Source organism: Blautia hominis (assembly GCA_002270465.1).
GTDB classification, from domain to species: Bacteria; Bacillota; Clostridia; order Lachnospirales; family Lachnospiraceae; genus Blautia; species Blautia hominis.
The window spans coordinates 57,672-111,437 of record NQOF01000011.1; the positions used below are offsets into that span (position 1 = coordinate 57,672).

The following is a 53,766-nucleotide window of genomic DNA, read 5'->3' on the forward strand; positions in this document are numbered from 1 at the left end:
CGGAACATCTGTATGAATTGATAAGGGGTGAAAAGCCATGATCTATCTGAACAACTCTGCAACCTCATTTCCAAAACCGCCTGCATACGCGGACGCCTGGGCCAAGACCGCAGGAAAAATACCGGGGCACGGAGTCCGTTCCACGTACCGTGAGGGAAAAGAAAATACATCATGCCGCCAGCGTCTGGCAAAGATGCTGGGTATTGATGACAGCAGACAAATCATATACACACTGAACGCCACTCACGCCCTGAATATGGGGCTGCTGGGCTTCCCCTGGGCGCCGGGTGATGTGGTCCTGACAAGCCGGGCTGAACATAACTCTGTACTGCGTCCTCTTTACTTTCTGCAGAAAAAGGGCCTTATCCGTTATTATGAGCTGGATACAGACAGAAGCGGACGGCTGGACATGGCAGTTTACCGTGAAGCCCTGAAAACCCTTCATCCCCGTATGGTCGTGATCACCCATGCCTCCAATGTGACCGGAGCCGTGAATGATATTCCCGTTATTGCCGGGGAAGCCAAAAAAGCCGGGGCCGCGGTCTTTTTGGACGCTGCACAGACAGCCGGGCTGATACCGGTCCTGCCTGCCTTATGGGGTGTGGATATGGCTGCGCTCACAGGGCACAAATATCTTCTGGGACCACAGGGTACCGGAGCGCTGTATGTCTCCCGTGATATAACTCTTCAACCTGTTTATACAGGAGGCACCGGCATCCATTCGGATCTGGACGAGATGCCGGAGGAATATCCCATTCGGCTGGAGGCAGGCACCCAGAATGAACAGGGCATGGAAGTGCTGGGGGAAATGCTTGCCTGGGCAGAAGAACATCCCTTCAACCCGGGGCAGATACTGGACTATTCTTATATGCTGGAAGACACGCTGAAGGGGCTTGGATGTTCTGTAGTTCCGGTATCCGGAAACCGCACGCCTGTGGTAACTTTTACTTCGCCAGACTATTCACCTGCTGATATCGGGGATATGTTAAGCGGCAGCTTTGACATTATCTGCCGCACCGGACTTCACTGTGCCCCACATATTTTCCCCTGTATAGGAGCAGGAAGGGATGGGACGGTGCGGTTCAGCCTGTCCAGATTCACTTCACTGATGGAGGTTCAGGAGGTCATAGGGGTGTTAAAGGAGATTTTCAATGGGAATTAAAATACTGGACTGCCAAAGGGCAGATAACTGTTTTGCAGATGCCAAATCTTACGCCTATACACTCTCTTCCCCTGTGGATGACCGTCTCTTAAAGCTTCTGTCCGGCTGGGGAAGGATGAAGGTGCGCAAAGATTTCAGAAGGCCGTTCTTCACGCTGGACACAGACCAAGGGATCCGGGTGAAGGGGATTCTCAATGAACCTATCATTAAGGCCGGATTTTCCGGGGATGACTGGGAGGAAATGAAGATGGAGTTTGAAAAACGGCTGTGTGGTTGTGAGGACTCTGCTGAAGGCTGTGAAGGCTTAGGAGAATGCTATGGCGGTGCTGCGGATTGCCGTGATGGGACTATAGAAGGCTGTGATGGGACTGCGGATCGCTGTGGCGGTGCTGCGGATTGCTGTAATGGGACTGCCGAAAACTGTGATGAGACTGCGGATCGCTGTGGCGGTGCTGCGGATTGCTGTAATGGGACTGTCGAAGACTGTGATGGGACTGCGAATTGCTGTGATGGGACTGCGGATTGCTGTGATGGGACTGCGGATTGCTGTGATGGGACTGCGGATTGCTGTGATGGGACTAAACAGGGCATTCTGGGATATACAGAGAGTGTCTGCCCTGTCTGTCTTAAAAAGCTGGAAGCCCGGAAGGTGCGGACAGGGAATCAGGTGTTTTTGGAAAAATCCTGCCCGGAGCATGGTGATTTCCGCGCGCTTATCTGGAATGGTGCCCCTGCCTATGAGACCTTTGACAGAGAACGCTGTTTTGTATCCCCTGTGGCACCTGCTGTCAAAGCAGACAAAGGCTGTCCCGATGACTGCGGGCTCTGTGCCCAGCACAGACAGCGTACCTGCTGTGTGCTGCTGGAGGTGACGAACCGCTGTAACCTGGAATGTCCTGTATGCTTTGCCTCCTCCCGGGCCGAAACAGATGCGCAAACGGCAGGGTCCGAAAATGAACCTGACATGGAAAATATCCAGCATCGTTTTGAGGCCATGATGAGCATGGGCGGACCCTTTAATATCCAGCTTTCCGGCGGGGAACCTACTATGCGCAATGACCTGGCAGATATTATCCGTATGGGTAAGGAGACAGGATTTCCATTTTTCCAGCTCAATACAAACGGAATCCGGATCGGGAAAGATCTTGCTTATTTGAAGGAATTAGCAGATGCTGGACTTGACTGTGTGTTTCTGCAGTTTGACGGACTGAGGGAGGAGACGTACAGGGCACTTCGGGGCCGGGAACTCCTGAAAGAAAAAATGGATGCCATTGCGGCCTGTGAACGTGCCCGTGTGGGGGTTGTACTGGTACCTGTGATTGTTCCGGGGATCAATGACGGGGAGGTGGGGGATATCCTTAACTTCGCGCTGGAACATATGCCGGCTGTGAGAGGCGTACACTTTCAGCCTGCCAGCCAGTTCGGCAGATATGACCCCCTGCTTTCCAAGAAGCATTTTACCCTGCCTGACCTGCTTCGGGCCATCGAGACCCAGACCGGGGGAAAGATGAAGGCAGAACATTTTTCACCGGGAAATGCGGAAAATCCTTACTGCTCCTTCAGCGGAAATTTCATACTCCGAAAAGACGGAACTCTGCAGCCGTGGCGTAAGGAAAAGACCTGTGGATGCGGCACCAAGGACGCTTCCCGGAAAGCCAGGGAATTTGTAGCAAGGCAGTGGGCAGCTCCCTCTGAACCATGCTGCTGTTCTGATTCACCGTTTCACAGTAGATCGACCTGTTGTGACACCAGTTCACTTGATGATTTTCTGGAACGCCTGGAACATGATACCCTGGCAGTATCGGCCATGGGCTTTATGGATGCCTGGACCCTGGACCTGGATCGGTTAAAGGAGTGCTATATCCATGTGGTCACAGGGGAAGAACCGGTTCGTCTGATCCCATTTTGCGCCTATAATCTGACTGCACAGGACGGGACCTGCAAACATAGGGGACATGAGAAAGGAAACTGAAAATGCCCATAAAAACATGTGTGTTAGATGACTGGATAGCGAAAAAAGAAAATATCACCCTTTCTTCCCGAAAGGAATTAAATAGCTGGCATCTGGAAAGAATACGTGCTCTGCTTTCCTTTGCGGGGGAGAACAGCCCCTGGTACAGAAAAAAATTGACCGGATTCCCTCTGCCAAGATCCCTGGAGGCGTTCGCATCCTTTCCCACAATGGACGGAACGGATTTAACTGACGCCGGACTGTCCCTGCTGTGTGTTTCACAGGGGGAGATCAGCCGGGTAGTTACTTTGCATACTTCAGGTACGGAGGGGCTGCCTAAACGTATTTTTTATACGGCTTCTGACCAGGAACTGACCGTGGATTTTTTTCATCACGGAATGGCTGGGCTGACAAAAGCGGAGGAAACTGTGATGGTATTCCTGCCCTTTAAAAAGAAAGGAAGCGTGGGGGATTTACTCATGCAGGGGCTTAGGCGGCTGGGCGCATATCCCATTGGCTTCGGAATCATAAGCAGCATGGAGGACTGCGCGGCTCGCTTACTTGAAAGGCAGGTCTCCTGTGCCGTGGGAATTCCGGTTCAATTTCTGGCACTGGCGGAATACTGCAGGCAGCAGCATATAAAGCTGCCTTTGAAAACTGTGCTTTTAAGTACCGATCACCTGCCGCTTCCGGTGCGGGAGAGAATATCCTCCGGTCTTGGATGTGAGGTATTTGATCATTTCGGCATGACAGAGACAGGACTTGGAGGTGCCCTGGAGTGCAGCGTACATAAGGGAATGCATATCCGGGAAAACGATATTTATGCGGAGATCCTGCATCCGGTCACACATGAGGTCCTAAAAGACGGTTCGTGGGGTGAACTTGCAGTCACTACGTTTACCAGAAGGGGTATGCCTCTTCTGCGATACCGCACCGGGGATCTTGCCAGGTTCCTTCCCGGTTCCTGTGCCTGCGGAAGTGTATTAAAACGTCTGGAATGCGGAGGGAGGATCAGTGAGAACGGCCTGACCGTAAAACTGGATGAGGCCTTGTTCTCCATAGATACTCTGGTTGATTATGAAGCGGAATATGAACCGATGGAAAAAATGCTTTCCCTGAAACTGAAATTTATGGGAGACGGATTCCGTGGAGATCAGGCAAATATTGAAATGAAAGTAAAAAGGGCAGTCTTTGAACAGGGACTAAATGTGGTTTTTGAAAAGATACTGGTATCCTATTACAGCGTGGATAGATTTTTAGATGCTTATGCAGGAAAAAGGAGCATTAAGATAAGGGGGAAGTGATGAGGCTTATTTTTATGCGGCACGGTATTCCCGATCTTATGTACGGGAACGGAAAATGTACAGGACAGGCAAAATGTGTGGGACAGACCAATTATCCCCTGTCGGCAGCCGGATGCAGCAAGATAGAGAAAAGCGCTCTGGAGCTGAAAGAGAATAATACTCCTCATGTGATTTACAGCAGCCCTCTGCTGCGCTGTGTACAGAGTTCCTGTATACTGAGGCCGTTTTTTGATTGTGGGATTTATTTTGCCCAAGGCCTGGCGGAGATTTATATGGGAGAATGGGAAAATCTGCTTTTTTCTGAGATAAAAGCCAGATACCCGCAGGAGTATCACAGACGGGGGTGTGCAATGGGAGATTATTGTGTGCCGGGCGGAGAATCCTTCCGGGAGGTCCAGATGCGGGCGGCGGTGGTTGTTCGCCAGGCTGCAGCGGATGCAGCGGCGGATGATACGATTCTCTTTGTAACCCATATAGGGGTGATACGAAGCCTGTTGTGTCTGTATGAGGACAGGCCCCTTGCAGATTTGTTTGAATACTCCCTGGATTACGGCGAATTTGTGGAAGTGTCTCCATCCGTTTTTTAAATACGGCGGCAGCGTCAGTATATCCGCCGCTGTCGTATTTCTATATTTCGCCGTATTTCTATCTTTCACCGTATTTCTATATCTCACCGCATTTCTATATCCCACCGCATTTCTATATCTTAACGCATTTCTATATTTCAACGCACTGCTATATCTCAACGCATTTCTATATCTCAACGCATTTCTACATCTCAACGCATTTCTATATCTCAACGCATTTCTATATCTCAACGCATTTCTATATCTCAACGCATTTCTATATCTCACCATATTTCTATATCTCTTGGTATTTTATACTTCCTCATATCCCGCGCCTTTCATGGCTGAAATGGCATGGCTTGTATAGCGGCCAAACAATCCTTTTCTTTTTGGACGGGGAAGGATGCCGGACTCTGACCGTTTTTTCAGGACTGCTTCTATCTCTTCCCGGGGAAGTTCTTTTCCCCGTATGCCCACAACATCCAAGCTTCTGTTCTGTACGCTATATTTCAGTATATCTCCTGTCTCTATAAAAGCCAGGGGGCCTCCTGCGGCTGCCTCGGGGGAAACATGACCGATGGCGGCACCTCTTGTGGCGCCCGAGAATCGTCCGTCTGTTACCAGGGCAACTGTGCCGTTGAGACGCTCATCGCAGACAATGGCTTCTGTTGTCATCAGCATTTCCGGCATACCGCTTCCTCTTGGTCCTTCGTAGCGGATAACAAGAATGTCTCCCGGGTCCACCTGTCCGTCCACAACTGCCTGGTAGGCATCTTCCTCACGGTTGTATACCTTTGCCGGGCCAATGTGCTCCCGCATAGTTTCGATGCAGGCTGAATACTTGATCACTGCGCCTTCCGGTGCCAGATTGCCCTTTAAGATGGCAATGGAGCCTTTTTCCTCCGCTTTCTCCACAGGGAAAATGACCTGGTCACGTTCCAGACTATAATTGTGAAGATAACCCAGGTTACGGGCAAAAAAATTGTCTTTTTCCAAATCTTCCAGATTCTCACCCAGCGTTTTGCCTGTGACAGTCATCACATCAAGATGCAGCATGTCCTTTAAGTAAATCTGGACCATGGGGATTCCTCCGGCAAACCAGAAGGATTCCGTCAGGTGCTGACCGCTTGGATTGATATTGCCAATATGGGGCACTTTGTGGTTCAGGTCATCGAAAAGTTCCGGCTCCAGCGTGATCCCCAATTCCCTTGCTATGGAAGGAAGGTGGATCGTGGCATTGGTGGAGCCTCCGATGGCACTGTGAATGATGATGGCATTTTCAAATGCCTCTCTTGTCATGATGGCTCCTGCCGTAATATCACGCTCTGCCAGCTCCATGATCTTTCGTCCCGCCTTTCTGGAATAGGCGAAAATATCACGCATAGTAGCCGGCATAACGGCAGTTCCGGGAAGCGCCATACCCAGAGCCTCCGCCATACACTGCATCGTGCTGGCAGTTCCCAGGAAGGTACAAGCCCCACAGGACGGGCAGCCTGTAAGTTTGTAATCTCTGATCTCCTGCTCTGTGACAGCCCCTTCACGCTTTTGCCGCAGAGAAATGTCTCCGGCAACCAAAGATGTAGTCATATCCGGGCCGGGGCGCATACTGCCTCCCGGAATAAAGATTGTAGGCATGTCCAGACGGGCCGCTGCTTTTAACTGGGCAGGAATAGACTTGTCGCAGGAGGCGGAAAGGATCATACCGTCCCATGGATATACGCAGCCGTGTACCTCAATCATATCGCAGATGGCTTCACGGGAAGCCAAAATGTAATTCATGCCGTCGTGGCCCTGGGCACATCCGTCACAGATATCTGTAGTGTGATATTGAGCCGGATAGCCGCCTTTTTCAAATACCCCGTATTTTGCCTGTTCCATGAGGCCGGACAGGTGGGTGCTGCCGGGATGACTGTCTCCGAAGACATCTTCCAGCAGGATCTGCGGTTTTTTTATGTCCTCCTCATCCCATCCTGAGCCCATCTGCAGGGCGTCAAACTGGGACCAGAGAAGACGCTGGGGAGCACTTTTTTGTTTGTGGTTCATAGTGTGTTATGTATCCCTTCTTTATAGATTATTTGATGATTTCATATTACAACTTTTTGGGGGATTTGACTACTGTTAATTGAGAGAACGATGAAGTACAAAAGCCGCGGAACGAAGACGAATCTCTTTGTTCCGCGGCTTTTGTAAATATATAAGGAGGTTTTTATCAAGCTTACTTTAAGCGTTTTCTGACTACAAATTCCCTTGCTCCGGCTATAAGCAAAACACCTGCAAAAACTCCTACACACAGAAGACCCGTATAGTCGTTTTTTGTTATGTTTTCCCCTTCATCCAGGGGTACCTGCTCACCGTTGATCGTAACTGTTTTCCTGTTATCTGTATCTTCTGCAGTGTCCGAATCATCTGCAGACATGGTATTACTTTGCTGCTTATCTTTATCATCCTGAGGGATATTTCCTGTACTTTCCTGTGTCTGTTTTTCGTCCGTCTCTGTATGGGAAGCTTCTGCCTGCCGGCTCGTGCGGCTGCTTTCGCCGGATAGGCTCTGTTTCGCCTGGGCAATAGTTATGTTTCCCAGGATCATGGCAATGCATAATGTGAGCGGTAAGATTTTTTTCCGTAATCTCTTATGTCCCATAATGCACTCCTTCCCAAGCCTTATTGTTGCTTTTTGTTCTCTTCCGACTGTTCTAAGGCTCTGTCTATAAACTTTATTAACTCTATAGCACTGCGGAAATCCTGTTCGCTCTGTTCTTCCATCCAGGTGACGCTGCCCTGCCATGTAGCGCTTTTATTGTCAGCAATTTTAACCACAAAGGTCTCTGCATTTCTCGCCATTCTATTTTTCACAATGTTTTTCTCCTCCGGAAGGTGTTTATCAAGTTGGATCATCCAGTTATTATATATAATATTGTACTGCAGACAGCATTACAAAAAGCATTACATCATTACCTATCTGTAACCCTATTTTCCCTGTATGCTAATCTGTAATGGTGAAAAGACCAACGAGAAAAAATCACCAAAAGCCCTGAAGACTATAGCTGCATTTTCTATCGCCTACTCTATTCCCGTCTGCGGATCACTGAGGCTATAACCTCCAGAAACAAAGCTGCGGCGATCACACCGCCGGCAATGATCTTTCCGATCGTACTTGTGAGGGCCTGTGCAATTCTTCCCAGAACGGGAATTGTGTACACTACTTTTCCTATAAAATTGCTGTAGGGAACTGTGTTCATATCTTCCGTCTTATTTGCGTCACCTTTGGTGACAAATTCACCCATGACCACTTTATTCTCTACAACTCTATGGGTGATTATGGCATTGGAATCCTTAGCTCCGTAGAAAGCGATTACATCATCCTCTTTCATATCCTCGGGTGCTGCTTCCTGCACATATACCAGGCTTCCCGTGGGGATTGCCGGTTCCATACTTCCGCTCACCACGGAATAGGCATCATAGCCAAAAAGCCTGGTTGCTGTTATGGGAAGACAGACAAGCACCAGACCTATCAATAAAACAGTGCCCAGTGCACTGCAAACTGCAGACACTGGGCTTTTTTTATCCTTTTTCTTCTTTCTGCTCAAAATCGGATATCCTTTCTGTTACCTATGCATTTTTTATATATATTATCTGCGGCGTCTGATCAGAAATACAGCTAATGCTGAAAGCGCAGCAACTGCTCCGACTCCGATCGCAATACCGGCTGCCAGCGGAAGACCTTTTTTCACTTTCTCTTTGGTTTCCTCCGGGTTGTCAGCAAGGGGAGTTTCCTCCTCGTCTAAATCTACAATATCCTGATTACCTTCCGGAACTTCCTCAGGCTCGATCACCTGGGTTCCCTGATCCGCTCCGGCTTCCGGAGTGCCAGTTCCCTCAGCAGTCCCCTCTGTACCTGGGGTTCCTGCCTCACCGGGGGTCCCTGCGCCCTCTGTACCTGTAGTACCAGTTGTGCCAGCTGCGGGTGTTTCAATTACGGTGGTCTCCGTTGTTGTGGTTCCCGGTATTACGGTTGTGACTGTTGTGGTCTCACCGGGGACAGGTATAGTTTCTGTGGTTACCGGTGTATAAATAAAATTGAATACATTCTTAGATTCGTCAGATAGCAATGTTTTTGTAAAAGCTTTCACCATAGGTGTGTAATTTTCTATATACTGATATGCCACTACTGGTTTATCACCCACATTACCATAGTTAATACTGCTCGGTAGCAGTTCATTACCCTCCTCATCACGGTAATTAACAGTATAACTAACCATATCACCTTTGATACCATAAGCAACTACAAAATCTTTGTCACCGTCTACATTAATTCTTGGATTTTCAACAGCGTCATTATTATCACGTCCACTTTGCCGGATACCTTTTATATAATATTTACCAGAATCTATAAGCTCTAATCCTCCGCTTGATATATCGAATTCTACTATATCGCCTGTTCTCAATCCAGTTTTAACAATTTTATCTTCACCATTTAGAAATATACCTTGTTTTCCAGCGTAAAGGGTTACTGTATAGGTGTATTCTTGTTCTGCTGCTGTAACATTAACTACCGTTGAGCTAAGGAGCATACCAACAGTCAGTAAAGATATTAAAATCATTTTCAACTTCTTCATGACTTCAGATCCCCTTTCTCATTTTCATGGTGTTTTTTTATAGAAAGCATTCCGAAAATCAACAGTATGACCCCACTTATCATGGCTATTGCGCTATAAAGCAGGATATTCGTTGTATCACCTGTCTTTGGACGGGTTATGGTCTCTCTCACTGTATTGGATGTACCCGTGACGGTCTTTCTAATCACAGTGTCCTCACCTTTTACTGTGACAATAGACGGAGCAACTTTTTCAACTGCGAAATTCATCTGCAGACGGGCCAGTGTATTCTGATAACCATTTCCTTGTGTTTCACCATCTAAAGTAACTTTTAAATGAACAGAACCAATGCTACCCGCATTCAATCTATCCAAATATAAAAAATCATCAAGAGAGTCAGTAGCCTGCTCAAGTCCGACACCAATATTAGATGGTTCCTCACCGCCTACTGTTTCATTGTTATATAATACTGCCTCCGCACCAGACGGTGTAACATATGTCAATTTATAGGTATATGCTCCACCTTCTGCTTTGCTTTCTTCCTCCAAACTTTCTAAAACTTCATTGGACATATACCAGTCTGTCTGCTCTTCACCCGAATTCTTTATATCCACCTGCAGTTCTATAGTATCACCGGGAAGAATTCCATATATCTTCTCTGCCATCTCCCTGGAACTAAAATTGCTATTTACGTCATCCCCGTCAAAGTTGACCTGCCAACTTTTATCGCTTTTAAATTCTTCTGCATGCACAGTTAGTGCAGTGCCTACGGTCATGACTACTGCCATGACAAGGCACAAAATTTTCTTTTTCATATTCTGTACCTCCTATCGTAAGCTGATATCTCCATTGCCTAAAACTCTTACATCTACGCCCCAAGCACTCTTTATCGCATCAGGAGCATTATGCGTCTGAACCGCATCCACCTCTGCCTCTACCTGAAAACTATAACCATCATAGTCATAGACAGTCGTAATAGTCTTGTAACCCGTCTCTTCATCCACATTCACATGCTCTGTAATCTTCTTACCCAAAGCCGGGTCGATTCTCAGAGAATCTGCAAAATTGGTAGTTGTTTTTCCTGCTGGCAGAATTTTTGTATAATAAAGAACCGTACGCTCCTTGGTAGATGCATCTGAATCCACCTTCCATCCATCATCCGTCAGATTAATTTCAATTAGTTCCGGTGAAAGTTTAGTATCCTTTACAGCTTCCGCTCCTTCACCTTTTAACCAGCTTTTGGTGAGAATTACTCTAACATAACTATCAATGGTACCACTGTTAGTGACACTAAGTTCTTCATGATATCTCTTTCCAAGAATAAATTTTTCTTTTTTTAAATCTTCCAGAAGATTTCCTGTTGTCACATTCCATTCCCCATCTGTATCATTATCATAATCCCTGCTACTGACTATGTTTCCGTTTTCCACCAAACTTACACCTATGCTGGATGTACTCATCTGGACTGCATAATTTTCACTGTAATAGGTCAGAGCTGCCTGAGCACTTCCCACTGTACTTCCAAGCAAAAGTAATGCGGATGCGGTGAGAAGGATAACTGGTTTAACAGAAAAGGATTTTTTCTTCTTTTTCATTATTCACCAACCTCCTCTTGTTTCGCGTTCCAGTCTGCGTAGGGATTGCCCTGGTCATCATATAAAACCGGTGTGCACTCCTGGGCCACGATAACATTAAATTCTTCTTCGCTGTCTTTGGAATCAATCTTAACCTGAAGTTCTTCTGTCTCGCCCCCCGCCGGAACTACATCGCTGTAATAATAGTAATCCCCTTCTCCCGGAGACCATTTCTCGCTGCCCTGATATTTCAGTCCATCCTGATATTTATCTCCCGCAAATACTTTTACGCGGACATAGCATTCAAAATCGCCTGTATTCTTGATCACAATGTGCTTTGTCCAGTCGCTGACCGTCTCTTCCGGGACAGTTGTTGTTGAACCAAGGCTGATGGTCACACCGCCTGCTGCTGTTGCATAGGTGGTAAAGTATGCCATAGCGCTGTTCACTGACAGACCTGCAGTGAGGGCGAGAGCTGCTGCAGCCAGACAAAGGCTTTTTTTACTGAATTTCTTCTTCATCTCTCCATCCTCCTTTACTCCTGCTCACCTGTATTGTCTTTCTGCTGTTCCCAGTCCCAGTCACCTTCATTGTATGTGAAACGGTTGACTACGCTGCTGCCGCCGTTGTTTCGGTGGTCGTATTCATTTTCAAAAGAAACTCTTGCAATATCATCTGCTGCTATGACTGCGTGCTGTGTGGCTTCAGTTGTGAGTTCATAACTTGCACCGCTGTAAACCTCTGTAACTGTGACATTCGCACCTGCTGGGATATGCTCAATCTTCACACTTTTTGTTCCCGGAGCGTTAAAGGAAATGGAAACTACATTGCTGTAAACTACCTCATAGTCCTTCTCTGCCTCTACCTGAAAAACAAAATCTGCTCCGCCTAAAGTTTCGTTGTAGGAGGTGAGTGTTTTACTGATCTCCAAATCTCCATAGCGTTTTGTCTGTGAAGGTTTTAAACCGGTTGTCACATCATATACCCAGGTATCATCCTGTGTGGACTGATAATAGTTGTTCGGAAGGGATACCAGGTAAGGTGTAAAGTCATAGGTATTGTAATCTGACTGCACGGACCTGGCCGCTACCAGATACATTCCTGTTGCAAGGTTCTCCGCACTTCCTCTGGATTTATCCTGGCCTTCCTGACGCTGCATCTGGACATTTGCTGTGGGCTGGGCCGCAAGGCTGTTTACCAGATCTGTGGCTTTTCCTGCCAGCTTCTCCCAGTCTTCTGCTGTTGTCTTGTCGCTTATAGAGGTCAGATCCAAATCTTCGTATCCGGATAAAACTGTGTATTCCCCGTTCTCTTTCACATCTGCTACTTTGTACAGGTCAATGGGGATCACCAGACTGTCCAGCTCTTCATACTGTCCATCCAGTTCAAATGTCAGGGAACAGCTTTTCTCTGTATCTATGCCGAAGGCTGCATATACCTTTGGCAAAACCGTTGCGGAAAGCACCAATGCCAGAGCCAGAGCTAATGCACTTCCTTTTTTTATTATCTTTTTCATCTTCACATTTTACCCTCCTCTGAAATCTCATTCCCTGTCATCCACTGTATCCGTATTTTATTTTTTCTTCCGTGGTCTAAACAGGAATTTCATTAAAAGTATCACAAGCAGTGTCACAGCCAATCCAAGGATCAGATATATCATATAATAATTCTGAACTGCTTTCAACATGGACTGAACCGGTGTGCTTTCTATTTCTTCCTCTCCTGTATACGGTACCCGATGTCCGCGGACTAAAAGCCTGTGGGAGTTTACACCGTATGGAGTGCAGGTGAACAAGGTTACATAATCCTGGCCTTCTTCGATGGCCATAGCGCCGTCTAAGGTTTCCCTGTCATCTTTGTCTATCATAGTAAGGATTTCGTCTACCTCATAGGCTAAAGTTTCGTCCAGTACGTGAATGTAAAATAAATCTCCGCGTTTTAACTGGTCGACATCTGTAAAAAGTCTGGCGCTTGGAAGTCCTCTGTGGGCTGCCAGTACGCTGTGGGTACTTTCGCCTCCGATTGGTAATTTGGTTCCGTTTAAGTGGCCTACTCCGGTCTGGAGGACATCGTCTCCGGTGCCGTGGTAGATGGCAACTTTTATGTTGATCTTGGGGATGGAGAGGTATCCCATGATCCCGTCATTGTTGACATTCAGAACTTTCCAATATTCTGTATTTTCCAGTTCTTCTTTATCCTCTCCAAATACATCACCATAAAGATTGTTCTGGGTCAGAGATTCATCAAAGGCTCTTGCGGCTTCCCATTCTTTTGTAAAATCTTCCGGCGTCATATCACCGATGGTTTCCTCATAACTGCTTATGAGTTTACTCTGGCGGTAGGTGTTCCACTGATTGGAAACGGTTGGGTAAACCAGGATGCCAAACCCTGCCAGAAATAATAATCCGAACAGAATCGTTGAAATTTTTCTCTTCATTTATTTGTCCGTCAGCTCCTCATTCTCCTGTTTCTCACCCAGATCAAGCTTTTTTCTTAATTTCTTTTCACGGAGATAGAGGAAAGTAACAAAGGCTGCTGTGACTGCCAAGCCTACAATTACCCAGAAGAGATAACTTGTGTGCATACTTACACCGGTCAGCAGGGAAGTAGGTGTTTCTTCCATTACTGTCTCTTCATAGGGAACGCGGTGCCCGCGAACCAGAAGTCTCTGGCTGTTCACGCCGTATGGTGTACAGGTAAAGAGGGTTACTAAATCTTTTCCTTCCACTACTGCCAGCCCTTCGGTTTGGTCAGGTTCTACGACTGATATCATATCCACTTCATAGCAAAGGGTATCATCTAATATATAGAGAAGGAAATGGTCGCCTTCTTTTAACTTGTCAAGATCCGTGAACAGTGTCGCACTTGGAAGCCCTCTGTGGGCGGAGATGACAGCATGTGTGCTCTCTCCTCCAATTGGAAGGGAACTGCCTTCCAGATGGCCTGCTGCTTTTTGAAGTACCTCATCCTCCGTAGTATGAAAAACAGGGATTTTAATATCAATTTTAGGGATTTCTACATATCCCATCATACCATCACCTGTGAGGTTAAGACAAGACATATATTCTTCGTCTTCCTCGGAAGCTTCCGCTACGGCAAAGGAGTCTGGGAGGATGCTGGGAAGAAGGGCATTGTTGTAAGCTTCTGCGCGGCTTGCTTCGGCTTTGTAGTCAATCTCACCGGCTGTGCTTTTTTCATTTACCACTTCTTCGTAATTACTGATCAATTTGCTCTGTCTGTAGTTATTCCATTGATTTGATACGAAGGGATACAGCAGCAAGGACAAACCGGCTAAAAATAGAAGGGAAACAATGATTATGTGTGCTCTTTTTTTCATCCGGACTCTCCTTATTGTTGTATTTTTCTAAAATGCCGGGGCGGGCCGTCCGCCCCGGCATTTTGTTGTTGCTTGGATTTGTTGCTAATTGTTATAAATGATTGTGGTTATATTATTTTGCAGATTTTCTGCGGCTTGCGAAGAAGAGACCTGCTGCTACAATCATGATGAGGCATCCGCCGATGGTGAAGATTGTTGTACCGATTCCACCTGTGGACGGGAGGGAGGAGAGTTTGGTATTCTTAAACTGATATCCATCACCTGTATGATCTACTTTTGTAACTGTACCCTCTTTGCTGTATTCAGCAACATATGTAGTAGTTACATTGCCACCAATTGATATTGTATAACTCTTAAGTGTTCCATCCTCTTCATAAGTAGGCTCAACCAAAACTGGTACTACAACATCATTTAACTGAAAACCAGTTGGTGCCTTTGTTTCTTTTAAATAATATTTTACATCCCCATCTAAACCTTTAATATTCAGTCGTCCATTCTCATCTGTTACAGCGGATTTAAATAAATTTTTACATGCCTCATCTGTAAAAAGCCCAAATTCTGCTCCCTGAAGTCTTGCATAATTTATCTCTTCTGAGGACTCAGTTTTTGTTCCGTCATCTGTCTTAAAGATATCTTCATATCTATCTGTTGTAGAACCCCATGCTAATCCATCAAGTTCAAAGGTATATGTTTTAGTTGTAGAATCCTTTTTTGTAGTATTGTCAGGTGAATTGCTATATTCTAACTCAGCTGTATTAGTATTCGGATTAAAGTTTGTAACTGCATTTTCATTTACTTCAGCTGTATAAGTAATGGTAACAATTTCACCTGGATGATTTTTAATCATCTCTGAATCAAATGTAACAGTTAAAAGCCGAGCATTCTGCGCATCCTGCTGAACTGTTGGTTTTGTATAACCGTCTTTTAATCCAGTTACTTCTACACTTGCATCATTATTATAGTCTAATCCATCTGATAATCTATCTGTAATCTCAAATGTAACATCTCCAGTATATTCTGGGCCATAGCTCGGAATTGTTGCTTCAATTGTAAACTTTACATCTTTCCCAATTTCTACGTCAGGCTGGTCAGCTTCTTTAACAATTGTTGGTTCTGAAGGTTTTGCAACTGTATCTGTAGAAGACACTTCACCATTCTGCAGATTAACACTAAGTGCCATCGGATTGTATACAAATGTTGTACCTGTTACAACAATTAAATACATTCCTGGTGTTAAATTTGCCGTATAGTCTGCAACTTTATAACTACCTTTTGAATAATCCTGGCCCTTTGTCATTGGTTTTGAAGATAATCCTGTTGTATCAATTGCTCTTAACTCTGCTGTTGTCGGTTTTGTTACGTCAGCAATATTGCCAGTTAAATCTTTATAACCAGTTAAACTCGTTCTGTCCAATTCAACAATCTTATAAGCTGTAACCGATACTGTTTTGCCTTCTTCCTGCCGGATTGCTGATACCTTTGCATTAGCCTCAGTAGTTTCATCCGCTGCAAATGCTGTCAACGTGGTTCCCAGAACCATCGCCAATGCTAATAACATGGCTAATACTTTTTTAATCTTACTCATATCTTTTCTCCTTTTCTTTTTAGGGCTATACCCATTTAAAGTTAAAAATGTTTTTACTCAATTGCCTTCCGCTTTTTGCGGTACAGAGACCGCTGAAAAATGCATTCATATCATTTAATTTTCCAGCACCTCCCTGTGTTTGTTTTTATATAAGATTAGAGTTGCTGCCATCATGAGCAGTACACCACCAATCAAATAACCAAATATTCCCGAACCACCTGTACTTGGCAGAGCAAACACTGCGGTATTCTCAAAATAGAAGTGAACTGTTGTTTTTCCATCCGTAGTCTCAGCTTTTTTAACCTCTCCGCTACTGGATTCAATTGATTTCAAATCACCATTATTAGTAATTACAATAGTCCACGTCTCACTACTATTTGCATATCCCACAGGAGCCTTTGTCTCTCTTAACGTATAAGTACCCGGGGAGAGTTGTGAAGCTATAGAAGTTTCGCCAAAATCTTCAGTCTTATACCAATTTACAATACCGTGCTCATCTGACTTTCCATAATAAATATGATCAGAAGACTTTAATTCAAATTCAGCACCAGATATTAAAAGACTATTGTCACTGGAACTAACTTTTCTGATATCCCAGTCAGAAACCACTTTTTCATTTGTATAAGTTACAACTCCAAGGACGCCATCACCGATATATTTCCATTCCTTGTTGATAACATTTACATCTTTTTTGTTGGTACCTAATGTAAACGTAGCAGATTCATTTGATAAGGTATTTTTACAATCTGTCTTATCCGCAACGGATAAGTCTTTAACTGCATATCCATTCACGGATTTTTCAGTAACCGTATATTCTCCGCGTGCCAGATTCTTTAACTCTTCCCCAGTATAAAATACTTGATCTGTACTGTTTGAGGGAATTACTACACTTACCGTTCTAGTAAATGCAGAATCATTTTTTTTGGTCACTTCAAATTCAAATACCTGTTCTGTACTGGATGCCTCATCAAGTTTCTTAACTATTTGTATTTCACCGGCAATAACTTTAATCTCATAAATACCATAATTCTTCCCGTTATCATCAACATTTGCCGCTTCAACAATATGATCTTCTCCGCCTGCAATATGACCATTCGTATTCTTTGTACTCTCTCCTGATGGTTCACCTGCATCGAAAGTAACTTTCAGGTAATAACTGGTATCTGAGTCCGGTATTGATTTTGCAATGTCTTCCTTTGATATTTTTTTGTCTTCAGTGCAGGCCGCATCCGTATACCATGCCAGATTAAAATCATTCTCTGTTATGCCATTATACTTAGATAATAAATCCTCAATATTAAACAATTTATTTAATATTATATCATCTGTAGGAATACTATCACCTTTGTAAATGGTCACTTCATTATTTCCTACCTCTATCTCAGCCTTGACATTAACGGAGGGCAGCGGAAGTATTGCATTCCCGTATCCTGTTGATATTCTGGAATCAGGCGAGATATTAGTTGTTACGTTATTACCACCAATGTAATCATCCTGCGCCTTAACTGTAATGGTATTACTCCACTCACCTTTTTCTTTATTTGGAATTGTTTGTTCCGTCCATACAATGTATTGATAGCCTGTTTTGGCATCATAATATACTGTGCCACCATTTTTTAAAGTAATTCCATTATTAATACCTTTGTAATCCTTTGTAATAGGATTACCTTCATCATCCAGAATCACAAATCTTGGATCAATTACATCTTTAATTTCAGCATTTTTAATCTCTACGCTTTCAGTAATTGTGCTTTGAATTTTCTTAAAGATATTTTTTAATTCATCCATATTTTCTGCAGTTAACGCACAATCTTTAGAAGCAATACCTGAATAATTTATATTGTCATATGTTATCGCTCGACTTCCATCCAGCCACCCTTTTGCTTTATCAGTAAGTCCAAATCCAACTGTATACAAAGTAATACCAAGGGCTTTTATTCTATCAGAATATTCTTTTGTGTTCTTAACCGCGGATTCAGACCAACTATTATCCGTACCACCAGATATATTATTACCACCTGTCGGAGCACCATCCGTAAAAAGAATTACATATTTAGGAGTATCATCTCCATTCTCAATCGCACTAGTTAATTGATTATAGGCAATCTCAAGACCTTTTTCCGGATTTGTTCCATCAGTTGCCCGCATTTTTATTATATTCTGAATCAGTGCAGTAGCATTTACTCCTACTTCTTGAAGTGAATTAATTGTTTTGCCACTCGTATTATATGATGCAACGCCTAGTTTACTCTTAGGAGAAGAAGTCAATACTGAATTTACAAATGCATTCATAGCTTCCTTTACCCCTGTAAGTCGAGATTCACAGTGATAGACATAACTTTCGCCTTTAGGTTCAGCCCACTCACCTGAAGAATTACACCATTGCCACTTACCATCAATATAAGCCATTGGGCTATACTCCCCAGAATAGTAGAAATATAGTTTTGTTGTATCCAACTGTGCATTTTTATACCTATCCACAAGCTCCATTGAGGCATTCTTCACAGAACTACCTATCTGTTCATAGTTCATACTTCCAGATGCATCTAACACAATCATCGTATCTGAGATTACAGTTTTTTCCTCAGTCATTGTTGTAGTTAATTTAGAAGATGCATTAATATTAATATCATAAGCTCTGTCATCCCAGTTTTTTACAGTCGCCGTCTTGTTATAATCCATAGAGCTATCTATCAGTTCCTGTTTTGTTACATTTAAAATTTCATAATATCCTCCATCTTTCTCTGTATACTTCGTTACTCCATCCGATAAATACATGGTTGCAACTACCGTATCTTTATCTTTGGGTTCAACCTTCACGATCCAACTCTCCAAAGATGGAATATATCCCGATGGTGCCATATCTTCAGTTAAAACATATGTACCTTCTATTAATTTTGTGAACTGAACAGACCCTGTGGCAGTAGACGTAGATGTTTGAACTTCACCACTTTCCTGATTTGTTAATGTAAATCTTGCGCCTTCAAGCGCTTCTCCTTGTTTGTTAACCTTATGAAGCAACAAATCGGCCATTGGGGTTTGAGTCACTTTAGTCACTTGTGCCGATGGTAATGTAAAATCCATCTTACAGTTAGATTCATAAGCTCCTCGCTCCATATATAAAATGGTCAACTTATGCTCTTCTTCTTTCTCTTTAGTGCTAAGACTACTTGGATCACCTATATAATCCCATAGATCAACACTTCCTTCAGCTGCATCATGAATACCTCCAAGATCAATTACTACTTCTTTACCATCTAGGACAACCCATAAATCATCATCACCGGTGAAGCTGTAATTCAAAGGACCAATATAATCTCCAATCTTAAATGTCACATCATATCGCATACCAAAATAGACATTATTTTTAGGATTTTTTAAATTTTCTGTATCGCCAGAATAACTGGGTTTAACATCATCAAGTGGAAAGAAATCATTTCCGGCATATGCTACCGTTTTACCACTTCCATTCTTCACCTGGGATAATTGGTATGAATCACCTTTTTGTGCAAATTCTAATTTATAGTCTTTATATACCTTTCGTGTATATCGTGTCTCTCCCTTTAATGTAAACGACGCATCTGAGTTGTCAAAAAACCCTGGTTCTGCATAATTAAATACAACGTTACCATTTTTATCCAGTCCTTTTAGTAAACCTTTTATAACTTTTTTTGATTTTGTATATGCATTAGCATTTTGATTATTAACTAAACATTTATATTGGTAAGGCGGATAATTACGAATATCAACACCTACTGTCAGCTTGTTCTGTGCAGCAGAATCCGAACCATAGTTCTCCGGCATGTTAATTGAATAATATTTCTTATTATTCCCCTTCCCACTTGTTCCTGCCATCATGGTATAGTCATAGAATGTTGTTTCACCTTCATATACATCTTCTATAGGTGTATAATAAATCTTTATTGTACTATTACTGGCTACTTGAATTTCACTGTAGTCTTTCTCGTTTGAATAATCCTTTCCATTTATGTTAACCTTCTCAACTTCCCAGTTGTTTGCTTTTGCATAATTATTTACTTTTCCTCCAACCGGAAGTGTAAGTATGTCATCAGAATAAATTTTCTCTCCTGTTGAGCTATTATAATGTTCAAGAACTATATTTACCTCATTTCCCCCTTGCTGAATAATTACATATGTAGAAAAATGAGTTGTTGTAAATTCTATTCCATCATTCATTTCATTTGTTTCCATTTCAGTAACACTGTTTTTGTCATCTGAAACATGCATAACCGCTATTTTACTTTCATCATTTTTTTCCTGCGGCAGTTCTGGGTTAAGTACCTCTACGTTTACCTGACCCACTGGCTGAATATCATTTCCCTCAGCATCCTTAAAGCTAATATCATAGGCAACAATTCCTTCTACTGCTTTCTGCTGTTCTATAGCCTTCTCTTCTACTGCTTTTTCTATCTCTTCGATTTCCGTCTCAGATTCAATCTTACTTGCATAAAGCACTGCGTCTGAAGGAAGGACATTTTCATCAGCTGTCACCTTCACTATGGATGAATCAACTTCCTGACTCCACTCCAGCTTTTCTTCCTCTTTTTCCAACTCTGGCACTTCAGAATCGCTATCATTTAATACTGTATCTGTCTCAGTTTGTGTATTATTTTCTAAATCATTGTCTTCTGCCTTCTGCTGTTCTTGTTCTAATATATTTGTATCCTGTTGTTCCTCTTTTAATTCACTATTTTCCTGTTGTCCCTGTTCGGAACCTTCTGTCTCTGGCTTCTCTTCATCATTACTTGTTTCTGCCGGTTCCTGGCTTGCACCGTTTTCTGGTACAGGTTTTCCTGTCACAGGCTCACCGTCCGCCATAGTAGATATGCTCGTACTCAGCATCAAGACCATGCAAAGTACAACTGCTAATATTCTTTTCTTTATATTACTTTTCATGGCTTCCTCCTTCTACTATATCTTCTTCTATTCCGGCTATAGCTCCATCTATCATCTTCAATAATTCCAAAGCGCTACGAAAATATTGTTCCCTTTGTTCTTCAACCCACAGGACACTGCCCTGCCATGTGGCGTTCTGACATTCATGGATTTTTATAATAAAAGTTCCTTTGTCTTTTTTTACTGTTTTGCCACTCACAACACTCTCGCCTCCTTTGGGTAAAGTTTTTAACTCTTGCTTAACTATGGTCTTATTGTACTGAAAGGAGCATTACGAAAAGCATTACACGCATTACTTTTTCAAATCTTTTTCTCTTCTTTATCTCTTGTGTAATGGTAATGTGAAAATCCTGTGAAACGGTCTAAAAAAGGGCAAAAAAAAACCGCCGGCAATCCGGCGGCATATGCATGTCAGATATCATATTCCCCAAGAGCACTGTCTACGAGCTTTATCAGCTCCAGTGCGCTGCTGAAATGTTGTTTCATTCCTTTCTCTTTCCAGATTACTTCGCCCTGCCAGGTGGCATTCTGTCTGTACTGGACATAGATGACAAATGTAGCTACTTGACCATTCTGTTTTAGGATTTCATCCTGAGGTACCCGTTTTTCTAATCTCTGTGAGGGTTCCTTTTCTTTTTTTACAAAACTCCGGCTTTCTGTGGAAGCCTGAGGGTAAGAAATTATATCGTAAAGATTGTCCATAAGACGCAGGAGCTGTACCACATTTTTGTAACGCCACGGTTCTTCCTCGTAACACTGATAGAGGCGTCCTGAGAATTCCCCATGGTCGCTGGTATCCACACAAACACTGATCAGGTTTGGGGCGGATACATTTATGTTTATATTGTCTTCTCTGTTCATAGTCCACACTCTCCCGTCATTCCCGGAATTTTTTTGTTAATCCCAATGGAATCCATTGCTTCGGAAACTGATCCTGGATTTGTCATTCTCTACATCAGCTATGGAGGAAACATAGTATTCCAGATGTTGCTCCCATGATTTATGTTCTCTGGCAAAATAGCGGGAAATACGGTTAAAAATCATTCCACAGTTTTCCTGGTTGGTTCCTACCAAAAGGATCAAAAACTGTGTGGGGCTGTATTTTGTAAAGGAATCTCCCCTGCGCAGACAATGTTTAACTGCATAATACAATTCATCGGACATGGCTGTCAATTTATCTTTGTTTTCCATTGGGTGTCCTTTGCCATCTGTAATGGTGCACAGCATAAGATAAACGGACTGGCCGCTTCGCTCAATGATTCGCCGCACAAGACGATATCCATCCCGAAAGCTTGGAAGGTTACAGTAGAACGCACCGTCCTCCTCCTCATCTTCTTTCAATCCGCCTTTGATTTCGTTGATCGCCTGTGGCTTATGGCTCATTTTAGCGCTCATTTCCTTGAACTGGTTCATCATTTTTTCAGAAGGGCTGATTCCCAGTTCTTCAAAGAACAGCTTCGCCGTATCCTCATAAATCTGGATTGCTTCTTTATATCTGTTCAAGGCCATCAGACAATCTACCTGCACGGACTGCCATTCATCAAAGGGATAAAGTTCACTGGCAGTATCACATAATTTTAATACTGTCTCATATTCCCTTTGTTTGATCATATAATCACAGATTTCTTCCAAAGCATAGGTGTATTTCTTTTTATACTGCACACTCTCCAGCAAAACCCAGTCTTCCCCTGAAAGCCCCGGCAGGAATTCACCGTGGTATGTTTCACAGGCCTGACAGAAATATTGTATTTTCTTTTCTTCATCCGTTTCCGCTTTTCCTAATTCAATTAGGTGTGAGAACATAAGGGCATCCACCTCTGCCTCCATAGGCGCATTCCAGCGGTAGATTCCACTTTTAATCTGTATATAATCATACTCTGGAAGGCCGGCATCCACAAGCATTTTTTTCAAACGGTGTGAAGTTACCCTTAAATTGTTGGATACATCCGCCAATTCCTCCCTTCCGTACAGATTCTCTAACAGTTTTGCCCTGGCAATTCCATTTTCACCGCAGTGGAGAAGGATCTGAAGCAGCTTCATTGATTTGGTTGCTGTATTTCTGCGGAAGGATATGGGTCTATCGCCATATTCCATGGAGAAGCCTCCCAACATGTGCACTTTTAACACCGGTAATTTTACTTCTATCATACTCTCTCCCATTTGTCTGCACGCCTCCGCTTGTTTTATAGCCCTAAAATATATTTGTTTTAATTTTATAATTTGTGTAATGGTTTGTCAATGCAATAAACTGCAACAAAACTGCCATTCGGTAACAAAAACTGCATTTCGTGTCAGAATGTATTCCTATTATCCCTTCTTAGTAAAAGCGTAATGCTTTTATGTTTATAAACGTCATGTTTTATGACACCTTTTTAAATTTTTTATCTTCAACATACTTTTCTAAAGTATTAGTATTAACATCTTTTAAATCTGCTATAATGGTGCTGTCAGGATCCCCATTCCATTTTTTATTTGTGCTCTGATACACCTGTCCATCAATATAGATAAGATATCCCTTCCACCCTTCCCAGGGATCTGTTTTGTTCGTATCTGTTGTTCCAAATAATATCATTTTACCATCTGTCAAATAATAAGGTTTCCAATATAAATCTTCATTAGCAAAAGATGTCTTATTTTTTATCGTATCTGTAATCTTTAAAAATCCTTTTTCTTCCGCTACTTTTTTTATTACCGCTTCCCTATTTACTTTATTACCATTATTCTTTTTTAGTTCCTCATAATAACTGCCACATAAAGAAACATAACCTTTAACACCGTCAACACAGGAACAGGAAAAATCAACTTGCTGATGGCCGGATTCTACCGTCACTTCAACCGTATATTTTTCATTATATACAGGACAAACCGTTATGTCTTCAGAACAGTATCCATTCTTGACCATATAGTTCAGCACATCCTGGCCTAACAGTGTGTTAACCTCTCCTATTTGATCACAAAGCGCAATTTCCGGCACATCTGTTCCCATGATCTGAAACTGTGTCTCCAACTCATGCCTTTGATTCGCACACTTTGCTACCTTTGACTTCTGCACATAACGGGTTATGGATGGAACAGCTAATGCGGCAAGTATCAAAATAATTACGATCACAACAATTAATTCTACCAGCGTAAAACCCTGGTTATTGTTTTTCTTCTGCGCCATGTCCTGTTTTGCCCTTCACTTTCTTTATGTATGATACCTAAATATACTTTAATCCCATCATATTACTAATATTGGATATATGTCAATGGGTATGTCTCTGTATAGCACACAAAAAGAGCATTTTATGCTTAAAATGCCCTTCTCACACTTTCTTAATTTTTTATTAAGCTTCCAGCATAAGTTTACATAACTTAAATTGCTGTGCCCGGTTCCCCAGAATACACAATAACTAACTTACAAGATGAACGTATCCTTCATTCATGTCTGTTTCTTCCATATATAATGTACACCAATCATATCTTGGTTACCATTCACTCCATGACCGTAACATGTATCGCGATGCACCATTTATAGCAGATAAGACAACCCAACAACCACAGAAGGTTGAATGTGATCGGTTAATGATAAACTCAAACACTTTTTTTCACTCTCTGTACACGCAGTGGGACAGTTTCAATATTTCAACTCCTTTGTTTCCTGATAAATCCTTACCCGAGTGGCCTCACTGACCCTTTCCGGGCTGTTGAATGGCAGGGAAACAGTAGAAATGGAAACCTTTGCTCTTTTTGCGATAAATATTACCAGAAAGTAAAAAAGAATCCCTAAACCCTTGTGGTCCAAGGGCGCCGGGACTCTGTTTTGTATATCGATTCAGCATCACAAAATTGCAAAATGTACCTCAAAATCTAAGTGCTCTGCTTATAAGTTTATTAAAACTCAAGATATTGTCGTTTCAAGAGAGTAATTCCTTTACCTCCTCCAGTGAAAGGCCGGTGGCTTTTGAAACTTCCTGGGGTGAACTACCTTTCAGGAGCAGTTTAAGTGAAACGACTTTTAATGATTCCTGATTCTTCTTGGCTCTTTCCTGCTCCGTGATGGCTCTCTCCTGCTCTAACAGATCCATCACTGCTGCCACTGCCTGCTGTTTTTCTTCTTCAAACAGTCTTCCTACCTTCGTCATTCTAATCCACTCCTCTACTTGTCTTGCGAACTCCGGTTCTATGATCTTATCGGAAAATGTGATGATGCCTGACAGAACAAACAACTGCTGTTCTTCATCCTGTATATTTTTGGCAAGGTTTACTGCTTCCTCTAAAACCACCTTTTGTTTTTCTTTCTTTTCCTCTGTCAAGGGTAGGATGATGAGCTGCATGACCTCTGTATCACTTAGTTTTTCTCTGTTCTCTATTCTCTCCCTGACAGTCTTCAAGATGATTTCCGCATTGATAGAAGACAGATATCCCGGCTCCACCGTGAGACGGAGGCATCCCACATCCAACACAGCATTGATATGGCGGATTCCGGATGTGCATAAGACAATCATCCTCAACCGGATATTGCTGCCGTATTTTTTCAGGATCCGGGCTATGTGGTTCACGTACTTGATCTTGCTTTTCTCTGAAAATGTACTCTCATAGTCTATGACCGCATAGCTGCTGTCTTCCAGTTTGAAAAGATTGTCTGTCGCCATTTCATTTGCTTCTATTGCGGGCAGGTTGACGGGCAGTACCTCTTTTACTTTTGACATAGGTATCCCGTATACGGAAAAGGATTTTTCCTTCATCCCATCTCCCAGGATTTTGGAAACAATATCCTTGTTCTGATATGCAATCTCTCCCATATACATATCTCTCCTTTATTTTAGCAAACTTTTATTTAACATGCAATCCCAAAAATACTGCCATTTGCATCACCTCCGGATCCTTATAGATTTCAAGTGTTGGAAATAAGCGGCGATATGCCTCAATGCAGAGAAGCTGCACTGTAAAAGAAATTACCTCCAGCGGTCTTGTTTTCCGCTGTTATTACAGATTACATGATATATGAATGAAAGTCAATTAAGTTTATATAACCTTTTTCTGTTATTTTAAGAAATAGCGTGGCAGTAAAATCTGCTGCAGGCTGAATGTATAACGCATGAAAATCCCGAGGCAGCCAGCGCGATATGGGGCAGAATGCTACATATCTGTGCATCGCAAAGCGTGTTACTGACACGGAGTGATCAGTAACAATTGCTTTCCTCATCCCTGCCTCCCCGCAAAATCCCTATTTTCTTTTTCACGCATATCTGCTATAATTATCCGCAGGATAATACAAAACGGAGGATTATATTATGACTGTATATAAGACAAGAGGCGTATGTTCACGTTCTATCGAAATTGAATTGGATGGGGATACGATCTCATCTGTAAAATTCAACGGGGGATGCAATGGCAATACCAAGGGAATTGCCAGTCTGGTGAAAGGCATGAAGGTTGACGAAGTCATCGAACGCCTGAAAGGAACCGACTGCGGCGGACGCGGTACATCCTGCCCGGACCAGCTTGCACTGGCTCTGGAATCTATAAAAGCTCAGAACGCCTGAGACTGAAAATTTATCAGAAAATAAAAGCCGCATCCTGCCAAGGACCAATTCTATGGTTTCCTGCAGGAGACGGCTTTTCTTATGAGGTGGATATTGATGAAGTCCTTTCTATATAAAATACTCCGGGAGGAGACGGTTTTCTGCATCTCGCTCCTTTTCGCCCTGCTTTCCATGCTGGCTGTAAAGCCTGATGCCGAATATGCGGGCTATATAGATCTGCGCACCCTGTGCCTCCTGTTTTGTCTCATGGCTGTGACGGCAGGTTTTCAGAAATGCGGTATTTTCCGTATACTGGCCGAAAAACTCCTGGGTGCCCAGAACCATATGCGCGGGCTTGCACTCGCCCTGGTACTGCTGCCGTTTTTCTGTTCCATGGTGATCACAAATGATGTGGCGCTCCTCACCTTTGTTCCCTTCACCATCCTGGTACTGCATATTATCAAACAGGACAGGCATACTGCGCCGATCATTGTGCTGCAGACCATAGCTGCCAATCTGGGAAGTATGGCTACTCCCCCCGGAAATCCCCAGAACCTTTTTCTCTGTTCCAGATATGGGCTGGGAATGGGGGAGTTTTTTCTCACCATGCTGCCCTTCACTGCCATAAGCCTTATTCTGCTTCTTTTTTGTATCCGGTTTGTGCGTCAGGAACCTGTGAGGGTGTATTTTAAGGAGTCCTCCCCTCTGGAGCATCCACGGCTTCTGGCTGTTTTTACCGTCCTTTTTCTTATGTGCCTGCTGACTATCTTCCATGTTCTTCCCTATCAGGCCCTGACCTTGTGCGTTATGGTATGCCTTTTACTTCTTTCCAGGGACATCTTTGGGAACGTAGACTATTTTCTTTTGGCAACATTTATATGCTTTTTCGTCTTTTCCGGAAATCTTGGCAGAATGGAAACCATACGTTCCTTTCTGTCCGCTTGTATGACAAAAAACGGTATGCTGACTTCTGTGCTCTCCAGCCAGATCATCAGTAATGTCCCCGCTGCTGTGCTTTTGTCTTCCTTTACGGAGAATTGGAAGGCCCTTTTGGTGGGTACCAATCTGGGCGGCCTGGGAACTCCCATCGCCTCTCTGGCAAGCCTGATCTCCATGAAATTTTATCTCAAGACCGAGGAGGCGGATTTTCGTTCCTATCTGCTGCTTTTTCCGGCCTTGAACGCTGGCGGACTTGTAATCCTCCTTACAGCCGCATACATACTTTCAGCCGCCGGTCTTCTCATTTGAAAACCGGCGGCTTTACTGTTACATCTCTATCTCTGTCTTTGTGGTTCCGAAGGACTCCTCCGCACCGCTTTTCTGCTTATTTACTGCCAGCGTAACACAGAGGACTGCTATTGTGAATCCCAGAAGGATCCCCATACACTTCCACACCGGAAGCAGATTCTCTATGCCGAATCCGGTCAGACCGCTGATCTCATCCAGGCATTCTTCGTACCAGTATACGGGCAGGCATCTGGCAAATTTCAGAACGCCGTCCCCCATAATGCTGATGGGCACAAATGCCCCTCCCAGGAAAGACAGGCCCAGGGCCAGTATATTGGCTGCCGCGTTCTGCATATTCGTATCCCTGACAAAGAGGGATGCCAACACCGAGACTGCCATAGCAAGCAAAAGCATGATAAAGCTGTTCAGCAGGATCAGACCTGTGATCCTAATATCCATGTCCTTCACCGAATCGTAATATAGGAAAAGTCCCGCAACTGTAAGTATTATCCAGAATACGATCCCAACACATGCACATCCCAGTCCCATCTGCCACAGCCGTGTAAATGGTTTCAAAGGCCCGCACAGATTCCTCATACGGATATCCGGTCTCTGGAAGCTGAGGAATATGGAGGTAATGCAGAGAACACAGATAACCAGAATGATATACGGCGCCACCTGATATTGAGCCTTAAATCCCTCGGAAACGGGCTGTGTCTTCAAATACTGGCGTTTTTCCACGCTGACACTGCTGTTTAAAAGTTCTGATACCTCATCTGCAATTTTCTCTCTGTCCGGATTCTCCTCTATCTTTTCCCTGGTCTGTATATAACCCCAATATTGGTTAACATAACTACTCATCTGATATCCACTGGCGGAATCCTGTGTCTTATTTTCCAGTAATCTGACCGGTTTCTCATCCTTCAGGGCATCCTGGAACCCCTCCGGGATGATCAGGATATAGCTGACTGCCTCGTTAAATCTGGCATCCTGAATGACTTCCAGATCATCTTCAAGAGGCACATAAGTACCATGCTCCTTTAAAAAATCCATCATTTTTTCCGTATAGGTTGTTTCTTTATCTCTGTTTATCACTGTAAACGTAGGGCGGCTCTCCTCAAATACACTGCTGTAGCTCTGTCTGCCAATCTGTGAGAGCATAATGGATACACCGATAAATATGATAAAATAAGTGGCAAACATGACCATCCTGCGTCTGATCACCAACAGACATGCCTTAAATACTCTCATAATTCTGCCTCCTTAAAGAAAATGCTGACAACAGAAACATTCCGGCTGCCATAGCCAGTATCACAGCTATGTTCTGGCAGTATCTCTGATAGTCGTCAAAATAGTACAGGCAGTAGAAGGCATCTGATATCCTTGCCGCAGGGTTCAGCCAGGAGATAATAGGCATATTCTGGTCCACAATATATTTCATGCCTGAAACCATCATGCCTGCCCCAAAACAGCAAACCATAGTGATGGATACCAGAATTCCAACCTTCATATTCTCCCCCAGTTTAGACAGGCAGCTTACAACCGTACCAAACGCCACACCCAGGATAGTGCCTGCCAGGCACGTGAGAACGAGAAGAGGCAGCCGGTCCCCAAAATCCACTTTCAGAATAACCGTAATATAAAATAATAGAAACAGCAGGCTCATCATATGCACTGTTGCGCTTGCCAGCAGGTCGTAGAAGATCACACGGATCCTGCCAAGAGGCGCCATCATGCGCCTGGCTCCCAGGGCGGACAGGTTTCCCTGCAGATATGTGATACTTGTAAGCCCCTGCATACCGCCGTACATGCATACCATTGCCATCAGGGCATAATAGAAGTTTATCACCGGGGAATAGGGCTGTGAGGAGAGAGATATTTCCTCTGTAAGGGTATCTCCTCCCATGATCTCCTCAAGATCAAGGGCATATCCCGGATTTTTTTCCATTATGGCCCTTATATTTCCCTCTGTCTGCACATAACGGTCCAAAAAGCTTTTCAGGATTGTCTGGTTCATGCCGTCCTGCTTTACCACAAGCTGAGGGGTATTTTCCCTGATAAGGATATATCCGTCAATGTCTCCCTTCTCCAGCGCACTGTCCGCTTTATCCCTCTGTGCGTATTCCGTCACCTTCAGTATGGCGTCCTCCCCGCTGCTCACCTGTTCCAAAACCTGACTGAACATCTGGTTTTCCTCATAGGCGGTATCCGTGATCACACCCACCGGAACAGACTCCAAATTGTCTGACTGTGACACGGCTGACAGGCAGAAATAAAACAGGGTCGACATGATGAGCGGAAAGGCCCAAATCCAAATCAGCTGATCCTTGTTCCGAATGGAACTGAGTAAACGCTTACTGTAAATATTCCAGAACATATCCATCCCCCCTAATCCCTCAGTTCTTTTCCTGTGATCTCCAGGAAAACATCGTTTAATGTAGGCGGCTCTGAAAATATCCTGCCGAAATATATTTTGTTCTTCCGCAGAATATCCAGCAGCGTAATGAGGCTGTGGCCTCCGCTCTCACACTGCACCTTCAAAAGATTCCCTTCATATTCCGCTTCCAGTACACCTTCCACTTTCTGCATTTTCGCCATGATCTCCGACGGAAGTTCTGATAATTCTATGGTGATCTTCTCACCTGTACGGATCAGGCCCTTCAGCTCCTCTTTGGTGCCGGAAGCAATCTCCCTGCCTTTATCCATGATCATGATGCGGGAGCATATCTGCTCCACCTCTTCCATATAGTGGGTGGTATAGATGACAGTGGCACCGTTTCGGTTCAGCATTTTGATGCCTTCCAGAATGCTGTTTCTGCTCTGCGGGTCAACCGCTACTGTAGGTTCATCCATAAAGATCAGCTCCGGCTTATGGGCAATACCGCAGGCAATATTCAGACGCCTCAGAAGGCCGCCGCTGAGTTTTCTGGGCAGAAATTTCCTGAAATCTTTCATATCCGTAAATTCCATAGCCTCCTCTACCAGAGCCTTTCTTTTCGTCTTTTCGGGCACATACATGCCGCAGAAATAGTCTATATTCTCATAAACGGTCAGTTCATTGAACACTGCCACATTCTGCATCACAACACCGATCCTCTGTTTCACCGACCGGTTGTCCGGCGCCATGGTCTCTCCGAAAAGCCGTATTTCCCCTTTATCGTATTTGAGCAGGGCAAGCATACAGTTGATGGCAGTGGTCTTGCCGCTGCCGTTTGGCCCGAGCAGACCGTAAATCTCCCCTTTCTTTACCTGAAGATTAAAATGGTCCAGAGCCACCAGATCCTTATACCGTTTTACGAGATTGTTTACTTCTATAATCATAGGTCTTCCTCCCCTTTTTCTTATCTGCCTTCATTCTATCAATTTTGCTCCGCCTCTGACAGTGAGCAGTGTCATGAATACAGGCCGCTGTATATGACATTTGTCATTTCTTCCTGCGGCACCTTACTTTTTACGCGCTCCTGTGATACACTCTTACTACAAGCATTGATAAATCTTAAGACACACTCCGGGAAAGGGGGCGTACATATGAGGCGTCTGTGGGATAAATCCTTTATTTTTATATTTTGCACCCTGAATCTTGCAGGCTATTCTATTAATACTCCTCTTATCTCAGCCCTGCTTTTATCACTCAGTGTAACCGCTCTCATTTCCTATCTGGACCGGGAACGGTCCCGGGATTTCCTGTGTGGGATCTGCATCGCTGTCTCCCTGTTCTACTCCGGTCTGGCAGTCTTTCTTCCGGTCATTTACTATGACTGCCAGCGTTCCCGGAAAAGGCTTCTGCAGTTTGTCTGGTTCCCGGCATACCTGTACCATTTTCACAATTTCACGGTATCGGCCTTTTTTCTGAACCTTATGACAGGGCTGCTCGCAGTCTACATCTCCCGGCGGACGATAGAATATGAAAAGATGATGACGGAATTTCACAATTCCCAGGACAGCACCCGTGAGGAATCCCTTTATCTGGAACAGAGGAACAGGGAGCTTCTGGAAAAACAGGAGTATGAGATCCAACTGGCAACCCTCACCGAACGAAACCGGATCGCCAGGGAGATCCATGACAATGTAGGTCATCTGCTCACTCGTTCCCTCTTCCAGATACGGGCCATGCAGGTTGTGTGGAAAGAACAGGAGGAGCTGGCCGCACAACTTTCTGCTGTTAAATCCACACTGGATGATGCTATGAACAATGTGCGCAGCAGTGTGCACAATCTGTATGAGGAATCTGTGGACCTGCAGATGGTACTCTCACGCCTGACCCGGGAGTTTACCTTCTGTCCCGCGGCACTGGACTACAACGCCAAGATTGAGTCCAAAGAGCTGAAATACTGCGTGATCGCCATTGTAAGGGAGGCCCTGTCCAACATTTCCAGGCACAGCAATGCAACAGAAGCTTCTGTCTCTGTGCTGGAACATCCCGGCTTCTACCAGCTCATCATCCAGGACAATGGTACCCAGACCGCCGTATCCGGTGCCGGAGGTATCGGACTTATGAATATGAGGGAGAGAGTGGAGGATTTTCACGGCATTTTCAGGACGGAGAACAAGAACGGGTTCCGTATTTTTATCTCGATTCCCAAACAGAGCGAGCAGGTTTCAAAATAACCCGGATAACAGAAGTGAGGTATTGATATGAAAGTTATTATTGTTGATGATGACCCTTTTGTCTGCATTTCATTGAAAACGATCCTGCAGGCAGAGCCGGGTATTGAAGTATGTGCTTCCGGAAACAGCGGGGAGGCGGCTGTCCGTCTGTACGAGGACATGCGGCCGGATATTCTGCTTATGGATATTCAGATGGGGGACTTTTCCGGTCTGGATGCAGGGGCTGAGATATTGGAAAAACATCCGGAGGCCAGGATCCTGTTCCTGACCACCTTTTCAGACGACGAGTACATTGTGCGCGCTCTGCGCATTGGTGCCAAAGGTTATCTGATCAAACAGGATATTGAGACCATTGCTCCGGCTCTGCACTCCGTCATGTCCGGGCAGAGTGTGTTCGGCAGCGAAATTGTTACCAGGATCCCGAAAATGATGGAACGATCCGGGAGCATGGATCTGAGCAGATATGGGATATTAGAACGGGAAATGGATGTCATTGAGCTGGTGGCAAAAGGCCTGAATAATAAAGAAATCGCACAGAGCCTTTACCTCAGTGAAGGCACTGTGCGGAATTATTTAAGCGCAATATTAGATAAACTGAGTCTGCGTGACAGGACGCAGCTTGCGGTTTTCTATTATAAGAACATGGAAAACTGATGCTCACAGCCATTAAAAAGAGCCAAAGCTGGTGATATAGACTCCCTCTCTCAGCTTTATACCTATATGGAAATTCCCTTGTTGATAGTGAATGGTCTGGTACCATCTGTTTTCACTCCATTTTAGTAAATTATTAGGTTCAAATCCGGTCATTCCAAATCCCACAAGTCCCACAGCTGCTCCGGCCAGCATAAAAATAACGCCAGCCAGCAGGATCTTACTTTTAAAAGATTTCATTTTCATGCTTTAACACCTCTCTTTTTCTGAAACAGTCCTGCAAGCCATCTGCTGAATGTTTTTGTAACCACTACAAATTTTTTACCCACTTCCCAGGTAAGCAGTGCGGTTACCAAAAAAACGCCTGCAAGCAGAATTCCCAGTCCCATCTGCACCAAACCTGTGGCACTATCCTGGAACAACAATATTGCAGAACCTACTGTGCTTACCAGGGCTAAAAAAAGACTGGACACACTAAATACGCCGAATAAAAAGGGAATACACCAGATAATTACATAGGCACATAATACCATGATCACGGCTGAAAGCGCACAGCAGATAGCCGCCAGGACCAAACTTCCCCAAAGCGGAGACCCCAGGACTAATAATGCAATAACACCTGCCTTCATCCACTTGGGTGTGGGCTTCGGCGGCAGAGCGTCTCTGTCTGACAGGATTTCCTGTGCTATCTCGCCGGGATTCCCAATCCGCTGCACAGCCTCCTCCTCCTCACATCCGTCCTCCATATAATCCGCGATCATCTCTGAATAATAGGATAGGAATCTATTCCGTTCCTCCCTTTTCAGGCTCCGCAGCAGTCGCTCCAGACTGCTTATAAATTCATCCTTCTTCATTTTCCACTGCTCCCTTCACAAAATCATATATATCTGTTACCTGCTGCCAGTCATTTAAAAACTCCTGGATATGTTCCTTGCCCCCTTCGGTGATCCTGTAGTATTTACGCAGGCGGCTGTTGTGCTCCACTGAGTATGTCTCCAGACGTCCGTTTGCCTCCAGGCGTTTTAATATGGGGTACAGGGTTGATTCTGATATTTCAATACATACGGATATGTCTTTAATGATCTGGTATCCGTAGGAATCATTCTTGTATAATGCCGCAAGAACACAGAATTCCAGGAAGCCCTTCTTTAGCTGTGTATCCATCGTATCGCCTCCTTATGCATTATACTATACATTGCATAGTATAATGTGTCAAGAGGTATTTTGTGATTTTTCAAATAAATTTTGCCGGCTCCCCACCGGGTGTGAGGCATCCCCTTTGGGGTACAAAAAAATCGCCAACTTTTATAAAGTGACGATTTCCGCTCAATGCTTCTGTATTATATTCCTACCACGCCTCACCGCTGTGGTATTAGCGCTCTTCCTGTCCGGAAGGGCCGTCCAAATACAGATCCTCAGACAGTTCCTCCAGACCTTCGATACCATTGGCCGCTGCCAGCGCTTCCACGCCGTCCAGGATTTCCTGTCTGCTGTAGCCGTTTGCAGCCAGAAATTCATCTGTATATTGGTTGATATGGAGATAAAAGCTCATGGCCATCTCCATGTATCGTTTGTCAGTCTGATCCATATCTGTGAGGAGTATGTTTTCCGCCTCATTGATCTTTCCCTTGTCTGCCATCTCAAGGATATCGCGGTAGAGAAAATCCGTGTCATCTGCTTTTTCTTCCTCCACCTCATACTCTGTAAATCTCTTTCCAAAGATGACACAGGCCAGGGCCTTGACCATATCCTTAATTATCCTCATGATATAATCTTCTTCAAATCTCATGCTGCGTCCTCCTTCTCACCACTTCTTCGGAATCCCGGGACAGTTGTTCTGTTTCATGACAGCCCGCATCTCCACAAAGCATCCGCAGATTCTGCACATTCCGCTTATTAAATGATCACATTCCCTGCAAAATGCGAGTCTCCGGTCATAGAGCTGCGAGGAGACCTTCAATTCCTCATCCAGATTTTCAATGTATTTACGCATGTCATCAAAATACTGCCCTTCATCCATATCCTGAAGAAGACACTTTCTGCAGAAACGTTTGGGTTGGTTTCCCGTATTCTCCATGCTGCACCTCCGTTTCGCATAATTATGTAAACCAAATCCAGTCTAAACCTTTTCTTACACCACAGGCGGAATCCCAATAAAATCCCGCCTGTGCTACTGCTATTTATAGATCATAATAATATTTAAATTCTGAGGGGCTTGGAATCTGTTCGATTTCCTGCAGCTCTTTTTTCTTTTTCTCCAGCCAGATATCAATGAGGCGCTGCGGGAAGACACCGCCTGCGGTGAGATAATCGTGGTCATTTTCAAGGGCTTCCAGAGCTTCTCCCATGGAACGGGGCAGGCTCTGTATCTTTTTCTGCTCCTCAGGTGACAGGGAATACAGATTACAGTCAAAGGGACCCCATCCGTGTTCACGCGGGTCTATTTTATTCTTGATCCCATCCAGGCCTGCCATGAGAATGGCAGAATATGCATAGTATGGATTGGCTGTGGCATCCGGGTTGCGCAGTTCAAATCTCTTGGCTTCCGGTTTCTTGGCATAAGCCGGTATACGGATGACCGCGCTCCTGTTTGATGTTGCATATCCAATGGTTACAGGTGCTTCATAACCGGGTACCAGACGTTTGAAGGAGTTTGTGGATGGGTTGGTAAATGCGCACAGGGAGGCAATATGCTTGAGCAGGCCGCCGATAAAATAATGGGCGGTGTCGCTCAGTCCTGAATATCCGTCCTTATCGTAAAAGATGGGAGCGCCGTCTTTCATGAGCAGCATATGCACATGCATACCGTTTCCGGCTTCTTTGTGAATGGGTTTCGGCATAAAGGTAACGGTTCTGCCTTCTGCCGCAGCCGCATTTTTCAAAACATATTTTACGATCATGGTCTTATCTGCCATTTCCACCATGTCACCCAGCTCAACCTCAATTTCCATCTGGCCCGGGCCGCCCACTTCGTGGTGATGATATTTTACTTTGACACCCCACTCCTCCAGGAGCATACACATTTTACTTCTGAGATTATATCCCACGTCCTGGGGCGCTGCTGCGTGATATCCACCTTGATACGGAACCTGATAGCCGTTGTTCTGTCCATTATCTATGCCGCTGTTCCACTCCGCCTGCCTGGTGTCAATGCTGTAGCTGCACTTTTGAGGTGTGACACTATAGCTTACATGGTCCAGCAGATAAAATTCAAATTCCGGCCCAATCACCATCCGGTCCGCGATCTGCTCCTCCTGCATATATTCCACTGCTTTGAGCGCAACATTTCTCGGATACTGGTCAAAGGGCAGGTTCTTATCATCGCCGATAGTACAGACATTTCCGCACATGGTCAGTGTGGGAATCTCTGCAAATGGGTCCACGGTAGCGGTGTCCGGGTCGGGAATAAATACCATATCACTCTTTTCTATAGGAGCATACCCGTAATTAGAACCGTCAAATCCGATTCCATAGACAAAAATGTCATCATCAAAACGTTCCACCGGAATGGTCAAATGGCGCCACCGTCCGTTTAAATCCGTCATTTTAAAGTCTATCATACGGATCTGCTTTTCTTCACACAGTTTTCTCACGTCTTCGCTTGTTTTCATGTAGAATCCCCCATTCTCTCTGTAAAATAGTTTTTTCCGCTGTCCCTGGCTGTCAGCGGTCCCACTTATCGCACATGGAATTAATCTGGTCTGCAAATTTTGCCAGGTCTTTATTTGCACCACCCTCATTATGACGGATAACCGTCATTAACCGCTGGCCTGCTGCAAGAAGTCTTGCATAAACACCGGAAGCCTTGCGGGCTTTTGCCTTCTCCTTCGCATGTTTGATGACAACTCCAACGGTTTCCTTCTCAAATTCATTTGCCAGCATATCAAATTCCGTGCCGCTGAAAGGCGCCATGGCATTGTAGCCCAGTTCATTTTTCAGCCTTTCCGCAAACAGATCACATACCTGGTCATCCCCGTGTGTTACAAAGACACGCTGGGGCTTCTCCTTAAAAGCGGATGCCCAGCGGATCAGTCCCGCATCATCCGCATGGCCGCTGATGCCCGGCAGTCTCACAATGTCTGCGCAGACATGGATATCCTCACCGAACAGTCTTACATCTGTGGCGCCCTCCAGCAGCGCCCGTCCCAGTGTACCTACAGCCTGGTATCCGACAAATACAATGGTGGACTCGCGCCTCCAAAGATTATGTTTCAGATGATGCTTGATACGTCCCGCATCACACATACCGCTGGCCGACAGGATCACCTTATGGCTGTCATCCATATTGATGGCTCTTGACTCATCACTGGTGATGGAGAGCTTCAAACCCGGAAATGCTATAGGATTGATGCCTTTCTCTATGAGGTCCATGGCCTCCTCATCATAGCAGTCCGTATAATGCTCTTTGAAAATATTGGTGGCCTGGACAGCCAGGGGGCTATCCACATACACATCAAAATACGGGTATTCGGGAAGCATATTTTCTTCTTTGATCCGCCTGAGAAAATACAGCATTTCCTGTGTTCTGCCGACAGCAAAGGAAGGCACCACCACGTTTCCGTTTTTGTCAAAGGTTCTTTTCAGAATTTTCACTAATTCCATGGCATAGTCAGGTCTTTCGCCGTGACTCCTGTCACCATAGGTGGATTCCATAACCACGTAGTCCGCGCTGTCCAGATATTCCGGATCTTTTATAAGCGGCTGGTCCAGGTTGCCGATATCTCCGGAGAACACGATCTTCTTCTCCACACCCTCCTCTGTGATCCAAATCTCAATACTCGAGGACCCCAGAAGATGCCCGGCATCCACAAATCTTACCTGTATGCCGTCCGCAACCTGGATTTTTCTGCTGTACCCACACCCCACAAACTGTTTGATCACATTCAGAGCATCCTCCATGGTATATGCGGGTACAAAATCAGGCTGTCCGTTTCTCTGTGCCTTGCGGTTCCGCCACTCTGCCTCAAACATCTGGATATGTGCACTGTCACGCAGCATAATGTCACACAAATCGCAGGTAGCGTTGGTCGCATAAATAGGTCCCCGGAATCCTTTTGCATAAGCCAGCGGGAAATTGCCGGAGTGGTCAATATGGGCATGGGTCAGCAGCGCAAAATCCACATCAGACATTGCCACCGGGATCTCCTGGTTTTCATACTGATCCGGTCCCTGCTCCATTCCGCAGTCCACCAAAAACTTCTTCCCCGCCGCCTCCAGGAAATAACAACTTCCCGTAACCTCATGAGTCGCACCTATAAAAGTCAGTTTCATAAAAGAACCCCCTTTGCGGTTATATAAAAGTATGGTTACTTTCATTATACCGTAAAGGGGGGGAGTTTAATAGAACTTTTCAGATTATTTTATTATTTTTGATAGTGGTAATTAATTATTATCCTATCCAGATTCCATCGGTGGTTGGTAATTTTGTTTCAGTTGTACTTCCTTTTTGTGCAATACAGGCACCTTTTACTCTATAATAATATCCCTTTGCCACGCTAACATTATAGCTTCTTGTAAAAGTCGCGGTATTATATGCAACATCATCATACATATCAACATTGTACCATGCCCCGCCAGAATATCTCTGTAAAGTTAATTTAACGGTAACTTTATCACATGTCACAAAACATGTTGCAGAACCATACATATTAACCATACCACCACCGATATTAGTTATTTTAGCAATTCCTTGATTTAGAATATTTCCTCTTGTCAATGTACTCTCTATAGACTCTGCAGATACTTCATTAGTTAATTTTGAACCATCTACAATTTTCCCCAAATCTTCTAATTCTTGTGCACTTACACTTGTGACAGTTAATACTGTTAACATTACACAGGCAATTATTGTCTTTAAAAAGTTTTTTCTACTAACTATTAATTTTTTCATCTTTTAGTCCTTTCTAAAATATCAAATTTTCAACTATCAATCTTATCTCTTTTTCTTGCAGTTTTCCACTAATACAGTAGTAAGTATTACCATAATCCCATTGTGCCAAATAGACCGGCATCTCATCTCCTTCTTCTTCGATTTTCCAAAGTTCAATCTTTGAATCAATCATATCATTATTGAGAGTATCTATCAAACTTCCTTGGTCATTACGATATATACCACTTGATTCATTATTATTTTCTAATATTTGTAGATAAAAATATTGTGTTTCTAATTTGTATCTCATATACACTGCATGAGCATCCTGGTCTATACGAAAGGAATCATAAATCGTCCCATCTGGCAGATAATATAACGAAGGTACTGTTACCTCTAAAATTCTCTCTATTTCTTTTTTGTCGTCCTCTTCCTGTGTACTACTTACTATTACATCTCCAGTATTATTAACTTTTGTATTTACATCATTACCAAACATTTCATTCATTTTTTGCATTACAAAAGTTCTATTAGCCTGACTACTCATAGATACACCAAACACACCCATTAATGTTATTGCTAACATTGCAACCCATTTAAAAGCTTTACGTGCATATGAAGTCTTATATATGACACTCTTTTTAAATGGCTGTATATGCTTTATTGCTTTGGAGTTTTTAGCAAAAATATTTTCCTGACTCTCTTTATCATCTGAAAGTTCTATCTTCTCTTCGTTCATATCTTCTTGCTCTACTTCGGCCAGCAGCCCTCTCTCATTTGCTATTCCCACAATTTTCTGGAACAGTTCCTCGGAGGGCTCAAAATCATCTAAATCCGGGTCGTTTTCCAACCCGTTTACCATCTCTGCGGTTTCATCAAGGACGCTTTGGCTGACCCATTCCTCAAAAGCTTTGTCTTTCTGGACTGCCGCAGACTTATGTGCTTGTTCAACTTGCTTTTCGTCCAATTTACTCATGAAACTCCTATCTTTCCTTGACTTTTCCTGACAAGTGTATCATATTATCTTATAGTATTTGTTTGTAACTATTCAGTAGGCGTCTGCACATTCACCGCGCTGACCGCAAGAAATTGTTCAGCAGCCAGGCAAAAATCCCGTCGCCGAAGGCGATCTTGTGCGGATCTTTGCTCGTAACTGTGAAGGTACTGAACCGTTACAATTATTCTTTTAACTATTATTTTTGAATGAGCAGGAGGACACCATGAAACATATCGTACTTACCGGCGGCGGTACTGCCGGACACGTTACCCCTAATATTGCAATGATTCCCCGCCTAAAGGAGCTGGGCTATACCATTTCTTATATCGGTTCCTATGAAGGAATCGAAAAAAAACTGATAGAGGAATTGGGTATCCCTTATTATGGGATTGCATCCGGTAAATTAAGACGCTATTTTGATGTCAAAAACTTTACTGACCCATTCAAAGTTATGAAAGGCTTTGCGGAAGCTAAAAAACTTATGAAACAGTTGAAACCTGATGTTGTCTTTTCCAAAGGCGGATTTGTTACCGTTCCTGTGGTGATCGCGGCAAGCAGGCGAAAAATCCCTACCTTTATCCACGAATCTGACATGACACCTGGTCTGGCTAATAAAATTTCTATTCCTTTTGCTACTAAAGTGTGCTGCAACTTCCCTGAAACCGTGTCTGAACTGCCCGCGAACAAAGCGGTACTGACCGGAACTCCCATACGGCAGGAACTGCTGGAAGGAAGCCCCGAAAGAGCACGGGCTTTTACCGGTTTTACTTCTGACAAACCGGTTATTATGATCATTGGGGGAAGCCTTGGTGCAGCAGCCGTAAATGATGCCGTCCGTGCAGTTCTTCCTGAATTGCTGAAAAATTTCCAAGTTGTCCATCTCTGCGGCAAAGGAAAACTGGACGAATCATTAAAAGACACAAAAGGTTATGTACAGTATGAATATATCAAAAAAGAACTGGCCGATCTATTTGCCCTTGCGGATATTGTCATTTCCAGAGCAGGCGCCAATGCCATCTGTGAACTGAGTGCACTGAAAAAACCTAATCTCCTGATTCCGCTATCTGCCCGTGCAAGCCGCGGTGACCAGATACTGAATGCCCGTTCTTTTGAACGCATGGGTTACAGTATGGTTCTGGAGGAGGAAGAAATCACCAATGAAAAGCTTCTTGATACAATTAACTCCCTCTATGAAAACCGCTCTACTTTTACGGATGCCATGTCCAAAAGCAAGCTGACTGATTCTATTGAAGAAATTGTTCAGCTATTTGAACAGACCATAAACAGATAATTCATAGCGAATCGTATTCTGACTGATATCTTTGTTTCAGCCATTCCATCATCCTGTGTCTCTTGGTACGCACATTTCCAATGGTGATGCCAAGAGCACAGGCAATTTCTTCATCGTTTTCTCCCATGACATATGTCCTTACTGTGATTTCATACCAGTCCGTATTCTTCGTTCTCAGAGAATTGAGAATCTTTCCGGTAAATTCTTTGTGCACCATCATCTCAGCCATTTCATCATTATAAAATCTGGTGCTTTTGCCTCCGTTGTCATTCTTGTCCGCCATTTTCTCCGCACCTACTTTTTCAGCACGGTCTCCTGCTGTCACTTCATGTACCTGATAAGCCTTCTTACAAAAATCTATGGCTTTTCTTCTGGCACAAACGGACAGCCATTCCGCATAACGTGTTTTATCAACAGTATCCACCTTTTCCAGAAACGTAAGAAATGTTTCTTGGCAGATATCCTGTGAAAGATCTGCATCATACAAGACACAGTATGCCGCTTTCATAACTAAACGATAATATTGATGAAAGATTTCACGAAATTTTTCTTCTGTCATCTTAACCCTTTTCCTGAAGTCTAATCCATTGAAAACTTCTCAAGGATTTCCTGTTTATCCTCCTCTGTTAATTTCCCCGGCGTCCATGTAATCCCAGCGTTATCCCCAACACTGCGCGGTATCAGATGGATATGGAAATGGAAGACGGTCTGGCCAGCTGCTTCTCCGTTGTTCTGCACAACATTATAACCATCGCAGCCGAGAACGTCTCTCATTCTGGTGATTATTTTCTTTGCAAGCACCATCGCTTTACCTGCCAGCTCATCAGGGATTTCATAGAGATTGGCATAGTGCTGTTTCGGCAGAATTAAAGCATGTCCTTTGTTCGCTGGTCCCAGGTCCAATATGACCCGGAAGTCCTCATCCTCATAGAGCGTTGCGGACGGGATCTCGCCGTCTGCAATCTTACAAAAAATACAATCCGACATATTTATTTCTCCTTTCTGTGCTGCTTTTGCCGGCTCTTATCGACGGCATTCTGTCATAAGTTTGTCGTTTTTTGGCGCTTTTTAGGTTATGAAATTATTTGATATTTGGCAGTAACAGTGCTACACTATCAACGTAAAGAAAGAACAGGGGGGACACCTAATGACGATACAATCCGGCACCAACCAGAGCACCAGGATGCCTGAAACTGCTGATTATAAGATGCTCTATCAGCAATTGAAAATGAAGCATCAGTTTATGCTTTCTCAGGTTTCTCACGAAATAAGAAATCCTGTCACTTTGATCAACAGCTTCATGCAGCTTTTAGAAGGACGGCATCCTGAACTAACGCAGGATAATTACTGGCAAAAAATCATGGAGAATATGGATTTTCTCAAATCACTTCTCAATGAATTATCCGCCTTCAATAACTCAGAAAAACTGAATTTGCAGATTTCCAATATTTATACAACCTTCTGCGATGTAATTGAATCTGTGACCCCATCTTTGAATGAACGGCATATTACCATAGATTTGCAGAAATTATCTCCAATACCCGTTATAAAAGCTGACGGCATAAAGCTCCGTCAACTTTTTCTGAACCTGATCAGAAACGCATCGGATGCTATTGAAACCGAAGGCCATATTGCCTGTACCATACAATCAGACGGTGAAGCTGTCATATTTACGATAGCAGATACCGGTAACGGCATTCCATCTGAATATCAGAATGATCTGTTTGAGCCATTCATCACGCACAAACAGGAAGGTACCGGCCTTGGTCTGCCAATCTGCAGACGGATTGTCAGCGCCCACAAAGGCACTATTTCCTTCAAATCAAAACCAGGTGAAGGTACCATTTTCAAAGTAATTCTCCCAATCAGTTAATCACACAAAAATGTGCTGCCTCTTATTATGAAGGCAGCCTTTTCTTTCCATGATAAAGGATTATCCCAAGGGCGAAGCCGCATAAAAGCCCGCCAAGATGTGCTGCATTGTCTACCCCTGCACTTGTATACCCATGATAAAGTGTAAGCGCGGCCAGGAAAACAAGCTGTCTGGTCGTAAAGTTTTCCACTCTCCCACGATTTCTTATCACCACATAGATCAGCGCTCCAATCACGGCAAACACCGCACCGGATGCACCTGCGGAGACTACCGTCTCCCCTCCTCTTATCTCTGCGTAATAAGAAATATAGCTGGCACCAATTCCGCCAATCAGATAAATGAGAAGATAGCGTATTTTGCCCACTTCTCTTTCCAGACTGTCTCCAAGAAATACAAGCACCAACATATTATTTCCCAGATGTGTCAGCCCGAAATGAAGAAACATACAGGTAAAAAGACGGTAATATTCATGCCCCTGTTCAATGAACGGCGTATAAGCAGCTCCCCAGTTTACAAGATGCCTGCTGTCCAGTGATGACCCGGTTAGCTCTGTCAACAAAAACACTAAAATATTGACAGCTACCATAATCGTGTTCATCAAAACACTCTTCCGCATTCGTAAAAACCGCCTGAGATCGGATTCCGGCTTCTGGTTCCAGTTACTGTAATCTACCATGCACTACCTGTCCTTTTCTTCTTATCTGATATAGTCTTCAGCCCTGCGAAATCCTTAAACCACTCTTCACTCCCTGCCTGCAGGACATAGCTTCATTATAAGCTCTTTCCCAGATTAACGCAACCATATACTTCCAAATTAAGCCGCCTAAAATAAGCCAATCAGCCCCCTATATTCTGAAAATAGCGGTACTCTAACTCCGTTCCCGCAATACTTATCTTATCACCATTATGCAGTAAATATTCTCGTTCCGGTTCCAGCATTCTGTCGTTTAAGAGGGTACCATTCTTTGAATTCAAGTCGGAAATAAAAAAATCTTTCCCCTCTTTTCGTATTCTGCCATGTATCCTGCTCACTGCCGGATGCCTTAGGCATATATCCGCAGACCCCGTCAGCTTTCCGATCATCCCCATATCTTTGGTAAGCATAAATCTCTTTTGAACGCCTTCTTCCGTCCAAAATAAACATGCGTCTGCCTCATTCTCTTGATCCGGCGACAATAGAATGGTGGGGCCGCATGTATCCAAAACATCCGCTTCCTTTTTCTCCACTGGACTTTCGTTTGCATATCTCTCCGCCTCGCTTATATCCTCCCGCTCATATTCAGCATCCCGTTCCCATCCCCATGCTTCCAGCTGGTCCAGCTCTTTTTTCTTCCTCTTTTTCTCCTCCCTGGCCTTCTTGAGCCTAAATACAAAAAAGGCCCCTGTACCCGCTGCCGCCGCTGTTGATAATCCAATACAGATTTGAAATGTGTTGGCGATCTCATAGTGCAACAGAAGATAAATGCACACCGCTGCTGCCGCCAATGTAAAAATACACCCCACAGCATTTAACAGGGGATGCTTCTCTTCAACCTCTTCCTCCTCCTCGAAAAAAGCATCCAGTGCCTGCCTTCTCTTCTCCTCTGTCATCACTGCCTCCCCGGTATATTCCTGCTGTGTATATTCCTGCTGCGTATACTCCTGCTGCGTATACTCCTGCTGCGTATACTCCTCCTTCTGTCTGGCCTCTCCTTCCTTCAGATTCTCCAGGGTTACCTTTCTTAACTCTTTGCGAATCTCATCCGCTCCCATACCGGACTCCACGCTCTCCCTATACACGCCATATCCCAAAACTACAGCCCCTGCATCTTTATGGTCTATCTTCGGCAGTATATACTCCGTCAATTCCAATATCCCGGCCTGTTCCTTTTCCTCTCTCACAGGAAAACAGCAGAAATAGATATTCTGCCGTTCTGTATCCATATAGATATAGCGGGGATTAAAAAGAAGTGTCTCAATATCCAGAAGATATTCCTCCAGTCTCTCGATCACATCTGCTGCTGCCCTGAAAATCCGCTCCAGATCTTCCCTTCCAAACTTTTTTGTCTCATAGAGTAAGGAAATACTCTGCTTGGATGTGACCTCATAATAAAACAGCGGCTCGCCGTCTATATATCGCACAGAGAGGGGAAGCAGCCCCGCCGGTGCGTTGTGTAAAAGCATTTTTATCTCATATCCCTGCGGATCCATTTCTTCGTCAGCTTTCAGAACCAGATAACTGTGATTCATTTCCCTTCTGTACTCTGCCTGCATCTTGTCCTCCTTATCCCCCCATTTCGTCCTTCCATCTTCTGACGATTCTAACCTTTTCTATAAACGAAACAGGCCGGATCACTTTACTTTTTCCATTGCCCTGTATATGCCACTGTAAACCGGCGAAAGGGAATTTTATATGCTCCTCATAGCTGACGGTAACTTCCCTTTTGCTGCCGTTCACAGAATAATGTCCGCTTTCACCGGCAAGCCGTTCCCCTGCTGCTGCCACGCCATCCCCCTGTCTGCGTACAGCCTCCGTGCTGCCTGCCACTGCCGCCTCATATGCTTTTGCTGTGTATACCCCTCTTTTTATGGTTCCCATCAGCAGCAAAAGGACCGCAAATACGATCAGCATCCACACGCCGCTGATACAGGCAGCCTCCAGGGTATAACTGCCTCTGCACACAAACCTTCTTCTGTTTTTTCTTATCATGATCTCCTGTCTCATCCTATAAAGAAATAAAACATCATCCCTGCAAATAAAAACGGGATGAACGGTATCTCATACTTCCTGTCCTTCTTCCGCACTGTCAGTAAAAAACCGGCAGCCAGTACCGCCAATATGAAAGCACCTGACAATACGCTGAGAACCTGCCAGAATCCCAGGTAGATTCCTAAGATCAACACGATCATTCCATCTGCACTGCCCACTGCCCAGCCTGAGATCCTTCCGAAGAGCAAAAGAAGGACACCCGGAAGGCTGCCGACCAGAGCGTCCTGGGCTGTGCTCCATACTTCCCCCGGAATCCCTTTTGTCTTGACCGCCGCACATATCAAACTTCCTGTCAGAAATAAAAGGATTTTCCAGACCGCAACTGTTTTCCCTCTGAAATCTTCCCATCCCATAAACGCAAGTAAAATACCTGCGGTTATCTTCTCTGTCATTTGAATCTTCCCCCTATTTTACCCCGCAGCGTGAACAGGCACTCCTGTTCTCCGCCTCAGATTTCTTCATCAGCCGTACATGCCGTGCCAAACCGCCGCACGAACTGTCGCTGTGGTAACGGTTTCCTTTTTCCGTAATATACACAAATCTGTCATTCCCGTGCCCCTTCATGCATTTTTCACAGGGATGATACTTATTCCCGTACTGGTTTTTGCCCTGTAAGGCATTCTGTATTCCCACATGCTTTACCGTAAGCTTTATATGGGTACAATCTTGTGAGGTGTGATATACACTTTCATAATCCGTCACAAAAACCATCTCCTCCCCCGGCCCGTCATCTGCTCTGCCGTATTTATCCCCCTCATATCCCAGCCAGGCCTGCGCACTGGCTGCAGCCTTTATCTTTACCGGGAGGACCGGAAATACTGCTGCCGGACTTCTGTACAGATAGTTGGCTTTCAGGGTTACAATACCATTTTGATACTGTGAACCCAGCAGTGTGATCCCCGCCTGTCTTCCCACAATTCCGGTAAGATTTTCTCCCTTTATTCTCTTCTGTACCTCCGCCGAAGCATAAGCAGCACAGACAGCGTCCGTCACTGCTCCAACGGGTGATCTACTCTCCCCGTCTATGCTGTATGCATACATTCCCAGCTCTTTGGCGCTCTGGCTGAGCGCGGATACCAGAATTGTCTGGATGCGGAAGATATCCATCATACTGATAAGCATTACCATTGCCAGAAAATAAAGAGGGAGAACAGCCGCACTCTCCAGTGTCAGGCTTCCTTTTTGCTGAAGAGAGTACCATTCCTTTCTATTCCATTGATTTCTGCCTTTTACACCGGGCAACTGCTCCCCCTCCTTCTTTCTGCTTTTCACAATTGCATTTCACATGTCATATCCATAACTTCGGATTGCTGTCCACCTGTTTCCCGATGGGCTTAGAAAACCGGTTTCCATCTCCAGACATTCCATACAGGAATCTATACGGAAATTTTCTTTTCCGGGTTTTAGCCGCATGTTCTGTTCTATCATATCCATACAGCGAAATGTCAGGTTGTTCCTGGAGGATGTGAACAACAATATCTGCAGATAGTCATTATAATCCAGGCCGGAAGTATTTTTTGCCTGCCCGTCCTGCAGCAGCGAAAAAATCTGTCCTATATCCGAAAGTGCAAGCTGCCAGCTCGCACTATTTTTTACCAGTGGGACCTTCCCGCCTGCCATCAGCTGGCGCACGTCCAAAAGGCTTTCCCCGTAGGCCCACCCCAGCAGAAGCAGTTTTTCAACTACAAAGGCCCCCTCCGGTATCAGAAGTGCCGTGCACAGTGATGCCGCCAGTGCACCGGACTGTGCCCGCTTTTCCGGGTCTGTATAAAGATACGCCGCGTTTGCGGCCTCGCGCAGCAGCAGCATCCTGTTCACTGTCTTTTTCAGATTTTCCCTGTCGCTGCCCTTGCCGCCCACTATGTATTCCACCTGATAATCAAGGGCTCCCGGATTCACAGGTTCTCTGTAAGTTCCCAGTTTATTCATTGCGTATGCCTGGAGAAACAGCTTATCGGATGTACCGGATTCACGGCCTCCTAAACTTCCCATCCCCTTCTGCAGATTTCGGTTTGAAGTGAAAACGGAAACATCTGCTTCCTTTTCGGAAATAACTGCATCGTCAGGGAGAACCAGCCCTAAAATCCCCATGGTCCGTATACGCTTTATCACCTCCAGGGGATTGTTATCCGGGGTAATTTCCGATACAGACGTGTCATCCGGCACCGGTTCCTCCGGCATGGGAGGAACTCCGGCCTCCTTTTGTTCCTGCTGCTGTTCTATCACTTCCCCGGTATTGCTGAGATACTCCTTCAGGCGTTTCACGGCATCCGTACCCAGATGTTTTCTGACAGCCTCTGCCGCCTGTGCACAGAATGCCTCCCCGCCGTTATCGGAGGCCAGCCTGTACCCTGTAATAGAACAATTTTCCCGTCTGCTTCCCCGTATGCCGGTTTTTAGAGTCAGATCCATGGAATTTTCCATTTGCTGTACCACACGGAAAGCATCTATGGCTCCTCCCCCGTACCCGCTGTCCAGAAAAAACAAGTCATACTCCTCCAGCAAATCCCTTTCATACTCCGAGAATACGGAATACAATCCTGTGTCCACTGCATTTACAGCCTGTACCCGGGCATACTGTTCCCTGCATAGCTTGATACCTGCTGTAAGGATTCCAAGCATTACAGAAAGCATCATACACATGGCAATTGTCATACTTCCCTTTTGTCTCATAAGGACCTCACTAAATACTGTTACTCTGGCTTGTGATTTTTGAAAGAATACTCTGTATTAGGCTGGTGAGCTGTTTCTTAAAAATGATAACAAGCCCAATCAGCACCACCAACACCAGCACGATTTCAATCACAGTGATTCCTGATTCATCATCATAAAAATCCCTGAACACCTTCATGATCATCACCCCCTTTCTAAATATTTTTATGACTTTTGACTTATATCAGCTAGTAAAAACTCAGAAAAGCAGGAATCATGATCAGTGCCATAACCAATCCAAGCTGTATAAACATAGGACCTAAAAGTTTCGTAGATGCCTGTTCCCCGCTTATTTTTGCTGTCCTTTTCCGCTCCTCCACAGCAGCCGTGGTTTCCCGTTCCAGAAGGGCTAATACTCCCTGATTTCCCTTCTTTAGATTCTGTACCAACAGCACGGAAAGCACCTTATATTCCGGCGTATTACAGCGGTTTCCCAACCTCTCATACGCCTGTATCTCAGGCATACCGCCTTCCATTTCTCTGTAAGTCTCCACCAGTTCTTCATAGGCAGCGCGCTGCTTCTGACCATACATTTTGCAACTGCTGACATAGTCTTTTGCAATCTTTTCCACTGCACTGTGCACCGTCAGTCCTGCCTGCAGAAACAGTAAGATCCTGCTCACAATATCGGGATAATCTGCCTGCATTTGGGCCTTTTTTTCCCTGTCTTTTTCCTTCTCTTTTTCTCTGTATAAAGGGAGGATCAGCAGACCAAAAGCTGTCCCGAAAAGGCAGATCAGCACACCGTTTCTGCTCTGTTCTTTCTGAAAAAAGACCTGGGTTCCGTCCACTTTTTCCGGCAGTTTTACCTTATCCTCAGAGACATTGTTCTGTGTATCCACCACCTTCTGCACCTCCCTCTGCAGTCTTTCTTCACGGGTGATCTTCTCCGGATAGACCGTCACTTCCTTTTCCCACCGTTCCGTCTCCAGGCCCAGACTCAACTCGCACATTAGGTTTACTTTTGTACCGCTCTCCCCGGTATTCTCCCCGATCTTGCCTTCCCAATTCAGCACTTCAGGCATATCCGTACTCCACGACATGTTTACCGGAAAATCAGGACTGCGATCCGGCAGATGAAGGGGATAGCTGATCTTATCCAGGCCGCTGTTCTTCCCTCGGATAAGCGAGGGCATCTTATCTTTTACCCGGCTGAGGATTTTTTTTGCTTCACCCGGTCCGTATTCTTTTTCGCGGACACGCACCGTTATATTCTGCTTACCCTGCTCTGACTTTACTGTCAGTTCTTCCTCATAATCACCTTGGCCATATTCCCGCCGCTCCAGATATTCCGTCTTTTCTTTTCCGGCACGTTTGTTTTCCAGGAAATACGTGGTAAGGCCGGCTGCATTAGCCAGTAAAACCACCGCCATGCCGGCTGCAAACGCTTTCTTCTCCCCAATCAGGGTTTTCTTATACTTCAATCTCCACAATCCTCCTGCCCCAGATAAAAGCTCCCGCGTAACAGCCAAGTCCGGCAGTCATGATGCAGACCCCGGCAGCATTGTGGTACAGCACATCCATAAACCCCGGTGAGGTCAGACGCATATAGAGGATGATACCAACCGGCATGAAGCTCATGATATTCTGTTCCATTTTTCTGGCAGCCAGCATGGCGTCAATCTCCTTTTTCACATCAATCTTGTCCTCCATGATCCTTACACAGTTCTGAATGGTCTCCCGCATATTGCCTCCCATACGCTTCGACTGTGCCAGGATCTCGGAAAAACTGCGGATATCCTCCACCCGGCTTCTGTGTCCCAGGTCATAGAATAGTTTTTCTACCGGAACGCTGACGCGCATCTGTGCTGCCATATATGCAAGTTCTCTGGAAATCTCCCTGTCAGGCCCGTATATCCGGTCCATATCCTTTCCTGCTTCCAAAACCGCATTCTCCAGGGAATATCCGGCTGAGATTCCCGCCCCCAGCGCGTTCAGCGCATCCCTGAACTGGTGATGGAGCCTTCTGCGCCGCAGCAGCAGGAGCTGCCGTTTTCTCTGCCTGATATACCAGAAAGGTATGGGCAGCATAAACAGAAAGGTGAGCAAGCTCTGGTAGCACAGCGCATCTATGATCACGCAGATGAGTACGCTCTCCCCCAGATATCTGGCCCATTCCAGAATTGTCAGTTTGTAGTGTTCATAATCCATCTTCAAGTGTCATCCCCGCCTTTTCTAATTTTTCTCTGTGTCTCAGTTTTCCTTTCTGCACAAGGCCCCTTTCCTCCTCGTACAGAAACAGTGGATTCAAAAGTATTTCCCCGTCCTCCATCCCGTCTATCTCACAGATTTCCAGGATCCTGCGGCTTTTGTCCCTGAGCCGTCCCAAATGTATAAATATATCAAACCCCGCTGCTATCTGTCTCCTGATCGCCGGAAGGGGAAGGTTGATCCCCATGAGAACCAGGGTCTCCAGCCTTGTTATCATGTCCGTGCAGCTGTTTGCATGAATGGTGGACATACTGCCCTCTGCTCCCACATTGACGGCCTGCAGCAGCTCCTCCGCGTCACTTCTCACCTCCCCCACAATAATTCTGTCCGGCCGCATCCTCAAAGCAGTCTTTAATAAATCAGCCATGGTGATCTCCTGTGATTCTTCTATATTGGCTGCCCTGCACTCCAGTCTCACCAGATTGGGGATCCCCTGTATCTGAAGCTCTGCGTTATCCTCTATGGTTATGATTCTCTCATCCTGGGGAATGAACGCGGACAATGCGTTCAGCATGGTGGTCTTGCCCGCTCCGGTCCCTCCTCCGATGAGGATGGTATACTTGGCGCGCACCAGAGGGAGCAGCAGTCCAAGCGCCTCCTCCGTCACACTCCCTAAGGAGAGCAGCCGCTCCATGGTGACCGGTTCTTTTGGGAATTGGCGTATGGTGAGTATAGGGCCGTTCAGTGCCGCAGGGGCTATGACAGCATTGACCCTGGAACCGTTCTCCAGTCTGGCATCAACAATGGGATGCAGGGTATTGATCACCCGGTTGCATCTTCCGGCAATCTGCTGGATCACGTCATCCAGCTTTTCCGGGGATGTAAAATGCTTTTCCCAGGGGGAGATCCTGCCCTCCCGCTCCACAAAAATATGCTGCCACCCATTCACCATGATCTCCGTAACACCGGAATCCTCCAAAAGCTCCTGCAGCACATCCAATTTGCGGATGGAACTAAATAATTCCCGGCGCAGTGCGCTTTTCTGCCCCAGATTCAGTCCAAGTCTTCTTCCCTCCTCCATGAGCAGACGGTCAATAAGCTCCATCACCTCCTCATCCGTGCTCTCCCACATACTGTCCAGCCGTTCCATCAGGCTGTTCCTAAGTTCTGAAAATACCTCCATCCTGCACCAGCTTTCTCACATGATCCCCAAATCTGCCGACAGTCAGGCACTCCGGCCACGGCATCTCCCCCTGGGGAGCCACTGTCGGAAGAATGAGCTTCTCCGTCTTTTTCAACACATCTTCCCGCCCCGTACTTCCAAGCCAGGCCTCATACTGTGCCAGCTTTGCCTCTGAAACCCGGTCCTGGCGGACAGGCATATAAATCTTGCTGCATGCATCAAACAGTACAGACGCCTGGGTGATCCCCCCACCGAAATCCAGAATGACCACCTGATACCCACTGTAAAGCCTCAGTTCCTCCAACAGTGCGCTCCATTCCTCCCCGGTAATCTGTTCCACATCCTCCGGTGTGATGACCGGGGGCACATACGAAAGCCCTCCGGCCTCACGCACCATAGCTGCAAGCTGCACTGCCGGCTGTCCCTTCTTCTGCCGGATATAGTAAAACAGATCTCCCAGATTCCTCTCAAACCCGCAGGAGAACAATTGCTCAAAACCGGAATACGGTTCCAGGTTTAAGAATAGCACAGAATACCTTCTTGCAAGGAACTGCCCCAGGGCCAGCGCAAGGGAAGTCTTCCCCACACGTCCAAGAGGAGAATAGACTCCCAGAACATGCATTGTCCTTTTGGCAGCCGCACCCCTCCCCTCTTCCCGGGCTTCCTCCCCGTAGAGGGCTGTCACCTCCTGCATGATCTTTTCGCAGGACTGGTATTTCAGCACAGCAGGGAGTTCTTCCGGCACTGTGCCCTTCTCCTCGTCTAAAACCACAAGCTTCTTCACAGGCAGGCTGCTGATCGCAGGACACATGGTCCCCTCTGCCACCAGCAGCAGCTCCACAGGATTTGTCTGTACATAATCGCAGACTTTATCCGCTCCGGTAAAAGCTATAAACTCAAAAGGGTAATGTCCCTTTCTCTCCAGCCATGCGGTGAAGCTGCAGGCATAAGACGCCTCCTCATCACAGACTGCCAACACTTTTTTTCTCAACAAAAACCTCCCGCATACAGCATGATTCCCAGAAGTATGGGCACGGTAAAATGCAGATTCTCCGCCTGTGCTCCCTGTTTCCCATAGGGAATAGGACAATTCTCCTCTTTGCAAACTTTCAGATAATGGAAAAAATAAGAAAAACGTTCCCGCAGATTCCCGCAGGAAATAAGAAATGCCAAAGAAAGTACAGCGCCCAGGATAAAGGCGCAGAACATCCCTTTCAGGATACCGGAAACACCCAGGATTCCGCCGAGTACAGCCATAAGCTTAATGTCACCTGCCCCCATCATGCGAAAACAGAACAACGGAAACAGCAGCAGCAGCGGCAAAAACACACCGCCCAAAAACAGCGGCATCCCTCCTGCGCCGTGTGACAGCCCCTGGTACCCGGCGCCTGCCGCAAGCCCCAGGAGGATCCATTTGTTAGGCACTTTTTCCAGGAACAGATCGGTGCAGACCGCCCCGGCGGAAAAAAACAGTGCCATACCTGTCGCTAAAGACATAAAAACACCCCTCTTCACTCTTTACTTTTCAAGACCCCCGCCCGGCATCACTGCTGAACCTCACATACCGCACCTCCTGCAGAGGTGAGATCATCTTTGTCTTATTACCAAATCTACATGGAATTCATTTGCCGAACGGCTGATCAAAAACAGAAATGCCAACTTCTAAGTATAAGATGCAAACTCAAAGTGGCTGCAGCAGTCTTGCTGCTGTTGAAGATGATTATATACTTCCCGGCACGACTTGTCCATAGAAAAAATCACCAAAACGACTTTTTGGCAACCCTTCACAAAATTACTATTTGCAATAACGGTCATTTTCAGTTAAAATAGTACCTGTCTTTTGAAGTTGAGGTAAAAAAATAGTGCTAAGCCATAGGTTAGAACCTATGACTTAGCATTTTATTTATATCTTCATTTCCGAGAAAATAAGATGTTAATGGTAATCCTGTCAGAGAAG

At 44.9% G+C, this 53,766-nt stretch carries 56 protein-coding genes (1 of these 56 cut by a window edge); 11 read left to right on the top strand and 45 right to left on the bottom strand.

Features of this window, described 5'->3' with window-relative positions; all coding sequences use genetic code 11:
• The 5 genes in view from CI595_RS24420 to CI595_RS24440 are tightly spaced (at most 2 nt apart) and all read left to right on the top strand, a layout consistent with a single transcriptional unit that may run on beyond the window.
• Positions 1–41 carry the end of a DVU_1551 family NTP transferase gene (locus tag CI595_RS24420; RefSeq protein ID WP_095176209.1) on the top strand. 1,078 nt of this gene lie to the left of the window's left edge, so 41 of the gene's 1,119 nt are visible here — the last part of the coding sequence; the start codon falls outside the window, past its left edge; the stop codon is at positions 39–41.
• Entirely contained in the window at positions 38–1,162 is a 1,125-nt protein-coding gene (locus tag CI595_RS24425; protein WP_095176210.1) for an aminotransferase class V-fold PLP-dependent enzyme, read from the top strand. Before CI595_RS24420 ends, CI595_RS24425 begins: the two co-directional genes overlap by 4 nt.
• The gene (trsS, locus tag CI595_RS24430) at positions 1,152–3,134 is read left to right on the top strand and encodes a radical SAM (seleno)protein TrsS (RefSeq protein ID WP_243135246.1); all 1,983 of its coding nucleotides are present in this window, start codon (positions 1,152–1,154) and stop codon (positions 3,132–3,134) included. The genes CI595_RS24425 and trsS overlap by 11 nt, the downstream gene beginning before the upstream one ends.
• A gap of 2 nt (positions 3,135–3,136) precedes the next feature.
• Entirely contained in the window at positions 3,137–4,417 is a 1,281-nt protein-coding gene (locus tag CI595_RS24435) for a DVU_1553 family AMP-dependent CoA ligase (RefSeq protein ID WP_095176211.1), read from the top strand.
• Complete coding sequence (locus CI595_RS24440; RefSeq protein WP_095176212.1) at positions 4,417–5,004, top strand: histidine phosphatase family protein; 588 nt, start codon at positions 4,417–4,419, stop codon at positions 5,002–5,004. Before CI595_RS24435 ends, CI595_RS24440 begins: the two co-directional genes overlap by 1 nt.
• Before the next feature lie 291 nt (positions 5,005–5,295).
• On the opposite strand, the gene ilvD is transcribed toward CI595_RS24440, so the two are convergent.
• The 19 genes from ilvD to CI595_RS24535 form a co-directional block, all read right to left on the bottom strand.
• The gene (gene ilvD, locus CI595_RS24445; RefSeq protein ID WP_095176213.1) at positions 5,296–7,026 is read right to left on the bottom strand and encodes a dihydroxy-acid dehydratase; all 1,731 of its coding nucleotides are present in this window, start codon (positions 7,024–7,026) and stop codon (positions 5,296–5,298) included.
• Between the two features lie 172 nt (positions 7,027–7,198).
• Positions 7,199–7,624 (bottom strand): hypothetical protein, encoded by a 426-nt coding sequence (locus tag CI595_RS24450; RefSeq protein WP_095176214.1) that lies wholly within the window; start codon positions 7,622–7,624, stop codon positions 7,199–7,201.
• Positions 7,625–7,644: 20 nt separating this feature from the next.
• Positions 7,645–7,836 (bottom strand): hypothetical protein, encoded by a 192-nt coding sequence (locus CI595_RS24455; RefSeq protein ID WP_243135247.1) that lies wholly within the window; start codon positions 7,834–7,836, stop codon positions 7,645–7,647.
• Between the two features lie 212 nt (positions 7,837–8,048).
• Positions 8,049–8,570 (bottom strand): signal peptidase I, encoded by a 522-nt coding sequence (locus CI595_RS24460; RefSeq protein WP_095176215.1) that lies wholly within the window; start codon positions 8,568–8,570, stop codon positions 8,049–8,051.
• A 42-nt stretch (positions 8,571–8,612) separates the two neighbouring features.
• Positions 8,613–9,599, bottom strand: coding sequence for a MucBP domain-containing protein (locus tag CI595_RS24465; protein ID WP_095176216.1), 987 nt, complete (start codon positions 9,597–9,599; stop codon positions 8,613–8,615).
• On the bottom strand, positions 9,596–10,393 hold the full coding sequence (locus tag CI595_RS24470; protein WP_095176217.1) for a sortase B protein-sorting domain-containing protein: 798 nt from the start codon (positions 10,391–10,393) through the stop codon (positions 9,596–9,598). The genes CI595_RS24465 and CI595_RS24470 overlap by 4 nt, the downstream gene beginning before the upstream one ends.
• Before the next feature lie 12 nt (positions 10,394–10,405).
• Positions 10,406–11,173, bottom strand: a complete 768-nt coding sequence (locus CI595_RS24475; RefSeq protein ID WP_095176218.1) for a hypothetical protein — start codon at positions 11,171–11,173, stop codon at positions 10,406–10,408.
• The gene (locus CI595_RS24480) at positions 11,173–11,673 is read right to left on the bottom strand and encodes a hypothetical protein (protein WP_095176219.1); all 501 of its coding nucleotides are present in this window, start codon (positions 11,671–11,673) and stop codon (positions 11,173–11,175) included. Before CI595_RS24480 ends, CI595_RS24475 begins: the two co-directional genes overlap by 1 nt.
• Positions 11,674–11,687: 14 nt before the next feature.
• Positions 11,688–12,668, bottom strand: coding sequence for a DUF5979 domain-containing protein (locus tag CI595_RS24485; RefSeq protein ID WP_243135249.1), 981 nt, complete (start codon positions 12,666–12,668; stop codon positions 11,688–11,690).
• A 57-nt stretch (positions 12,669–12,725) separates the two neighbouring features.
• On the bottom strand, positions 12,726–13,589 hold the full coding sequence (locus CI595_RS24490) for a class C sortase (protein ID WP_095176221.1): 864 nt from the start codon (positions 13,587–13,589) through the stop codon (positions 12,726–12,728).
• The gene (locus CI595_RS24495) at positions 13,590–14,489 is read right to left on the bottom strand and encodes a class C sortase (RefSeq protein ID WP_095176222.1); all 900 of its coding nucleotides are present in this window, start codon (positions 14,487–14,489) and stop codon (positions 13,590–13,592) included.
• 112 nt (positions 14,490–14,601) lie between these two features.
• Complete coding sequence (locus tag CI595_RS24500; protein WP_095176223.1) at positions 14,602–16,074, bottom strand: isopeptide-forming domain-containing fimbrial protein; 1,473 nt, start codon at positions 16,072–16,074, stop codon at positions 14,602–14,604.
• A 114-nt stretch (positions 16,075–16,188) separates the two neighbouring features.
• Positions 16,189–20,991, bottom strand: a complete 4,803-nt coding sequence (locus CI595_RS24505; protein ID WP_095176224.1) for a SpaA isopeptide-forming pilin-related protein — start codon at positions 20,989–20,991, stop codon at positions 16,189–16,191.
• Positions 20,981–21,190 (bottom strand): hypothetical protein, encoded by a 210-nt coding sequence (locus CI595_RS24510; protein WP_095176225.1) that lies wholly within the window; start codon positions 21,188–21,190, stop codon positions 20,981–20,983. The genes CI595_RS24505 and CI595_RS24510 overlap by 11 nt, the downstream gene beginning before the upstream one ends.
• A 212-nt stretch (positions 21,191–21,402) precedes the next feature.
• Positions 21,403–21,852: a hypothetical protein gene (locus tag CI595_RS24515; protein ID WP_095176226.1), complete on the bottom strand. Its 450-nt coding sequence runs from the start codon at positions 21,850–21,852 to the stop codon at positions 21,403–21,405.
• Positions 21,853–21,888: 36 nt separating this feature from the next.
• Positions 21,889–23,085 carry an AfsR/SARP family transcriptional regulator gene (locus CI595_RS24520; protein ID WP_243135248.1) on the bottom strand — a complete coding sequence of 399 codons (1,197 nt, stop codon included), beginning with the start codon at positions 23,083–23,085 and terminating at the stop codon, positions 21,889–21,891.
• Positions 23,086–23,350: 265 nt separating this feature from the next.
• Positions 23,351–24,154: a prepilin-type N-terminal cleavage/methylation domain-containing protein gene (locus CI595_RS24525; RefSeq protein WP_095176228.1), complete on the bottom strand. Its 804-nt coding sequence runs from the start codon at positions 24,152–24,154 to the stop codon at positions 23,351–23,353.
• A gap of 453 nt (positions 24,155–24,607) precedes the next feature.
• The gene (locus CI595_RS27435; protein ID WP_162291968.1) at positions 24,608–24,775 is read right to left on the bottom strand and encodes a helix-turn-helix domain-containing protein; all 168 of its coding nucleotides are present in this window, start codon (positions 24,773–24,775) and stop codon (positions 24,608–24,610) included.
• 112 nt (positions 24,776–24,887) lie between these two features.
• Complete coding sequence (locus CI595_RS24535) at positions 24,888–25,775, bottom strand: hypothetical protein (RefSeq protein ID WP_095176230.1); 888 nt, start codon at positions 25,773–25,775, stop codon at positions 24,888–24,890.
• Between the two features lie 492 nt (positions 25,776–26,267).
• Here CI595_RS24535 and CI595_RS24545 point away from each other — a divergent pair, with 492 nt between their 5' ends.
• Positions 26,268–26,519 carry a TIGR03905 family TSCPD domain-containing protein gene (locus tag CI595_RS24545; protein WP_095176232.1) on the top strand — a complete coding sequence of 84 codons (252 nt, stop codon included), beginning with the start codon at positions 26,268–26,270 and terminating at the stop codon, positions 26,517–26,519.
• A gap of 81 nt (positions 26,520–26,600) precedes the next feature.
• Positions 26,601–27,746, top strand: a complete 1,146-nt coding sequence (locus tag CI595_RS24550; protein ID WP_095176233.1) for an SLC13 family permease — start codon at positions 26,601–26,603, stop codon at positions 27,744–27,746.
• A gap of 18 nt (positions 27,747–27,764) precedes the next feature.
• Here CI595_RS24550 and CI595_RS24555 read toward each other — a convergent pair whose 3' ends face one another.
• From CI595_RS24555 to CI595_RS24565, 3 genes are read right to left on the bottom strand one after another with little or no spacing between them, the layout of a single operon-like run.
• Entirely contained in the window at positions 27,765–28,976 is a 1,212-nt protein-coding gene (locus tag CI595_RS24555; protein ID WP_095176234.1) for an ABC transporter permease, read from the bottom strand.
• Positions 28,963–30,102, bottom strand: a complete 1,140-nt coding sequence (locus CI595_RS24560; RefSeq protein ID WP_162291969.1) for an ABC transporter permease — start codon at positions 30,100–30,102, stop codon at positions 28,963–28,965. Before CI595_RS24560 ends, CI595_RS24555 begins: the two co-directional genes overlap by 14 nt.
• Positions 30,103–30,113: 11 nt before the next feature.
• Positions 30,114–31,046: an ABC transporter ATP-binding protein gene (locus CI595_RS24565; protein ID WP_095176236.1), complete on the bottom strand. Its 933-nt coding sequence runs from the start codon at positions 31,044–31,046 to the stop codon at positions 30,114–30,116.
• 207 nt (positions 31,047–31,253) lie between these two features.
• On the opposite strand from CI595_RS24565, the gene CI595_RS24570 reads away from it, so the two are divergent.
• Both CI595_RS24570 and CI595_RS24575 read left to right on the top strand, forming a co-directional pair.
• Positions 31,254–32,333: a sensor histidine kinase gene (locus CI595_RS24570; RefSeq protein ID WP_162291970.1), complete on the top strand. Its 1,080-nt coding sequence runs from the start codon at positions 31,254–31,256 to the stop codon at positions 32,331–32,333.
• A 27-nt stretch (positions 32,334–32,360) separates the two neighbouring features.
• A complete protein-coding gene (locus CI595_RS24575; protein ID WP_095176238.1) occupies positions 32,361–32,987 on the top strand; it encodes a response regulator in 627 nt (208 codons plus the stop codon).
• 12 nt (positions 32,988–32,999) lie between these two features.
• Here CI595_RS24575 and CI595_RS24580 read toward each other — a convergent pair whose 3' ends face one another.
• The 9 genes from CI595_RS24580 to CI595_RS24620 all read right to left on the bottom strand — a co-directional run bounded on the left by CI595_RS24580 (position 33,000) and on the right by CI595_RS24620 (position 39,829).
• Entirely contained in the window at positions 33,000–33,230 is a 231-nt protein-coding gene (locus CI595_RS24580; RefSeq protein ID WP_095176239.1) for a hypothetical protein, read from the bottom strand.
• Positions 33,227–33,838: a DUF1700 domain-containing protein gene (locus tag CI595_RS24585; RefSeq protein ID WP_095176240.1), complete on the bottom strand. Its 612-nt coding sequence runs from the start codon at positions 33,836–33,838 to the stop codon at positions 33,227–33,229. Before CI595_RS24585 ends, CI595_RS24580 begins: the two co-directional genes overlap by 4 nt.
• Complete coding sequence (locus CI595_RS24590) at positions 33,825–34,148, bottom strand: PadR family transcriptional regulator (protein ID WP_095176241.1); 324 nt, start codon at positions 34,146–34,148, stop codon at positions 33,825–33,827. The genes CI595_RS24585 and CI595_RS24590 overlap by 14 nt, the downstream gene beginning before the upstream one ends.
• 208 nt (positions 34,149–34,356) lie before the next feature.
• On the bottom strand, positions 34,357–34,773 hold the full coding sequence (locus tag CI595_RS24595) for a DUF6483 family protein (RefSeq protein WP_095176242.1): 417 nt from the start codon (positions 34,771–34,773) through the stop codon (positions 34,357–34,359).
• A 15-nt stretch (positions 34,774–34,788) separates the two neighbouring features.
• Positions 34,789–35,061: a DUF6171 family protein gene (locus tag CI595_RS24600; protein ID WP_095176243.1), complete on the bottom strand. Its 273-nt coding sequence runs from the start codon at positions 35,059–35,061 to the stop codon at positions 34,789–34,791.
• Positions 35,062–35,164: 103 nt separating this feature from the next.
• The gene (gene glnA, locus CI595_RS24605) at positions 35,165–36,595 is read right to left on the bottom strand and encodes a type I glutamate--ammonia ligase (RefSeq protein WP_095176244.1); all 1,431 of its coding nucleotides are present in this window, start codon (positions 36,593–36,595) and stop codon (positions 35,165–35,167) included.
• A gap of 52 nt (positions 36,596–36,647) precedes the next feature.
• Positions 36,648–38,255, bottom strand: coding sequence for an MBL fold metallo-hydrolase RNA specificity domain-containing protein (locus CI595_RS24610; protein ID WP_095176245.1), 1,608 nt, complete (start codon positions 38,253–38,255; stop codon positions 36,648–36,650).
• Positions 38,256–38,373: 118 nt separating this feature from the next.
• Positions 38,374–38,874, bottom strand: a complete 501-nt coding sequence (locus tag CI595_RS24615; protein ID WP_095176246.1) for a DUF6147 family protein — start codon at positions 38,872–38,874, stop codon at positions 38,374–38,376.
• Positions 38,875–38,887: 13 nt separating this feature from the next.
• A complete protein-coding gene (locus CI595_RS24620; RefSeq protein WP_095176247.1) occupies positions 38,888–39,829 on the bottom strand; it encodes a DUF4367 domain-containing protein in 942 nt (313 codons plus the stop codon).
• Between the two features lie 244 nt (positions 39,830–40,073).
• Here CI595_RS24620 and CI595_RS24625 point away from each other — a divergent pair, with 244 nt between their 5' ends.
• Positions 40,074–41,141: an undecaprenyldiphospho-muramoylpentapeptide beta-N-acetylglucosaminyltransferase gene (locus tag CI595_RS24625; RefSeq protein ID WP_095176248.1), complete on the top strand. Its 1,068-nt coding sequence runs from the start codon at positions 40,074–40,076 to the stop codon at positions 41,139–41,141.
• Position 41,142: 1 nt separating this feature from the next.
• Here CI595_RS24625 and CI595_RS24630 read toward each other — a convergent pair whose 3' ends face one another.
• Entirely contained in the window at positions 41,143–41,700 is a 558-nt protein-coding gene (locus tag CI595_RS24630) for an RNA polymerase sigma factor (RefSeq protein ID WP_095176249.1), read from the bottom strand.
• A 20-nt stretch (positions 41,701–41,720) separates the two neighbouring features.
• Positions 41,721–42,128, bottom strand: a complete 408-nt coding sequence (locus CI595_RS24635; RefSeq protein ID WP_095176250.1) for an HIT family protein — start codon at positions 42,126–42,128, stop codon at positions 41,721–41,723.
• Positions 42,129–42,288: 160 nt separating this feature from the next.
• Between CI595_RS24635 and CI595_RS24640 the strand changes: the two genes are divergently transcribed.
• Positions 42,289–43,014: a sensor histidine kinase gene (locus CI595_RS24640; RefSeq protein WP_095176251.1), complete on the top strand. Its 726-nt coding sequence runs from the start codon at positions 42,289–42,291 to the stop codon at positions 43,012–43,014.
• Positions 43,015–43,039: 25 nt separating this feature from the next.
• On the opposite strand, the gene CI595_RS24645 is transcribed toward CI595_RS24640, so the two are convergent.
• The 12 genes from CI595_RS24645 to CI595_RS24700 form a co-directional block, all read right to left on the bottom strand.
• Positions 43,040–43,630: a rhomboid family intramembrane serine protease gene (locus CI595_RS24645; protein WP_167388484.1), complete on the bottom strand. Its 591-nt coding sequence runs from the start codon at positions 43,628–43,630 to the stop codon at positions 43,040–43,042.
• Positions 43,631–43,851: 221 nt separating this feature from the next.
• A complete protein-coding gene (locus CI595_RS24650) occupies positions 43,852–45,267 on the bottom strand; it encodes a DUF6382 domain-containing protein (RefSeq protein ID WP_095176253.1) in 1,416 nt (471 codons plus the stop codon).
• Between the two features lie 10 nt (positions 45,268–45,277).
• Positions 45,278–45,703: a hypothetical protein gene (locus tag CI595_RS24655; protein ID WP_147737764.1), complete on the bottom strand. Its 426-nt coding sequence runs from the start codon at positions 45,701–45,703 to the stop codon at positions 45,278–45,280.
• Between the two features lie 11 nt (positions 45,704–45,714).
• Positions 45,715–46,155 carry an A24 family peptidase gene (locus tag CI595_RS24660; protein ID WP_095176255.1) on the bottom strand — a complete coding sequence of 147 codons (441 nt, stop codon included), beginning with the start codon at positions 46,153–46,155 and terminating at the stop codon, positions 45,715–45,717.
• A 13-nt stretch (positions 46,156–46,168) separates the two neighbouring features.
• The gene (locus CI595_RS24665) at positions 46,169–47,005 is read right to left on the bottom strand and encodes a TadE/TadG family type IV pilus assembly protein (RefSeq protein ID WP_095176256.1); all 837 of its coding nucleotides are present in this window, start codon (positions 47,003–47,005) and stop codon (positions 46,169–46,171) included.
• Positions 47,006–47,044: 39 nt separating this feature from the next.
• Complete coding sequence (locus CI595_RS24670; RefSeq protein ID WP_095176257.1) at positions 47,045–48,436, bottom strand: DUF5702 domain-containing protein; 1,392 nt, start codon at positions 48,434–48,436, stop codon at positions 47,045–47,047.
• 10 nt (positions 48,437–48,446) lie between these two features.
• Positions 48,447–48,614 (bottom strand): Flp1 family type IVb pilin, encoded by a 168-nt coding sequence (locus tag CI595_RS24675; protein ID WP_095176258.1) that lies wholly within the window; start codon positions 48,612–48,614, stop codon positions 48,447–48,449.
• 49 nt (positions 48,615–48,663) lie between these two features.
• Positions 48,664–49,899, bottom strand: coding sequence for a type II secretion system F family protein (locus CI595_RS24680; RefSeq protein WP_095176259.1), 1,236 nt, complete (start codon positions 49,897–49,899; stop codon positions 48,664–48,666).
• On the bottom strand, positions 49,889–50,626 hold the full coding sequence (locus CI595_RS24685; RefSeq protein ID WP_095176260.1) for a type II secretion system F family protein: 738 nt from the start codon (positions 50,624–50,626) through the stop codon (positions 49,889–49,891). The genes CI595_RS24680 and CI595_RS24685 overlap by 11 nt, the downstream gene beginning before the upstream one ends.
• Positions 50,616–51,809, bottom strand: a complete 1,194-nt coding sequence (locus tag CI595_RS24690) for a TadA family conjugal transfer-associated ATPase (RefSeq protein ID WP_095176261.1) — start codon at positions 51,807–51,809, stop codon at positions 50,616–50,618. Before CI595_RS24690 ends, CI595_RS24685 begins: the two co-directional genes overlap by 11 nt.
• Positions 51,787–52,800: a P-loop NTPase family protein gene (locus CI595_RS24695; protein ID WP_095176262.1), complete on the bottom strand. Its 1,014-nt coding sequence runs from the start codon at positions 52,798–52,800 to the stop codon at positions 51,787–51,789. The genes CI595_RS24690 and CI595_RS24695 overlap by 23 nt, the downstream gene beginning before the upstream one ends.
• Positions 52,797–53,306 carry a prepilin peptidase gene (locus tag CI595_RS24700; RefSeq protein WP_095176263.1) on the bottom strand — a complete coding sequence of 170 codons (510 nt, stop codon included), beginning with the start codon at positions 53,304–53,306 and terminating at the stop codon, positions 52,797–52,799. Before CI595_RS24700 ends, CI595_RS24695 begins: the two co-directional genes overlap by 4 nt.
• Positions 53,307–53,766 lie beyond the last annotated feature (460 nt).

Excerpts from the sequence above, each read along its gene's own strand:
- CI595_RS24615 (WP_095176246.1), bottom strand. The coding sequence starts at position 38,874 with ATGAAAAAATTAATAGTTAGTAGAAAAAACTTTTTAAAGACAATAATT.
- CI595_RS24585 (WP_095176240.1), bottom strand. The coding sequence starts at position 33,838 with ATGAAGAAGGATGAATTTATAAGCAGTCTGGAGCGACTGCTGCGGAGC.
- CI595_RS24620 (WP_095176247.1), bottom strand. The coding sequence starts at position 39,829 with ATGAGTAAATTGGACGAAAAGCAAGTTGAACAAGCACATAAGTCTGCG.
- CI595_RS24655 (WP_147737764.1), bottom strand. The coding sequence starts at position 45,703 with ATGATAAGAAAAAACAGAAGAAGGTTTGTGTGCAGAGGCAGTTATACC.
- CI595_RS24535 (WP_095176230.1), bottom strand. The coding sequence starts at position 25,775 with ATGGGAGAGATTGCATATCAGAACAAGGATATTGTTTCCAAAATCCTG.
- CI595_RS24470 (WP_095176217.1), bottom strand. The coding sequence starts at position 10,393 with ATGAAAAAGAAAATTTTGTGCCTTGTCATGGCAGTAGTCATGACCGTA.
- CI595_RS24645 (WP_167388484.1), bottom strand. The coding sequence starts at position 43,630 with ATGCGGAAGAGTGTTTTGATGAACACGATTATGGTAGCTGTCAATATT.
- CI595_RS24625 (WP_095176248.1), top strand. The coding sequence starts at position 40,074 with ATGAAACATATCGTACTTACCGGCGGCGGTACTGCCGGACACGTTACC.
- CI595_RS24670 (WP_095176257.1), bottom strand. The coding sequence starts at position 48,436 with ATGAGACAAAAGGGAAGTATGACAATTGCCATGTGTATGATGCTTTCT.
- CI595_RS24650 (WP_095176253.1), bottom strand. The coding sequence starts at position 45,267 with ATGCAGGCAGAGTACAGAAGGGAAATGAATCACAGTTATCTGGTTCTG.
- CI595_RS24485 (WP_243135249.1), bottom strand. The coding sequence starts at position 12,668 with ATGAAAAAGATAATAAAAAAAGGAAGTGCATTAGCTCTGGCTCTGGCA.
- CI595_RS24425 (WP_095176210.1), top strand. The coding sequence starts at position 38 with ATGATCTATCTGAACAACTCTGCAACCTCATTTCCAAAACCGCCTGCA.
- CI595_RS24600 (WP_095176243.1), bottom strand. The coding sequence starts at position 35,061 with ATGGAGAATACGGGAAACCAACCCAAACGTTTCTGCAGAAAGTGTCTT.
- CI595_RS24590 (WP_095176241.1), bottom strand. The coding sequence starts at position 34,148 with ATGGATACACAGCTAAAGAAGGGCTTCCTGGAATTCTGTGTTCTTGCG.
- CI595_RS24495 (WP_095176222.1), bottom strand. The coding sequence starts at position 14,489 with ATGAAAAAAAGAGCACACATAATCATTGTTTCCCTTCTATTTTTAGCC.
- glnA (WP_095176244.1), bottom strand. The coding sequence starts at position 36,595 with ATGAAAACAAGCGAAGACGTGAGAAAACTGTGTGAAGAAAAGCAGATC.
- CI595_RS24480 (WP_095176219.1), bottom strand. The coding sequence starts at position 11,673 with ATGAAGAAGAAATTCAGTAAAAAAAGCCTTTGTCTGGCTGCAGCAGCT.
- CI595_RS24630 (WP_095176249.1), bottom strand. The coding sequence starts at position 41,700 with ATGACAGAAGAAAAATTTCGTGAAATCTTTCATCAATATTATCGTTTA.
- CI595_RS24550 (WP_095176233.1), top strand. The coding sequence starts at position 26,601 with ATGAGGTGGATATTGATGAAGTCCTTTCTATATAAAATACTCCGGGAG.
- CI595_RS24475 (WP_095176218.1), bottom strand. The coding sequence starts at position 11,173 with ATGAAAAAGAAGAAAAAATCCTTTTCTGTTAAACCAGTTATCCTTCTC.
- CI595_RS24595 (WP_095176242.1), bottom strand. The coding sequence starts at position 34,773 with ATGAGATTTGAAGAAGATTATATCATGAGGATAATTAAGGATATGGTC.
- CI595_RS24700 (WP_095176263.1), bottom strand. The coding sequence starts at position 53,306 with ATGTCTTTAGCGACAGGTATGGCACTGTTTTTTTCCGCCGGGGCGGTC.
- CI595_RS24675 (WP_095176258.1), bottom strand. The coding sequence starts at position 48,614 with ATGAAGGTGTTCAGGGATTTTTATGATGATGAATCAGGAATCACTGTG.
- CI595_RS24545 (WP_095176232.1), top strand. The coding sequence starts at position 26,268 with ATGACTGTATATAAGACAAGAGGCGTATGTTCACGTTCTATCGAAATT.
- CI595_RS24520 (WP_243135248.1), bottom strand. The coding sequence starts at position 23,085 with ATGGAATATGGCGATAGACCCATATCCTTCCGCAGAAATACAGCAACC.
- trsS (WP_243135246.1), top strand. The coding sequence starts at position 1,152 with ATGGGAATTAAAATACTGGACTGCCAAAGGGCAGATAACTGTTTTGCA.
- CI595_RS24565 (WP_095176236.1), bottom strand. The coding sequence starts at position 31,046 with ATGATTATAGAAGTAAACAATCTCGTAAAACGGTATAAGGATCTGGTG.
- CI595_RS24435 (WP_095176211.1), top strand. The coding sequence starts at position 3,137 with ATGCCCATAAAAACATGTGTGTTAGATGACTGGATAGCGAAAAAAGAA.
- CI595_RS24580 (WP_095176239.1), bottom strand. The coding sequence starts at position 33,230 with ATGAAAATGAAATCTTTTAAAAGTAAGATCCTGCTGGCTGGCGTTATT.
- CI595_RS24660 (WP_095176255.1), bottom strand. The coding sequence starts at position 46,155 with ATGACAGAGAAGATAACCGCAGGTATTTTACTTGCGTTTATGGGATGG.
- CI595_RS24440 (WP_095176212.1), top strand. The coding sequence starts at position 4,417 with ATGAGGCTTATTTTTATGCGGCACGGTATTCCCGATCTTATGTACGGG.
- CI595_RS24505 (WP_095176224.1), bottom strand. The coding sequence starts at position 20,991 with ATGAAAAGTAATATAAAGAAAAGAATATTAGCAGTTGTACTTTGCATG.
- CI595_RS24490 (WP_095176221.1), bottom strand. The coding sequence starts at position 13,589 with ATGAAGAGAAAAATTTCAACGATTCTGTTCGGATTATTATTTCTGGCA.
- CI595_RS24465 (WP_095176216.1), bottom strand. The coding sequence starts at position 9,599 with ATGAAGAAGTTGAAAATGATTTTAATATCTTTACTGACTGTTGGTATG.
- CI595_RS24685 (WP_095176260.1), bottom strand. The coding sequence starts at position 50,626 with ATGGATTATGAACACTACAAACTGACAATTCTGGAATGGGCCAGATAT.
- CI595_RS24515 (WP_095176226.1), bottom strand. The coding sequence starts at position 21,852 with ATGAACAGAGAAGACAATATAAACATAAATGTATCCGCCCCAAACCTG.
- CI595_RS24640 (WP_095176251.1), top strand. The coding sequence starts at position 42,289 with ATGACGATACAATCCGGCACCAACCAGAGCACCAGGATGCCTGAAACT.
- ilvD (WP_095176213.1), bottom strand. The coding sequence starts at position 7,026 with ATGAACCACAAACAAAAAAGTGCTCCCCAGCGTCTTCTCTGGTCCCAG.
- CI595_RS24560 (WP_162291969.1), bottom strand. The coding sequence starts at position 30,102 with ATGTTCTGGAATATTTACAGTAAGCGTTTACTCAGTTCCATTCGGAAC.
- CI595_RS24500 (WP_095176223.1), bottom strand. The coding sequence starts at position 16,074 with ATGAGTAAGATTAAAAAAGTATTAGCCATGTTATTAGCATTGGCGATG.
- CI595_RS24570 (WP_162291970.1), top strand. The coding sequence starts at position 31,254 with ATGAGGCGTCTGTGGGATAAATCCTTTATTTTTATATTTTGCACCCTG.
- CI595_RS24525 (WP_095176228.1), bottom strand. The coding sequence starts at position 24,154 with ATGGCGCAGAAGAAAAACAATAACCAGGGTTTTACGCTGGTAGAATTA.
- CI595_RS24690 (WP_095176261.1), bottom strand. The coding sequence starts at position 51,809 with ATGGAGGTATTTTCAGAACTTAGGAACAGCCTGATGGAACGGCTGGAC.
- CI595_RS24450 (WP_095176214.1), bottom strand. The coding sequence starts at position 7,624 with ATGGGACATAAGAGATTACGGAAAAAAATCTTACCGCTCACATTATGC.
- CI595_RS24555 (WP_095176234.1), bottom strand. The coding sequence starts at position 28,976 with ATGAGAGTATTTAAGGCATGTCTGTTGGTGATCAGACGCAGGATGGTC.
- CI595_RS24575 (WP_095176238.1), top strand. The coding sequence starts at position 32,361 with ATGAAAGTTATTATTGTTGATGATGACCCTTTTGTCTGCATTTCATTG.
- CI595_RS24635 (WP_095176250.1), bottom strand. The coding sequence starts at position 42,128 with ATGTCGGATTGTATTTTTTGTAAGATTGCAGACGGCGAGATCCCGTCC.
- CI595_RS24610 (WP_095176245.1), bottom strand. The coding sequence starts at position 38,255 with ATGAAACTGACTTTTATAGGTGCGACTCATGAGGTTACGGGAAGTTGT.